This window comes from Azospirillum himalayense (genome assembly GCF_042657465.1).
GTDB classification, from domain to species: domain Bacteria; phylum Pseudomonadota; class Alphaproteobacteria; order Azospirillales; family Azospirillaceae; genus Azospirillum; species Azospirillum himalayense.
Genome location: NZ_JBHSLC010000015.1, coordinates 1 through 40,790 on the forward strand (window position 1 = coordinate 1; position 40,790 = coordinate 40,790).

50 protein-coding genes are annotated in these 40,790 nt (G+C 68.1%); 39 read left to right on the forward strand and 11 right to left on the reverse strand.

Annotated elements, in window-relative coordinates; genetic code table 11:
* Positions 1-379: 379 nt before the first annotated feature.
* The 20 genes from ACFPMG_RS10890 (at position 380) to ACFPMG_RS10985 (ending at position 17,095) form a co-directional block, all read left to right on the forward strand.
* Positions 380-631: a helix-turn-helix transcriptional regulator gene (locus ACFPMG_RS10890; protein ID WP_376995143.1), complete on the forward strand. Its 252-nt coding sequence runs from the start codon at positions 380-382 to the stop codon at positions 629-631.
* A 9-nt stretch (positions 632-640) separates the two neighbouring features.
* Complete coding sequence (locus tag ACFPMG_RS10895) at positions 641-1,516, forward strand: replication initiator protein A (protein ID WP_376995144.1); 876 nt, start codon at positions 641-643, stop codon at positions 1,514-1,516.
* A 219-nt stretch (positions 1,517-1,735) separates the two neighbouring features.
* Positions 1,736-2,374, forward strand: a complete 639-nt coding sequence (parA, locus tag ACFPMG_RS10900) for a ParA family partition ATPase (RefSeq protein ID WP_376995145.1) — start codon at positions 1,736-1,738, stop codon at positions 2,372-2,374.
* On the forward strand, positions 2,371-2,610 hold the full coding sequence (locus tag ACFPMG_RS10905) for a chromosome partitioning protein ParB (protein WP_376995146.1): 240 nt from the start codon (positions 2,371-2,373) through the stop codon (positions 2,608-2,610). The genes parA and ACFPMG_RS10905 overlap by 4 nt, the downstream gene beginning before the upstream one ends.
* Positions 2,607-3,260 (forward strand): division plane positioning ATPase MipZ, encoded by a 654-nt coding sequence (locus ACFPMG_RS10910; protein ID WP_376995147.1) that lies wholly within the window; start codon positions 2,607-2,609, stop codon positions 3,258-3,260. Before ACFPMG_RS10905 ends, ACFPMG_RS10910 begins: the two co-directional genes overlap by 4 nt.
* 326 nt (positions 3,261-3,586) lie before the next feature.
* Positions 3,587-4,330: a hypothetical protein gene (locus tag ACFPMG_RS10915; RefSeq protein WP_376995148.1), complete on the forward strand. Its 744-nt coding sequence runs from the start codon at positions 3,587-3,589 to the stop codon at positions 4,328-4,330.
* The gene (locus tag ACFPMG_RS10920) at positions 4,327-4,686 is read left to right on the forward strand and encodes a hypothetical protein (RefSeq protein WP_376995149.1); all 360 of its coding nucleotides are present in this window, start codon (positions 4,327-4,329) and stop codon (positions 4,684-4,686) included. The genes ACFPMG_RS10915 and ACFPMG_RS10920 overlap by 4 nt, the downstream gene beginning before the upstream one ends.
* Positions 4,683-6,152: a type IV secretory system conjugative DNA transfer family protein gene (locus ACFPMG_RS10925; RefSeq protein ID WP_376995150.1), complete on the forward strand. Its 1,470-nt coding sequence runs from the start codon at positions 4,683-4,685 to the stop codon at positions 6,150-6,152. The genes ACFPMG_RS10920 and ACFPMG_RS10925 overlap by 4 nt, the downstream gene beginning before the upstream one ends.
* Positions 6,149-6,520, forward strand: coding sequence for a hypothetical protein (locus ACFPMG_RS10930; protein WP_376995151.1), 372 nt, complete (start codon positions 6,149-6,151; stop codon positions 6,518-6,520). Before ACFPMG_RS10925 ends, ACFPMG_RS10930 begins: the two co-directional genes overlap by 4 nt.
* Positions 6,517-7,554 (forward strand): ATPase, T2SS/T4P/T4SS family, encoded by a 1,038-nt coding sequence (locus tag ACFPMG_RS10935; protein ID WP_376995152.1) that lies wholly within the window; start codon positions 6,517-6,519, stop codon positions 7,552-7,554. Before ACFPMG_RS10930 ends, ACFPMG_RS10935 begins: the two co-directional genes overlap by 4 nt.
* Entirely contained in the window at positions 7,538-7,828 is a 291-nt protein-coding gene (locus tag ACFPMG_RS10940) for a hypothetical protein (RefSeq protein WP_376995153.1), read from the forward strand. The genes ACFPMG_RS10935 and ACFPMG_RS10940 overlap by 17 nt, the downstream gene beginning before the upstream one ends.
* A 3-nt stretch (positions 7,829-7,831) precedes the next feature.
* On the forward strand, positions 7,832-8,164 hold the full coding sequence (locus ACFPMG_RS10945; RefSeq protein WP_376995155.1) for a hypothetical protein: 333 nt from the start codon (positions 7,832-7,834) through the stop codon (positions 8,162-8,164).
* 3 nt (positions 8,165-8,167) lie between these two features.
* On the forward strand, positions 8,168-10,639 hold the full coding sequence (locus ACFPMG_RS10950) for a conjugal transfer protein TrbE (protein WP_376995156.1): 2,472 nt from the start codon (positions 8,168-8,170) through the stop codon (positions 10,637-10,639).
* Positions 10,636-11,541 (forward strand): TrbJ/VirB5 family protein, encoded by a 906-nt coding sequence (locus tag ACFPMG_RS10955; protein WP_376995157.1) that lies wholly within the window; start codon positions 10,636-10,638, stop codon positions 11,539-11,541. Before ACFPMG_RS10950 ends, ACFPMG_RS10955 begins: the two co-directional genes overlap by 4 nt.
* 3 nt (positions 11,542-11,544) lie before the next feature.
* Positions 11,545-11,739 carry a hypothetical protein gene (locus tag ACFPMG_RS10960; protein WP_376995158.1) on the forward strand — a complete coding sequence of 65 codons (195 nt, stop codon included), beginning with the start codon at positions 11,545-11,547 and terminating at the stop codon, positions 11,737-11,739.
* Positions 11,740-11,745: 6 nt separating this feature from the next.
* Positions 11,746-13,059, forward strand: a complete 1,314-nt coding sequence (locus ACFPMG_RS10965) for a type IV secretion system protein (RefSeq protein ID WP_376995159.1) — start codon at positions 11,746-11,748, stop codon at positions 13,057-13,059.
* The gene (locus ACFPMG_RS10970) at positions 13,056-13,826 is read left to right on the forward strand and encodes a hypothetical protein (protein WP_376995160.1); all 771 of its coding nucleotides are present in this window, start codon (positions 13,056-13,058) and stop codon (positions 13,824-13,826) included. The genes ACFPMG_RS10965 and ACFPMG_RS10970 overlap by 4 nt, the downstream gene beginning before the upstream one ends.
* Positions 13,823-14,779 carry a TrbG/VirB9 family P-type conjugative transfer protein gene (locus ACFPMG_RS10975; protein WP_376995161.1) on the forward strand — a complete coding sequence of 319 codons (957 nt, stop codon included), beginning with the start codon at positions 13,823-13,825 and terminating at the stop codon, positions 14,777-14,779. The genes ACFPMG_RS10970 and ACFPMG_RS10975 overlap by 4 nt, the downstream gene beginning before the upstream one ends.
* A complete protein-coding gene (locus ACFPMG_RS10980) occupies positions 14,776-15,777 on the forward strand; it encodes a TrbI/VirB10 family protein (protein WP_376995162.1) in 1,002 nt (333 codons plus the stop codon). The genes ACFPMG_RS10975 and ACFPMG_RS10980 overlap by 4 nt, the downstream gene beginning before the upstream one ends.
* 145 nt (positions 15,778-15,922) lie before the next feature.
* Positions 15,923-17,095 carry a sensor histidine kinase gene (locus ACFPMG_RS10985; protein WP_376995163.1) on the forward strand — a complete coding sequence of 391 codons (1,173 nt, stop codon included), beginning with the start codon at positions 15,923-15,925 and terminating at the stop codon, positions 17,093-17,095.
* Positions 17,096-17,119: 24 nt separating this feature from the next.
* Here the strand turns inward: ACFPMG_RS10985 and ACFPMG_RS10990 are convergent, their stop codons facing one another.
* The 4 genes from ACFPMG_RS10990 to ACFPMG_RS11005 form a co-directional block, all read right to left on the reverse strand.
* On the reverse strand, positions 17,120-17,491 hold the full coding sequence (locus ACFPMG_RS10990) for a response regulator (protein ID WP_376995164.1): 372 nt from the start codon (positions 17,489-17,491) through the stop codon (positions 17,120-17,122).
* An 896-nt stretch (positions 17,492-18,387) separates the two neighbouring features.
* Positions 18,388-20,376, reverse strand: coding sequence for an ATP-binding protein (locus ACFPMG_RS10995; protein WP_376995165.1), 1,989 nt, complete (start codon positions 20,374-20,376; stop codon positions 18,388-18,390).
* Positions 20,373-21,872, reverse strand: coding sequence for an ATPase domain-containing protein (locus ACFPMG_RS11000; RefSeq protein WP_376995166.1), 1,500 nt, complete (start codon positions 21,870-21,872; stop codon positions 20,373-20,375). The genes ACFPMG_RS10995 and ACFPMG_RS11000 overlap by 4 nt, the downstream gene beginning before the upstream one ends.
* Positions 21,869-22,216 carry a HigA family addiction module antitoxin gene (locus tag ACFPMG_RS11005; RefSeq protein ID WP_376995168.1) on the reverse strand — a complete coding sequence of 116 codons (348 nt, stop codon included), beginning with the start codon at positions 22,214-22,216 and terminating at the stop codon, positions 21,869-21,871. The genes ACFPMG_RS11000 and ACFPMG_RS11005 overlap by 4 nt, the downstream gene beginning before the upstream one ends.
* Before the next feature lie 216 nt (positions 22,217-22,432).
* On the opposite strand from ACFPMG_RS11005, the gene ACFPMG_RS11010 reads away from it, so the two are divergent.
* Positions 22,433-22,636 carry a recombinase family protein gene (locus tag ACFPMG_RS11010; RefSeq protein WP_376995169.1) on the forward strand — a complete coding sequence of 68 codons (204 nt, stop codon included), beginning with the start codon at positions 22,433-22,435 and terminating at the stop codon, positions 22,634-22,636.
* 68 nt (positions 22,637-22,704) lie between these two features.
* Here ACFPMG_RS11010 and ACFPMG_RS11015 read toward each other — a convergent pair whose 3' ends face one another.
* Complete coding sequence (locus tag ACFPMG_RS11015; RefSeq protein WP_376995170.1) at positions 22,705-22,878, reverse strand: hypothetical protein; 174 nt, start codon at positions 22,876-22,878, stop codon at positions 22,705-22,707.
* A 351-nt stretch (positions 22,879-23,229) separates the two neighbouring features.
* Here ACFPMG_RS11015 and ACFPMG_RS11020 point away from each other — a divergent pair, with 351 nt between their 5' ends.
* Complete coding sequence (locus tag ACFPMG_RS11020; RefSeq protein WP_376995171.1) at positions 23,230-23,787, forward strand: YciE/YciF ferroxidase family protein; 558 nt, start codon at positions 23,230-23,232, stop codon at positions 23,785-23,787.
* Positions 23,788-24,174: 387 nt separating this feature from the next.
* Here the strand turns inward: ACFPMG_RS11020 and ACFPMG_RS11025 are convergent, their stop codons facing one another.
* Positions 24,175-24,879: an OsmC family protein gene (locus ACFPMG_RS11025; RefSeq protein ID WP_376995172.1), complete on the reverse strand. Its 705-nt coding sequence runs from the start codon at positions 24,877-24,879 to the stop codon at positions 24,175-24,177.
* A 76-nt stretch (positions 24,880-24,955) separates the two neighbouring features.
* On the opposite strand from ACFPMG_RS11025, the gene ACFPMG_RS11030 reads away from it, so the two are divergent.
* The 8 genes from ACFPMG_RS11030 to ACFPMG_RS11065 all read left to right on the forward strand — a co-directional run bounded on the left by ACFPMG_RS11030 (position 24,956) and on the right by ACFPMG_RS11065 (position 31,108).
* Positions 24,956-25,885, forward strand: a complete 930-nt coding sequence (locus ACFPMG_RS11030; RefSeq protein ID WP_376995173.1) for a LysR family transcriptional regulator — start codon at positions 24,956-24,958, stop codon at positions 25,883-25,885.
* Positions 25,886-26,115: 230 nt separating this feature from the next.
* On the forward strand, positions 26,116-26,529 hold the full coding sequence (locus tag ACFPMG_RS11035; RefSeq protein ID WP_376995174.1) for a DUF2382 domain-containing protein: 414 nt from the start codon (positions 26,116-26,118) through the stop codon (positions 26,527-26,529).
* Positions 26,530-26,572: 43 nt separating this feature from the next.
* The gene (locus ACFPMG_RS11040; RefSeq protein WP_376995175.1) at positions 26,573-27,400 is read left to right on the forward strand and encodes a YsnF/AvaK domain-containing protein; all 828 of its coding nucleotides are present in this window, start codon (positions 26,573-26,575) and stop codon (positions 27,398-27,400) included.
* Positions 27,401-27,478: 78 nt separating this feature from the next.
* Positions 27,479-28,408, forward strand: coding sequence for a hypothetical protein (locus ACFPMG_RS11045; protein ID WP_376995176.1), 930 nt, complete (start codon positions 27,479-27,481; stop codon positions 28,406-28,408).
* Positions 28,409-28,781: 373 nt separating this feature from the next.
* On the forward strand, positions 28,782-29,375 hold the full coding sequence (locus tag ACFPMG_RS11050) for a phasin family protein (RefSeq protein WP_376995177.1): 594 nt from the start codon (positions 28,782-28,784) through the stop codon (positions 29,373-29,375).
* 92 nt (positions 29,376-29,467) lie between these two features.
* Positions 29,468-29,854 (forward strand): DUF2382 domain-containing protein, encoded by a 387-nt coding sequence (locus ACFPMG_RS11055; RefSeq protein WP_376995178.1) that lies wholly within the window; start codon positions 29,468-29,470, stop codon positions 29,852-29,854.
* Positions 29,855-29,891: 37 nt separating this feature from the next.
* Positions 29,892-30,623 carry a YsnF/AvaK domain-containing protein gene (locus ACFPMG_RS11060; RefSeq protein ID WP_376995179.1) on the forward strand — a complete coding sequence of 244 codons (732 nt, stop codon included), beginning with the start codon at positions 29,892-29,894 and terminating at the stop codon, positions 30,621-30,623.
* Between the two features lie 248 nt (positions 30,624-30,871).
* Positions 30,872-31,108, forward strand: a complete 237-nt coding sequence (locus ACFPMG_RS11065; RefSeq protein ID WP_376995180.1) for a hypothetical protein — start codon at positions 30,872-30,874, stop codon at positions 31,106-31,108.
* 49 nt (positions 31,109-31,157) lie between these two features.
* On the opposite strand, the gene ACFPMG_RS11070 is transcribed toward ACFPMG_RS11065, so the two are convergent.
* Positions 31,158-31,757, reverse strand: coding sequence for an exopolysaccharide biosynthesis protein (locus tag ACFPMG_RS11070; RefSeq protein ID WP_376995181.1), 600 nt, complete (start codon positions 31,755-31,757; stop codon positions 31,158-31,160).
* 79 nt (positions 31,758-31,836) lie between these two features.
* Between ACFPMG_RS11070 and ACFPMG_RS11075 the strand changes: the two genes are divergently transcribed.
* Both ACFPMG_RS11075 and ACFPMG_RS11080 read left to right on the forward strand, forming a co-directional pair.
* A complete protein-coding gene (locus tag ACFPMG_RS11075) occupies positions 31,837-31,992 on the forward strand; it encodes a hypothetical protein (protein ID WP_376995182.1) in 156 nt (51 codons plus the stop codon).
* 281 nt (positions 31,993-32,273) lie between these two features.
* Positions 32,274-34,169 carry a PHA/PHB synthase family protein gene (locus tag ACFPMG_RS11080; RefSeq protein WP_376995183.1) on the forward strand — a complete coding sequence of 632 codons (1,896 nt, stop codon included), beginning with the start codon at positions 32,274-32,276 and terminating at the stop codon, positions 34,167-34,169.
* A gap of 47 nt (positions 34,170-34,216) precedes the next feature.
* On the opposite strand, the gene ACFPMG_RS11085 is transcribed toward ACFPMG_RS11080, so the two are convergent.
* A complete protein-coding gene (locus tag ACFPMG_RS11085; protein ID WP_376995184.1) occupies positions 34,217-34,627 on the reverse strand; it encodes a hypothetical protein in 411 nt (136 codons plus the stop codon).
* A 262-nt stretch (positions 34,628-34,889) separates the two neighbouring features.
* Positions 34,890-36,725, reverse strand: coding sequence for a cation:proton antiporter domain-containing protein (locus tag ACFPMG_RS11090; protein WP_376995185.1), 1,836 nt, complete (start codon positions 36,723-36,725; stop codon positions 34,890-34,892).
* Positions 36,726-36,930: 205 nt separating this feature from the next.
* On the opposite strand from ACFPMG_RS11090, the gene ACFPMG_RS11095 reads away from it, so the two are divergent.
* Both ACFPMG_RS11095 and ACFPMG_RS11100 read left to right on the forward strand, forming a co-directional pair.
* The gene (locus ACFPMG_RS11095) at positions 36,931-37,068 is read left to right on the forward strand and encodes a hypothetical protein (protein WP_376995186.1); all 138 of its coding nucleotides are present in this window, start codon (positions 36,931-36,933) and stop codon (positions 37,066-37,068) included.
* 113 nt (positions 37,069-37,181) lie between these two features.
* A complete protein-coding gene (locus ACFPMG_RS11100; RefSeq protein ID WP_376995187.1) occupies positions 37,182-37,502 on the forward strand; it encodes a hypothetical protein in 321 nt (106 codons plus the stop codon).
* Between the two features lie 45 nt (positions 37,503-37,547).
* On the opposite strand, the gene ACFPMG_RS11105 is transcribed toward ACFPMG_RS11100, so the two are convergent.
* A complete protein-coding gene (locus tag ACFPMG_RS11105; RefSeq protein ID WP_376995188.1) occupies positions 37,548-37,790 on the reverse strand; it encodes a hypothetical protein in 243 nt (80 codons plus the stop codon).
* Positions 37,791-38,195: 405 nt separating this feature from the next.
* Positions 38,196-38,408, reverse strand: coding sequence for a hypothetical protein (locus tag ACFPMG_RS11110; protein WP_376995189.1), 213 nt, complete (start codon positions 38,406-38,408; stop codon positions 38,196-38,198).
* Between the two features lie 314 nt (positions 38,409-38,722).
* Between ACFPMG_RS11110 and ACFPMG_RS11115 the strand changes: the two genes are divergently transcribed.
* The 5 genes from ACFPMG_RS11115 (at position 38,723) to ACFPMG_RS11135 (ending at position 40,358) form a co-directional block, all read left to right on the forward strand.
* A complete protein-coding gene (locus ACFPMG_RS11115; RefSeq protein WP_376995190.1) occupies positions 38,723-39,019 on the forward strand; it encodes a hypothetical protein in 297 nt (98 codons plus the stop codon).
* Positions 38,982-39,401 (forward strand): CBS domain-containing protein, encoded by a 420-nt coding sequence (locus tag ACFPMG_RS11120; protein WP_376995191.1) that lies wholly within the window; start codon positions 38,982-38,984, stop codon positions 39,399-39,401. The genes ACFPMG_RS11115 and ACFPMG_RS11120 overlap by 38 nt, the downstream gene beginning before the upstream one ends.
* Before the next feature lie 56 nt (positions 39,402-39,457).
* The gene (locus ACFPMG_RS11125) at positions 39,458-39,676 is read left to right on the forward strand and encodes a hypothetical protein (protein ID WP_376995192.1); all 219 of its coding nucleotides are present in this window, start codon (positions 39,458-39,460) and stop codon (positions 39,674-39,676) included.
* A 155-nt stretch (positions 39,677-39,831) separates the two neighbouring features.
* A complete protein-coding gene (locus ACFPMG_RS11130; protein ID WP_376995193.1) occupies positions 39,832-40,164 on the forward strand; it encodes a hypothetical protein in 333 nt (110 codons plus the stop codon).
* Positions 40,161-40,358 (forward strand): hypothetical protein, encoded by a 198-nt coding sequence (locus ACFPMG_RS11135; protein WP_376995194.1) that lies wholly within the window; start codon positions 40,161-40,163, stop codon positions 40,356-40,358. Before ACFPMG_RS11130 ends, ACFPMG_RS11135 begins: the two co-directional genes overlap by 4 nt.
* The last annotated feature ends 432 nt before the right edge of the window (positions 40,359-40,790 follow it).

Sequence of the window (40,790 nt, forward strand, 5' to 3'; positions counted from 1 at the left end):
ACAGACCCTCGCTGCGTTCGTCCGAGCCCCGCATCGCCCCCTCGCTGGCTGCATTCTCCACGACCGTAGAGAATCACGACAGGCCGGCAGGCAACAGACCATTTTCCGCGTCCTGGTAAGGGTCCGATCCGGAAATTCGGATTGCCGCTGATCCGGCAGTACCACGCTGTTCGTCAGGCAAGAATGTTATCCATTGCGCCTTGCGCCTACGCTTAAGGGGCTCTGACATCAAACGTTTTCAATGTGTTAGCTGTGCCCTCCCCGGGGGACTCATCCCCATAAAGTCTTTCCCCTCCCTGACCCTGCTTCCCCTCCGCCACCGTGCTCCACGACGCGCCCCTCTGTCCCAGGGGCGCCCACAGCACACGGAGACGGATGAATGGACGACAAGACCGGCGGCCTTCCCCCACGCTTCCTGCGCACACCCGAGGCGGCCCGCTTCCTCGGCCTGTCCACCCGGACGATGGAGAAGCACCGCCTCTACGGCACCGGCCCGCGCTACCGCAAGATCGGCGGCCGGGTGGTCTACGCCGTCGAGGACCTGAAGAGCTGGGCCGACCAGGGCCTGCGCACCTCCACCTCCGATCCCGGCGTCGGCACCGTGCGGCCGGCCCGGCCGGCACGCCGCTGAGGCCGTGCCATGGACGGGGTCTTCCGCGACGGCGACCGCCAGATGCAGCTCGACCTGTTCGTGGCACTGCCCGGCGACATGGCGGTGCGTGACCAGCAGGACTTGATGGCGCACCCGTTCTTCTCGCTCGCCAAGTCGAAGCGCACCGAGCCCATCGACTACGCCGCAGGCGACACGCGCATCCGCGTCGAGGGCACCGCCGAGCACGGCCTCGCCACCATCTGGGACGCCGACGTGCTGATCTGGGCGGCCAGCCAGCTCGTCGAGGCGCGCGACGCCGGCCTGCGCACCGCGCGCCTGATCAGCGCCACACCGCACCAGATCCTCACCTTCACCGGTCGGGGCGCTTCGCTGCGCGACTACCAGCGCCTGCGCGCCGCGCTCGACCGGCTCCAGGCGACCACGGTGGTCACCAACCTGCGCCAACCCGACCTGCGGCGCCGGCACCGCTTCTCTTGGATCAATGAGTGGAAGGAACGCACCGACGCCGCCGGCCGCCCGCTCGGGCTGGAGCTGATCCTGCCGGACTGGTTCTACCAGGGCGTCCTCGCCGACGCCTTCGTGCTGACCATCGGGCGGGAATACTTCGGCCTCACCGGCGGCATCGAGCGCTGGCTGTACCGGCTCGCCCGCAAGCACGCCGGCCGCCAGTCCGAAGGCTGGGCCTTCGACTTCCGCCACCTGCACGTCAAGTCGGGCAGCCTTGCCCGCTTCGCCAACTTCGCCATCGACCTGCGCACCGTTGCCCGGCGCCAGCGGCTGCCGGGCTACCGGCTGGCCGTCGAGCGCCAGCCGGACGGTAGCGAACGGCTGCGCTTCGCGCCGCGCGGCCCGGTCGAGGCGCCGATGAACGCCGCAAAAGTTATCCACAAACACGGGGGATAAACCGGTGAGACCGCTCGTGCTATCGGGTGTGCAACCGTTCGTGCCATCGGGTGCACGGCACTCGTGCTATCGGGTGCACGGACACCATTCAAGCCCTTGGACTACAGGGCCGATTCGCGCCCTTAACATATCTAACGGAGACTCTAACGAGTCTTTGTTGTTGGGGCAGCGGAATCATGGGGACGGGCGGTATGCCGTCCGATTCCGGAGGGCGGCGTCATGATCGTGGCGCTGCTCAACCAGAAGGGCGGCGTCGGCAAGACGACGCTCGCCACCCACCTCGCCGCCGAGCTGGCGCGTCCGGGTCACCGGGTCCTGCTGATCGACGCCGATCCCCAGGGCTCCGCCCTCGACTGGTCCGTGCAGCGCGACCGTGGGGGGCTGCCCCGGCTGTTCGCCATGACCGGGCTGGCGCGCGAGACGCTGCACCGCGAGGTGCCGGAACTGGCCCGCGGCTACCAGCACGTGGTCATCGACGGGCCGCCGCGCGTCACCGGCCTTGTCCGCTCGGCGCTGCTGGCCGCCGACCTCGTGCTGATCCCGGTGCAGCCGAGCCCCTACGACGCTTGGGCCTCGGCGGAGCTGCTGCGCCTGCTCGAAGACGCCCGCGACTGGAAGCCCGGCCTGGAGGCGCGCTTCGTCCTCAACCGCTGCATCGCCCGCACGCTGCTGCTGCGCGACGCCCGCCGGGAACTCGCCGGTACGCTGCCGCCGGCCCTGGCAACGACGGTGGGGCAGCGCGTCGTCTTCGCCCGTTGCGCCCGCACCGGCCGGCTGGCGGCCGAGGAAGCCCCCGGATCGCTGGCCGCCCGCGAGATGGTGGCGCTTGCCGCAGAAGTGCTGGGGACGGCGCGATGAACGGCGGGCGGATCGGCTTCGGGGCGCGTCCCGGCACCCCCGACACCTGGGTGCGCCGCGGCGATGAGGCGGCGACTCCCAAGGCGGACCTCTACACCGCCCGGCTCACGGTGGACGTCACCCCCGAGTTGCGCGGGCGGATCAGGATCGCCGCCTTCCGCCGGGGTGTGACCATGGCCGTGCTGCTGCGCGAACTGCTGGACGGCGCCTTTCCCGAGGAGGGCAGTTCCTCATGATCGTGGCGCTTGTGAACCAAGCCCGTGGTGCTGGTCGGACGACGCTGGCCGTGCATCTCGCCGGCGAGCTGGCGCTCCAGGGCAAGCGGGTGGCGCTGCTCGACACCGACCGGCGCTCCGGTGCCCTGGAATGGGCCGAGTGCCGGCGGCGCAACGATTTGCCGGCGCTGTTCGAGACCGTCGGCATCGCCAGCCCGGACCTGCGTTGCGGCGTCTGGGGCCTGCACGCCCGCTTTGACCACGTGATCATCGACACCCCGGCGGCGTCCACTCCGGCCCTGCGTGCGGCGCTGTTGGCGGCGGACACCGTGCTGGTGCCGACGCACCCCGAACGGGACGCCGTGGGACGCTGCGCCGCCACCATGCAGTTGGTGGTCGAGGCGCTGGCGGTCGAGCTGGCCATGACGGCGTCGGTGGTCATGACGCATGCCCCCGCGGGCCTGGAGATCGAGCCGGGCACCGAGATGACCGTCTGCGGCCTGCGCCTGCCCGTGGCCGCCGCGGTGGTCGGTGAACGGATGAGCTTCGCCATGAGCCGGAGCACCGGGCTGCTGGTGCAGGAGATTGACTTCGTCGGGCCGGCCGAAGTCGATGTCCGGCGGCTGGTCGATGAGGTGTTCGGCCGTGGCCGGACAGCGAAAACGGGCTGAGCGAGGCGGGGTCCGGGGCGGTTCCGGGACCGGGCGTGGTGTGGCGCAGGAACGGCGGCAAAGACAGGCGTCCGACGGCCAACGGAAAGAATAGGTTGCGGTTGTTTGGGAAGTAGGAAGGGCCATTCAGCAAGATAAAAGAGCGTCTACGGCGTCGTTTCGTCCCGTTCCAGATCAACAACTTATCTGTATTACAGAGATGCTTGGGAATGCAGGCGCATTCAACGCGCCGATCCTCTTAACTCATCCGAGATGTTGAGAAGGAGCGGCGTGTGGCTCAACGATGATCATGCCGGACTTTTGTCCGGTGATTTGTGGGGTGGAGCATGGGAAAGCGGTTCGGCCTGTTCGGCGGCATCCTCGACGACGACGGCTTCAAGGCGCGTATGAAGGCGCTGGCCGACCGTGGCCGCCGCCTCGCTCGCGCCTACACCCGCCGGCCGATGCAGAAGGTCCGCGTCAAGGGCGCGCCGCCGCAGGCCGGTCCCTACGCCCGCCCAGTGATGGTCAAGGTGCTTTACCACGACCGCGCCCGCGGCGCCTACCCGAACACCGTCTCGGCGCTGGCCAACTACCTCGCCAAGGAAGGGCCGCTGTTCGACCGCGAGCGGCTCGGCATCGACACCGCCGGGATCGTGGACGCGTGGTCGGCCGACCGCCGGGTGTTTCACCTCATCGTCAGCCCGAACGACGGGCACCGCATCGACGACATGGTGTCCTACGGCCGCGACGTCGTCGCCGCCTGGGAACGCCGGGTCGGCCCGCTGGAGTGGGTGGCCTCGGTCGAGCGCAAGCCCGACATGGCGCATCCCGACGGCAACCAGCACCTGCACATCATGGTGCGCGGCGTCCAGCACGACCGCGACCTCCACCTCGACCCGGACGTCGTCTCGCGCTGGCTGCGCCATGACGCCGTCGAGGTGACCACCGACCGCCTGGGGTACATGACCGAGCGTGAGCGCCGCGACTTCGAGCGCCAACTCGTCGAGATGCAACGGCTGCGCGAACAGCAGCGTGGCCGCGAGGCCGGGCGCGACGACCTCCACGATCTGGGAGGGCGCGAGCTGTGACCGCTTCCATCCGCCGCGGCGCAACCCTGCTGCTGGTCTGGCTCGCCGCCGTCTTCGCCATCACCGAGCTGACCGGCTGGCTGTTCGCCTGGCCGGCCGTCTTCGGCGGGTGGCGCGTCGGTCCTTTCGCGCTCTACTGGCCCGGCCAGTTCCTTGGCTGGCGCGGGCTGCTGGCCTCCGGCCACCGCTGGATCGTCGATGGTGCTGCGGTGGTGTCGGGCCTCTGCGCGCTGGCGCTGGCCGCCCGCGTCGTCCTCGACCTCCGGGGCACCCGCCAGCCGGGCTTCGGCGCCGGCCGCTGGGCCGACCGTGCCGCCGTGCGCCGCAGCGGCCTGCTGGGCGGGGGACGGCGATGACCGACCGCTCCTCCGTCATCCTCGGGGCCTACGGCCGCGACCTGCTGCACGAGCGCACCATGCAGCCGATCCTCGTCATCGGCCCGACCGGTTCGGGCAAGACCACCACCACCGTGCACCCGACGCTGCTGGCGGCCTGGGACGAGAGCGTGGTGGTCTGGGACTTCAAGGGCTCCGTCACCGAGGACACCAGCCGCGCCCGCACCCGCTTCGGCGACGTCATCGTCCTTGACCTCGCTCGCCGGGGCGGCTCCCGCTACAACCCGCTGATGGCGGTGCGGCCGGAGCCGTACCTCGTCCCCGACTGCCAGCACGCCGCCCGCGTCCTCACCGAGGGCGAGCAGGAGGGGCACTGGCGCAACGCCGCCTTCTCCTATCTCACCGGCGTTTTCGTCTACCTCCTCACCGCCGCGGCCGATTCCGAGAAGTCGCTGGCCGGTGCGCGCCGGCACATCCTGCTCGGCGACGATGGGCTCAAGCTGATGCTGGCCGAGGGCATCCACCCGACCGCCCAGCGCGCCGCCCAGGAACTGTGGGACAAGAGCCTGGCGCTGGCCGAGGAGCGCGGCACCGGCGAGGGCGAGGGGAAGGGACGGCCGGGCGGCGGCTCCGCTCCCCCCGACAAGAGCCTGCACTACCGCAAGTCGGTCTACGTCACCGCCTCGGTGCTGCTCGCCGAGTTCGAGGACTCGGTCCTGGAGGAGCAGACCGCCGCCAGCGACTTCTCGATATCCGACCTCGTGGCCGGCGCGCGGCCGGTCACCCTCTACATCGTCGCCCGCCCGCTCGACGCCCGGCGGCTGAAGCGCGTGTTCAAGCTGATCCTGACGCAGATGGTGGATTTCCTCACCATCGACCGCAACCTGGCCGACGACGGCCGGGCGCGGCGCTGGCGGCTGCTGGTGGCGCTCGACGAGTTCCTGCAGTTCCACCTCCGCGAGGCGGCGGAGTGGATCAAGTACGTCCGCGAGTACGGCATCCGCCTGCTCCTCCTGGCCCAGAGCCTGTGGGAGGTGGAGGAGGAGTACGGCCGCGGCCTCACCGCCAACTGCCGGCTGGTGGTCTTCCGCCCGAACTCGTCGGACGAGGCCGAGCGGATCAGCCGGATGGTCGGCGAGGCGATCGAGGAGGTGCCGACGCGCTCGACCTCCAAGGGGCTGCTCGACCTCTTCCCCACCGTCAGCCGCGGCGTGCGGGTGGACCGCCGGCCCGTGATGCCGATGCACGAGGCGCTGGAGATGGGCGGGGACGACCTGATCGTCTTCGGCTACGGCAAGCCGATTCGCGCCACCCGCCTGCACCCCTACGCCGATCCGCTGTGGCGCCCGCTCTACGGCCGCGCCGCGGCGGCCTGGACTCCCAACCCGGACGCCAACCGCTGGTTCGGCACCGCCGACCCGGCCCCCGAGGGCGATGCGCCCGCGGCGCCCCGGCGTCCCGGCAAACCCCCGAGGCTCTGGACATGACGGACACCCCCGACACCACCGCCACCCGCCCGGTCTCCGCCCGCGTGCCGGTGCTGCTGGCCGACCAGATCGCCCTGGTCCAGGCCCGCCAGGGGCTGCGCACGCTGAGCGACGCGGTGATCCACGTGCTCGACAAGGGACTCGACGCCATCGCCCACGAACGGGCGAAGACCGAGCGGCTGGAGGCCACTGTCGCCCGCATCGACGACCTGCTGATCACCGTGGTCGCGGTCCTCAACCTCGTGCACGACCTCGACCCGGCGGACGTGGCCGCGACCAAGGCGGCGATACTGGAACAGCTCGGCCATCCCCGGCGCACGGTGCCCAGCGTGCGCGACGGCTTCCACCCGAAGGAGGCCGGCGCATGACCGAGCTGGTGGTGATCGACGAGCCGGCGCGCCGCGAGATGCTGCTGCTGGCGCTGCGCCGGCTCATGGACGGGCTGTTCGGCGACCTGCTGTCCCGCGAGGACGTCGCCAACGTCCTGGTGCTGCCGCCCCTGCGCGGGCAGGGCACCTGCCGGGTGCTGGTCAAGAACGGCCCGTCGCCGGAGTTCGTCCGCGAGGTCGACCCCGACCAGGTGCGCCGCTTCCTCGCTTACGTCGCCGGCTTCCAGCGCAAGGAGCTGCGCCGCGACCGCCCGACCCTCGACGTCACCCTGCCGGAGACCGGCGAGCGCATCCACGCCGACATCGAGCCGGTCACCACCGGCCCGGCCTGCTCGATCCGCAAGCCCTACCGCGGGCGCATCACGCTCGACGACTGGGTGCTGTCCGGTGCCGCGACACCGCTCCAGGCAAGGATCATCCGCCGGCTGATCGATGGGCGCCGCACCGTGGTGATCGCCGGTGACGTGGACACCGGCAAGACCACGCTGCTGCGCGCTTGCCTGGAGGAACCCGCCTTCCGCACCGGGCTGCCGGCGGTGTTGCAGGACCCCTACGAGTTCGAGCCGCCGTGCCCGCACGCCTACGCCATGGTCGCCGACCCGTGGGCCGACCCGCCGGTCACCCTGGAGACGCTGGTCGCCAACGCCCTGCGCGTGCCGATGACGCACCTGGTGCTGGGCGAGGTGCGCCGGGCCGAGGCGCGGCAGATGGTGGTCGGCTGGACCACCGGCCATCCGGGGCTGTGCACCGTGCACGCCGGCTCGGCCTGGGACGCCCTCGACCGCATCGCCCAGATGGTCGGCCTCGGCGTCGTCGCCATGGACGCCTTGCAGATGCGCTGGATCGCCAAGGCGGTGCACGCGGTGGTGCACCTCGCCCGCGACCGCACCGGCCGGCGCTTCGTCAACGAGATCGTCCGGGTCGAGCGCTTCGACCCGGAGCACGGGTTTGTCCTCCGCCCGCTGGGGGCGGGGGAGCTTGACGGTGGAGGTGAGCATGCGGAGCAACGGTAACGTGCGTCGGGGATTGGCCCTGGCGTTGACGCTGGCCGCCCTGAGCGGGCCGGCACGGGCGCAGGTGATCGCCAATCTCGGCGCGGAACTGCTGTCCTGGCAGGCGGTGTTCGACACCAACTTCGTGCCGATCGCCGTCACCGCCGGGCTGCTGCTGGCGTTGGTCGCGGCGATGTTCTCCCGCATCGCCGGCGTGGTGGTGTTCGTCTTCACCGTGGCCGGTGCCGCCGCCTACGGTGCCCGCGACGCCATCATCGCGCTGGCGGGGGGCTGAGTCGTGGAGACCCCGCTGCCGCCGCCGTTGGTCCCCGACGGCTGGGAGAAGCCGGTGCGCCGCACCTCGGTGCGGCCGACCAAGATGCCGCTCGGCGTGCCCATGGAACTGCTGGCCATCGCCGTTTGGCTGGCCGCGGAGCTGTGGCTGGCGCTGGGTGCCATCCCACAGGCGGTGGCGGGGTTCCTGCTCGTCTTCCTGACGGCGCGCTATCTGACGCGCCGCGATCCCTGGTGGCTGGAGATCGTCCGCCAGAACGCCTCGGCCTGGCTGCTGCGGGCGTTGCGCACCCGCGGCGCCTCGCTGTCCCTCTCCTCCTACCGCGCTCCGAGGTGAGGCATGCTCGACCTGACCGCCTTCGACGACGGCTTCGATTCCCTGTCCCGGCACCTGCCGTGGGATTGCTTCGTCTGGCCCGGCGTGGTGCTGCTGGAGGAGGACGGCGCGCTGATGGCCGTCATCGAGTACGGCGGCCGCGACCAGGACGGCCAGGACCCAGCCGAGCGGATGCAGACGGCGCTGGCCGCCGGCAACGTCCTCTTCCCCTTCACCGGCGGCTGGACCTTCCATTTCGAGATGCAGCGACGGTCCGCTGGTGGTTACCCGGGTTCAACAGGCGCGCACCCCGTCTCCGAGCTGATCGACGGCGAGCGCCGCGCCCGGCTGGACGAAACCGGGTGCCAACTGCGCACGCGCACCTTCGTGGCGATCACCTACACGCCGTCCCGGCCCACCACCCGCACCGTGGCCTCCTGGTTCACCCGCAACCCGCCCGAGCGCGCCAAGCCGGACGTGATGCGCGACCACGTTGAGCCGTTCCGCCAACTGGTGCTCCAGTTCGCGTCCCTGCTCGGCCGGGCGGTGGGGTGGGCGCACATGCTGGACGACGACGGCGTGCAGACCCTGCTGCACAACTGCGTCTCGCCGCTCTACCAGCGCCACGTCACCGCCCCCGACATCCCCGGCTTCCCGATCAAGGCCAACCTCGTGGACGTCGGCTTCAAGCCCGGCTCGTTCCCGGCGTGGAGCAACGGCGGGACCGAATGGCCGGTCCGCCTGATCGGCATCGGCGGCTATCCCAAGGTCAGCCACCCCGGCCTGCTCAACGTGCTGGACAAGCTGCCCTTCGCGTTCCGCTGGTCGGTGCGTTTCGAGGCGATGGACCACGTCCAGGCGCGTGGTGTCTTCGCGGCGCTGTGGCGCAAGCACGACGACACCTCCTACGACTGGCGCTCGGTGCTGCTGCGCGCCGTCGGCGGCTACGCCGCCCTGCGCCACGACCCGGTCGGTGTCATGGAGGCGCTGGAGGCGGAAGCCGCCCGGCTGGAGGCCGAGCAGGCCGGCACCAGCTCGGGCTGGATGACGCCCACCGCCGTGCTGTGGGGCCGCTCCGTCGAGGAGGTGGAGGAGCGCCGCGACGAACTGGTCAAGGCGCTGCGCACCCTGGGCTTCACCGTGATCGAGGAAACCTGGGGCGCCGAGCGCGCGTGGTACGGCACGCTGCCCGGCCATGTCCGCCCGAATCCCCGCAAGGTGCCGCTGACCCAGGTCCAGCTCGCCGACTTCCTCATCCTCTCCTCGGCCTGGGGCGGACCGGAACGCAACCCGCACCTCAAATGCGATCCCCTCATGCAGTTGGAGGCCGAGGGCGGCACGCCGTTGATGGTTGACATTCACCAGGGCCAGGACGGGGCGGCGCTGGTGATCGGCCCGCCGCGCACCGGCAAGTCCACCGTGCTGGCCTTCATGGGGCACCAGTTCCTCGCCCGCGCGGCCGGTGCCCGCGTCGTCTGGATCGACGTCGACGCCACGGAGAGCACGTCGCTGGTGGCGACCTGGACGGCCGGCGGCGAGTTCCTCTCCATGGGCTCCGGCGACGGGGCGCTCAATGACCTCGCCTTGCAGCCGCTGGCCGACGTCGACACCCCCAACGGCTTCGCCTGGGGGCATGGCTTCGTCATGGACCTGTTGCGCCTTCAGGGCGTGCTGGGACCGGGAAACCTCTCGGCGGCCGAGGCCGGCGACGCGGTGGACGCCGCCCTGCATCTGCTGGCCGTCTCGCCGCCGTCGGAGCGCACGCTGTCGCACCTCGCCCATCTGGTGCAGGACAACATCGTCCGCATCGCGCTGGAGCCTTATTGCCGCGGCGGCCCCTACGGCGACCTCGTCGATGCCGCCGAGGACCGTTTCCTCGGCTCCGCCTGGACCACGGTGGACATCGGCGCGCTCATCGACCGCGGCCCCGGCGCGGCCCCGGTGATCAAGGCGCTGTTCCGCCGCTTCTACCGGCTGTTCGAGGACGGCCGGCCGACCCTGTTCCTGGTCGACGAGGCGTTCAAGGCGCTGAAGCACCAGCCGGCCGAGCTGGACGAGCTGCGCCGGCGCGGGCCGAAGAAGAACGTCGCGCTGGTGCTGGCCACCCACCAGCTCGACGACATCGAGGGCTCGGCCATCGCGGCGATGCTGAAGACCATCCAGGTCCTGGTGCTGCTGGCCGACCCCAACGCCGCCAAGCGCGCCATCCTGCGCGACTGGGGGCTGAACGCCACCCAGGCCGCCCAAGTCGCCCGCGCCATGCCGCGCCGCGACGTCTTCTTCAAGACCCCCGAGGGCAGCCGGCTCGGCCAGCTCACCCTCGATCCCGCCGCCCTGGCGGTCTGCGGCTGCGGCGGGGCGGCCCATAAGCGCCGGGCCTTCGAGCTGAGGGCCGACGTCGGGCCGCAGCGTTTCGCCGTGGAATGGCTGCGCCGCAACGGCCTGAAGGACGCCGCCGACACCCTGGAGACGACCCATGAAGGAGGACCATCATGAACACGCGCTGGATGCGCACGTCCACGGCCATGGCCGTGATTCTCGCCGTCACCATCGGTTCGCCGCCTCCGGCCCACGCCTTCCTGGGCGGGCTGCTCAACAGCTTCTTCGGCGGTGGTGGCGGAGGCGGCTGCTTCTCCGAGGGCGGCGACGGGCTGTTCGGCACCGCGCTGTCCGTCGCCGCCGGTTACGTCACCGGTGGCGCCGCCGGGGCCGCCATGGGGGCCGGCTCCAGCCTGACGGGGAGTGGCGGCTCCCAGGCGCCCGGCTGCCCGATCATGGAGAGCGAGCCCCTGATCGTCGAAGGCATGGTGCAGCGCCAGGAGGTCGAGATCATCGCCCAGACCGCCCACATGCTGACCCAGATCGACAACATGATTCGCATGCGCCGGCTGTCGGACCTCGACACCCGCGTCGCGGTCGCCGTCCGGCTCGGCGACGCCCGCCGTACCGCCGGCCTGGTCGACCGGGTGCTGTGGAGTCTGGACGGCGTCGGCCAGCAGTTCGCCGACCTCTACCCCGACGCCCTGCCGGAGGGGATGACCGCCGCGACGCTCGCCGGGCACCAAGCCGAACAGGCCCGGCTCGCCCGCGACGCCAGCCGGGCCAGCAAGCTGGTCTCGGCCGACGTCATGACCGGCATCGAGGGCTACCCGGCGCGCGCCCAGGCGCTGATGGCGGCGCTGAAGGCGTGCGACGGCCAGACCTGCGCCATCGACGCCGGCACCCAGGCGACGCTGCTGAACGCCGAGGTCGCCGGCCAGCTCCTGATGATGCAGGCGGCGCACCACCGGGCGGCGGAAGCCCAGCTCGACTACGAGCAGGCTGCCGTCGAACGCGCCCGCCAGCACACCCGCATCAACTGGCAGGGCCTCGACACCTACGGCGTGCCGGGGAGCTGAACCATGAGCATCCGGCACATTCTCCTCGCTCTCGGTGCGATGCTCCTCGTCAGCGTCATCGGCGCCGTCGCCTTGGTGCTCTACGTCCGCTCCGACGACGGGGCGTCCGTCCTGGAACGGTTGGAGCGCAGCAACCCGGCCTGGGAGGGCATCGACCGGTATGAGCGGCCGGTGCCGGCCCGCCCTGTGCGGGAGTGACCGGCCATGGACGTCAGCGGCCTGTCGACCGCCCTGCACCAGCTCACCGCCGCCGTGGTCACCGGCCTCGGCCTGCTCGGGCCGGACGTGCAGACCGCCCTGCGCCTGCTGATGATGCTGTCCTACACGCTCGCCCTGCTGCTCTGGCTGTTCGAGGGCAAGGCGGCGGTGCACGGCCCCTTCCTGCGCATGCTGCTGAAGTTCGCCGCCATCGGCGCCCTGGTCGAGTGGTTTCCCGCCGGCTCCGCCGCGCTGATGCAGGCCGCCGCCCAGCAGGGGCTCAACCTCGGCCCCGGCGGCGGCTTCTCCCTCGACGACCCCGGCTACATCGCCCACCTCGGCATCCAGGCGGTGATCCCGCTGATGCTGCGGGTCAAGGAGATGCTGGGGCCAGTCGATTTCTTCCTGAACTTCGTCGAGATCGTCATCTTCCTGCTGGCCGCCCTGGTGGTGATCGTAAGCTTCTGCATCCTGGCCATCCAGGTCTTCCTCGCCTTCCTGGAATACCGGCTGCTGTCGCTCGCCGCCTACCTTGCCATTCCTTTCGCCGTGCTCAGCCCCACCAGCTTCGTGGCTGAACGCGCCATCGGTTACATCGCGGCATCCGCGCTCAAGCTGCTGGTGCTCGGCTGCGTCATCGCCATGTGCAGCGCCACGCTGCTGGCATTGACCTTCCAGGGCACGCCGACCCTGGCCCAGGCCTTCGGGGTGGCGGTGCTGGCGGCGGCGATCTTCGTGCTCGCCATCAAGGCGCCGCGCGCCGCCGCCGGCCTGGTCAACGGCGGGCCGGTGATGGACGGCATGACGGCGCTGGCCGCGCTGTGGACCGCCGGCTGGCTCGGCATGCGCAGCATGGCCGGTGCGGCGGCGGCCACCACCGGGGCACCCGGCAGCCTCGCCGTCGGTGCTTCGGCGCTGTGGAGCGGCCTGCGTCATGTAACGACTGGTGCAACCGCGTCCGTCGGCAGCACCGGCGGAACCGGGGGCGGCGCTGGTGGCGGGACCGGCGGTGATTCCGCCGGGCGCCGTTACCCGGCCGGCCGCTTCGGCGGTTCCCGGGCTTCGGCCCCGCGCGGCAGCGGCTGGGACAAACCGATGACCGACGCCCAGCGCGGCGAACTCGACCGCCTCGCCGCCGGCCGCACCGTCGATCCCACCCTCACCCGCGGGCAGGCCAGCCAGCTCATCGAACGCTGGGGCGGCGAGGATTCGTGGCTGCGCCGCACCGCCTCCAACGCCACCGAACGGCCGCAGGACCCGCCGGGCAGGACGCCCGGAACGGATCGCCGCGCCGACGACAAGGAGACCGACCCGTCATGAAGGAGCGCGTCGTCAACGTCTACGACCCGCCGCTGGCGGCCGTGCCCGACAGCGCCAAGTACCTCGCCGCCATGACCTACCGCGCCAGTCGCGAGGCCAAGGCGCTGCGGCTGAAGCGCTGGACCTTCGCCTTGGCGGCACTCGGCCTGTCCTGGGGCTCGCTGATGACCTGGGACAACCTGCACATCGCCGGCAAGCTGGTGGAGATCGCCCGGTACAAGCCGGTCTACCGCGTCGAGCAGGAGATGGACGGCCACCAGCGCCTCGTGCTGCTGGACAACACCCTCACCGTGTCCAAGGGCGCCCGGCTCAACGCCGTCCAGTGGTTCGTCCGCTGGCAGCGCCAGATCGGCACCGATCCGGTGATGCTGGCCAGGGACCGAGCCGCCGCCCGCGCCCGGCTGACCGGCGGCGCGGAGCGCAAGTGGGACGCCCTGCTGGCCGCCGACCTCGCCCCGGCCGAGGGCTGGACCCGCGACGTCGCCGACGTCCGCGTCCAGGAGCGCGAGGCCGACCCGAAGACCGGCACCTCCGCCTTCTACGTGGTGTGGACCGAGACGGTGTACCGGGACTTCAAGCCTCGGTCCAAGACCCTGATGAGCGCCGCCGTGGTCACCGTGGACGGCCCCTCGCGCGAGGGCGCGCTCGACGGCGTGTCGATCTCCGGCTTCTCCGAGCCCAGCGGCACGCCGCTGAAGGCCGAGCCGAAGGAGCCGGCCAAAGCCCACCCCATCCCCCAGTCCGAGACGATGGAGCCCCAGCCATGAGACTCCCGGTTTCCCTGCTGGCGCTGCCGCTGCTCGCCGCCTGCGCCACCGAGCCGCCCCCGGTGCCGGCCGCCGGTTCCGCCACGCTGCAGCGCCCCTACACCCTGGCCGACCTGCACATCCCGCCGACGGCCATGGAGCGCGAGCCGAAGGAGAAGGCGGGGTCGCGGCCGTCGCGGGCGCAGACGCGCAGCTGGGTCGGGCAGGCCAACGAGGCGGCGCTCGACCTGCCGACGCTGACCTGCTTCAAGGGCAAGAGCTGCGAATACTGGTACCAGCCCGACCTGCAGTACCTCGTCTACATGGCCGAGGGCAACCAGACGCTGGTCTGCCTGAAGCCCGGCGAGGTGGTGCGCGACATCGTCGCTCCGGGCGCCCAGGTGTGGATTCCCCACAGCCCCTACAGCTTCGGCAAGGGGCCGCAGCGCACCGAGTGCATCGCCTTCATGCCGCGCCGGGCCGGCCTCAACCAGCAGATTTCCCTGTTCACCAGCGAGCGCAAGTACGACCTCAACGTCGAGACCCACAAGCGGGTCCACCACGTCGAGGTGCGCTGGCGCTACCCCGAGGACTATCTCGCCACCCTGAATGGTCAGGCCGAGGTTGTTTCGGGTGCAGCCGGGGACCGGCGCGACCGCACCACCGAGCTGGCCTACCGGGATCGCCGCTGCACCTACACGCTGGAGGGCGGCACGCCGGAGTGGCGGCCGGTGCCAACCCCCGACGGCCAGCCGCCGGTGTGCGACGACGGTGAGGTGACGATCATCAACTTCACCCCCGGCGCGCTCGGTGCCTACGGTGCGCCGATCCTCTGGCGTATCGGCCCTGACGGCACCCGCATCCCCGTCCAGTACGGCCGTATGAACGCCACCTACCGCGTCACCGGCATCCACGACCACCTGCTGCTGGCGATCGGCGCGCAGGAGGTGCACATCCGGAGGACCCGCGCGTGACATCGGTCAACGACACCCCGCCGCCGCTGCCGCCCGATCCGCTGGCCCGTCACCGGGTGATCACCTCCGGTCCGCACGTCGTCCGCATCCTGCTGGTGGCGGCCGCCGTGATCGGGCTCGGGCTGGCGGCCTACATGCTGGGCCGCAGCCAGGGGGCAGGCGGGCTCCCGAAGCTGTCGGTCGCTCTCGGCCCGACGCAGCCGGACCCGCGATTGCCCAGCTACGAGGACATGGCGCCCAAGCCGGCGCCGGTCCCGCCGCCGCCGCCCCGCATCGAGAAGAGGGAGCCGGCCCCGCCGCCGCCCCGACCGCAGGCCAAGGCGCCCCCGAAGGAGGACGAGCTGCGCAAGAAGGCGATGGAGGCCGGCGTCGGCGGCTGGAGTCGCAAGGAGGAGGGTACGGCCATCGCCTCCGTCCCAGCCGGGGTGCCGGACTTCGCCGCCGCCGGCTCCGACTGCTTCGTGCCGCCGGGAACGCCGATCCCCCTGCTGACGGTGAACCGGGTGGTGACCGAGCGCGGCGGCATCGTCACCGCCCGGGTGACACAGGACGTCTGGGACGCCGGCTTCGTCTGCTTGGCGGTGCCCGCCGGTTCGGTGGTGACGCTGGACGTCGGCGCCGGCGTCACCAGAGGGCAGAAGCGCATCGAGGTGGCGAACCCGGTGATCACCCGGCCCTGGCCGCGCAACGACACGGTGCGCGTCGCTGCCATCGGGACGGACATCGCCGGCGCGGCGGGGCTGGCCGGATCGGTGCAGGTGCCGTGGCTCCAGACCGGGCTACTGATCGCCGCCAGTGCCGCCGTGGACGTTGCAGCGGCGGCGCTGACGGGTGGCGGCAGCCTGATCGGCGGCATCCTTGGGCACAGCATCGACCGCCCGCTCGACAAGGCGGCCAGGGACCTGCTCGACCGGGCGCCCGTCATCACGCTGGACGCCGGGGAACCGGTACTGCTCCTGCTGCGCGGCGGGCTGTGGGCCGACGAGTTCCGGCGGTGACGCGCAGATGTATTGCCGCGTGCCACCCAGCTTCAGAGCTCGGCCAAACCACCGGCTACCCTCACGCAAGCAGCGCGGCTTTTCCATCACATCCTTTGCCCACGGCGTCACGGAACCCCTCGTGCACGGCTCCGGTTAAGCCACCATGACCACCACGCCCAAAAACGATCCCGACGCCGCTCTCCTGGAGCGCGTGCTGCGCTACCAGGACATCCTCGCCGACTACAGCCGCCTCGCGGCCGAAGCCAAGGAACTCGGCCGTCTGCTCCAGTTGACCTGTGTGCAGGCCGCCCGCGGTATCGGCATCAAGCGCAGCAAGATCATGCGCTACCGGCCGACCATGGGCGACCTGCTTATCGAAGCCGGGGTGGGTTGGAAGCCGGGCGTGGTCGGCCAGGTGACGCTCGGCACCGACGTCTCCTCGCCCCCGGGCCGCACCCTCCAGACCCGCCAACCGGTCATCACCGACGACCTGCCGAACAGTTCGGAGGTCCGCTACGCGCCGGTCCTCCAGGAGCATGGCATCGTCTCGGCCTTGAACACGCCTATCGCTGTGGACAGCATCGTATGGGGCGTGATCGAGGTGGACAGCGAGGTGCCGCGCCACTTCACCCAGAGTGACGTCCAGTTCCTGACCGCCATGGCCAACATCCTGGGTATGGCCGTGCAGCGCAAGCTCCAGGAGCACCACACCGCGGACATCGCCAAGAAGGCCATCACCGAGGTCGAGCAGCAAAAGATGCTGATGCGGGAGTTGCTGCATCGGGACAAGAACGACTTCCAGATGGTGATGGCGCTCCTGGTCGTGCAGGAGATGAAGCAGAGCGATCCCGGTGTGCGGCAGGCGTTCCGCCATGTCATGGACCGGGTGTCGGCGATCAGCATGGCGCATGACCAGTTGGCCATGCGGCCGGGCCTTGGCACGATCGACGTGGCCGCCTACCTGCAAGCGCTGTGCGGCAATCTCGACCAGCGCCGGGAAGGGATCCACGTCAGGACGGCGTGCGAGCACGCCGAGCTGGTGCATGAGCGCGCGGTGCCGCTCGGCCTGATCACCAACGAGCTTGTGACCAACGCCATCAAGCACGCCTTCCCCAGTGGCCAGGGCGTGGTGACGGTGACGTTCACGGTGGAGCGGGAAATCGAGCACGGCTGCCTGATCGTTGCCGACAACGGGGTCGGCATGGGCCCGCCCCGGCCGGGGAGTTCGGGCTTGCAGCTGGTCAGGAGTCTGGCTGCGCAGGTTGGCGGCTCGGTCGAGCAGACCAGCCCAGGCCAAGGCACCATGTTCCGGATCACCGTCCCGCTCGTGGTGTGAGGCCCTGACGCTGTTCCGCGACCGTCAGGATCCATCGGCGGACAGCGCCAAGCGGATGGCATCCAACAGGCGGTTCGTCGGAACAGGCTTGGTGAACACCAGGGTTCGGGCTTCGGACGGTTCAACCATCACTATGTCGGGCAGCAGATGGCCGGTCGTGATGACAACCGGCAGCATGGGAGCCCGTTCACGAAGCTTGGCGGTCAGGCTCAGCCCATCGAGCCGAGGCATCCGGATGTCGGTGACCAGGATGTCGGCCGGATCCGCCGTGTACGCGTCCAGAGCCTCAACACCGTCGCACGCCACGGTGACCCGGAACCCGGCATCCACCAAAACCTCCTTCAGGACCATGGCCACCAAGCTCTCGTCTTCAGCCAGCAACACATGGATCGGCATGGCGGTCTGCTCCTGCGGCCCGGAACTCTTCCCTGCAAACACATCGAGCCGGGGAAACCGTGCGGATGCCTCACGTTCCTGCCCAGCGCGCGACTCTTCGGCAACACTGACCTTAGGCCAAGGCCGCACCCAACCGGAGTCCCCGCTCGCGGGCTGGGAATGAGCGGCCGTTGCTGCCTGTTGTCGAGGAATGGACGTTTGGGAGAAAATCAAGGCCGCGCAAGCCCGCCTTAGGGACCTGCAGGAGCGCCGGCAGCAGGTTCTGGCGTCTGCGTACGAGCGCCTGCGGTCCAGCGACGCGACGCTGAGAGCATCCAGCCGGAAGGCATGCAGGAGGCCACAGCAAGAACTGGGCGAATCAGACGAACCCGGAGGCACCAAACGGAAGCGGTCAGATCGTCCGGCTCCGGAGAGCGGGTCATGAACGCAGGGCCACCGCAGCCCTGCCGCTTTTCGAACACATCCGATATACTGGTGGTCCAGCGTGGCGCGAAGACGCGGAATGTTACGTGTAGATGCTTGCAGTTTTTGGCGCCTGTGCTTGCTTTTATCGCCGAGCCATGCTCGAAATCGGTGAAAACGAGGCAGGGCTTATACTCCTATTAACTGCAACTCTGCTTGCATTAGCTGCGATGTGCTCGCACTCATCCAGACCTGCTCAGATTCCTTGAGGTAGTACTCAGGGAAGGAGCGATGGGCGAACGAACGAAAATCTAAAAAGGGGACAGTTTTCGTTGGGGCATGCCGGCAGCGCCCGTTGCGCTCTACTGTGATAATTTCCCAATTATTGGAGAATTATCCGTCATCCTCGCGAAGACGGAGGGTGACGATTGCTTTCTTAAGGTTGCTGATAATCCTTGAATAGGAATGCTCCAGGCGCCGTTGGTATCGCAGGCTTACATGGCATCCATCTGCTGCTCCATGAGGTCGCCCAGCTGGCGCGGCGTCACCGGCTTGTAGAGCATGGCAAGGTTGAGGGCCTCAGCCTCGCGCGCGCACTCCGGACCGGTTTCGCCGGTCAGCAGGATGCCGGGAATGTCGGCGCCGAGCAGACGGCGGATCTCCACGACGCCCTCGGTCCCGAAGCGCTGCTCGCGCAACCGGTAATCGGTGATCACGATGTCCGGCCGCCGGCCGCCGGCTCGAAGGCGCTCAAGAACCTCCTCGATGGACCCCGCCACCAGCACCTCATAGCCCCATTCGGTCAGAATGGCCTGCAGGCCCATCAGAACGATGGCGTCGTCGTCCACCACCACGGCGAACCGGCCGCCGCCGCTTGCCGCCCTGCTGTGCACGGATGGCCGAACCAGCGCCGCTCCGCCGAGCGGCACCATGATGCTGAACGTTGACCCTTCGCCCGGCACCGAGCGCACCTCGACGGAATGGTCCAGCAGCATGGACAGGCGCTGAACGATCGCCAGACCCAGGCCGAGTCCCTGGTTGCGATCACGTTCGGTATTGCCGACCTGGTGGAATTCTTCCCAGATCCGGTCCAGATGGTCGGCCGGAATGCCGACGCCGGTGTCCCGGACCAGGATCCGCAGTGCGCCTCCCTCGCGGCGGCAGTCCAGCGCGATCTCACCGTTCTCGGTGTAGCGGACGGCGTTCTCCAGCAGGTTGCGCACCATGCGGCCGAGCAGCGTCGGGTCGCTGCGCACCGTGCCGCCGCACGGCGAAACCCGCAGCGCCAAGCCCTTGATCGCCGCAACCGGGACATAGGACGCCGCCAGCTGATCGATCAGAGGCTGAAGGGGGAAATCCTCGAAGGCCGGCGCGACCGCGCCCGCATCGAGGCGGGAGATGTCCAGCAGACCGTCCAGCAGAGCCTTCATCGCGTCCAGCCCACGGCCGAGGTGGACGAGCTTCTTCTTTCCCTCCGTGTCCTTGACGTGGGGCTTCAGGGACTCCAGGAACAGCAGAAGTGATTGCAGCGGCTGACGCAGGTCGTGGCTGGCCGTGGCCAGGAAGCGGGACTTGGCGGCGTTCGCGCGCTCGGCCTCCTCCTTGGCCAGTCGCAACGCTTCCTCGACCTGCCGTTCCTCGGTCCGGTCGCGCAGGATTCTCAGGAAGCCGTGCACGTCGCCGTCGCGCAGCGGCATCATCATGCCCATCGCCCAGAAGCGGCTGCCGTCCTTGCGCATGTGCCAGCGCTCGTCCGACACCCGCCCCTCGGTCAGAGCCCGGTGCATTTCCTCCTGGGGCCGCCCGTCGGCACGGTCCTCGGGAGTGAAGAAGACCGCCATGGATTGCCCGAGGATCTCCTCCTCCTCCCAGCCCAGGATGTTGCGCGCGCCGGTGTTCCACACCGTAATGCGGCCGTCCAGGTCGGTGGTGACGATGGCGTAGTTGGTGGCGCTCTCCAGGATCATGCGCAGCCGCTGCTCGCTGGCCAGCAGATGGCTGTGGGCGACGCGCAGCCGTTCGGCCGCCTCGGCCCGTTCCATCGCATAGGCGCGGGCCTGGTACTGCCGCCGCCGGGCCCGCAACGCACCGCGCACCGCACCGATCAGCGTCGTCGGATGGAAAGGGCGCTCGAGGAAGGCGACGTTGCCGAGGATCTCCATCAGGCGCCCCGCCGCCGGGTTGCGCTCCAGCCCGCCCGTCCGCCCAGTCAGCAGCACGAAGGGGAAATCCGACCAAGGGGGCTGCGCCGCGATCCAGGCGGACAGCCGGTGCAGGTCGGCCGTGACCAGCGCCTCCTCGACCAGGACCGCCACGCCGGCGCCGCGCGCCAGCTCCCGCACCAGCGCGTCGAGATCGGAACAGGCGACGGCCTCGATCCCCCCGTCGCCGAGGAGCCGCTGCGCCAGCGCCGCGTTGCGCCCGTTGGGCGCCAGCACCAACGCGCGCTCCTCCATCAAGGGCGCGGCCTTCCTCACCGTCATGCCGGATCGTTCCCGAACAGATTGCCCTGGCCGCCGGTGTAGACCGGAACCCCCTGCATCACCCCGTGGAACTGCTCCAGCGGCGCCCCGATCTCGAACCCGCCCGGGGTGATGCGGAACTCGCGGATGGTGTCCTCGTGGGCGCCGGCGCGCTTCTTGACCACCGAGAGCGCGCGCCGCACCCGCCCCTCCGCTTCGAAGTAGCGCAGCAGGATGACGGTGTCGCTGAGGTAGGTCAGGTCCACCGGCGTCTTCATCTCGCCGATGAAGCCGTGCTGGGCCATGGTGAGCAGCGTCACCACCCCCTGCCGGTTCAGGTAGGTCAGCAGCTCGTGCATGTGCAGGATGAGGAACTGTTCCTGCGGCATCGCCGCCTGGTAGCCGTTGAGGCTGTCGAGCAGGACGGTGCGCACGCCGTCCCGCTCGACGTGGGCGCACACCTTGTGCGCGAACTCGCCGGGGCTCAGTTCGGCGGCGTCGATCGGTTCCAGCAGGAGGAGGCTCTGGTCGCGGTAGGCGGCGAGGTCGAAGCCCAGCCCGGCCGCGCGGTCGAGCAGAAGGCCGAGCTCCTCGTCGAAGACGTAGACCGCCGCCTTCTCGCCCCGCTTCATTGCCGCCACGGCGACGCTCAGGGCCAGAAGGGTCTTGCCGGAGCCCGAAGGACCGACCAGCAGGGTGCTGGAGCCGCGCTCCAGGCCGCCGCCGAGCAGGGTGTCCAGTTCGGCGGCGCCGGTGTCCGTGAGGGTACGGGCAAAGCCGTGATGATGCTCGGCGGCGATCAGGCGCGGGAACACCGTGACGCCGCCGGTGGCGATGGTGAAGTCGTGATAGCCGCCGCGGTACTTGGTGCCGCGGTATTTGGTGATCCGCAGGCGCCGGCGTTCCGCCCCGTACTCGGGGGCCAGCTCCTCCAGGCGGACGACACCGTGCGCGATGCTGTGCAGCGTCCGGTCCTGCGCCTCGGCGGTCAGGTCGTCGAGCAGCAGCACCGTCGTCCCGTGCCGGGCGAAGTAATGCTTGAGCGCCAGGATCTGGCGACGGAAGCGGAGCGATCCCTGGGCCAGCAGGCGGATCTCGGACAGGCTGTCGAGGACGACGCGGGTCGGCTGGACGCGCTCGACCTGGTCGAAGATCAGCCTGGTGGTCTCGCCCAGTTCCAGGTCCGAGGAATAGAGCAGGCTTTGCTGCTGCTCGGCGTCGAGCAGGCTTTCCGGCGGCACCAGTTCGAAGACGTCGATGGCGTCGAGCGCCCAGCCGTGCGAGGCGGAACCGGCCCGCAGTTCTTCGGCCGTCTCGCCCAGGGTGATGTAGAGGCCGGTTTCGCCGTTCCGGGCTCCGGCGAGCAGGAACTGCAGCGCCAGCGTCGTCTTGCCGGTGCCGGGGCTGCCTTCGATCAGGTACACGCGTTCCCGCGTCAGGCCGCCGCCGAGCACGTCGTCGAAGCCGGCGATGTCGGTGAGGGCCTTGCCGGCCGGAAGGTTCGGTGCAGCGGTCATGGAAGGCTCCGGAGGTGTCGAGGGAGTGGTGCCGGCAGGTCATGGGCCGGGATGCGCGTGACCGCGGCGCCGAGTTGCCGCTCGGCCCACCAGAGATCGTGCTCCTGCTGCAGGCGCAGCCAGGTTCCCGCATCGGCGCCGCAGAAGCGGGCAAAGCGGAGCGCCATCGCCGGCGTGACCGCCGCCTCGCCGGAGAAGATCCGGTGCAGGGTCTGGCGGGAGACGCCGAGTTCACGGGCGGCTTGGCTCACCGGCATGCCGAGGACAGGAAGCACATGATCGCGCAACAGCGTTCCGGGATGCGGTGGCGGGGAGTCGGGTGGGCAGGATGGGGCTCCGGACACTGGCTTCCCGCGGGAGTCTGTTGCCGACATCCACAACAATGGGGAGGCGCACGTGTAAAGCAAGGCGCAACGCATGCACAGGTAGCCGAAACCATCACAACTCAATGGGGCATACCCTGCCAGGACGGCTGGCCGAGGCACCTTGCTCTCGACAGGATGGATTTCGACGTTGCGAGACGGCGTCGTCCGTAGGTCTGCAAGCAAACGAGACGGCTCATGGCCATCTACGGCTACGCTCGCGCCTCCACGCTGGATCAGGACGTTGCGATCCAGGAGGAGGCGTTGCGCCGGGCCGGCCGCGTCGACCGGTTGGCGCGGTCGATCAAGGATCTCCAGGACATCGTGGCGAAGTTGCGCCGCAAGGGTAGGGGCCATAGACGTACCCGTCGGCACGGACCAACCAGCCGCCGCGTGTGTTGACGACAAAGAATGCGAGCTCGGTTCTGCTGGGCATGCTGCTTCCTATGGGGGCATGTCGCGGAGCGGGACTATCCGGCGGTGTCCGCCCGGCGGTTTGTGAGCGTCTCTTCCGCGGCCTTCCGCCACCAGTTCCGGACGAGGCGGTCGCGCCTCGCCCAAGGAACATTCGTCGTGTTGCTCGCGCCATAGAGCTGCTCGGCCAGAGCTTCGATGGCCTCTCTGTCCAGGGCGATTCCGCTCATGCGGTTCTCCGGTTTGCGGGCAAAGCATCCATTTCGCCGAGGGTGATGAATTTGGATGCGATGGCTCTGAAATTTGTGCTCCACCTGAAGAATCAAGGAAAATATATTGGCATGAAAAAGAGCCTATTGAGACCCGAAGCCCACTCATCGTTCATGGGGTATGTTTGGCGATTGCATCTATCGGGAGGAAAAATATTACGCTGAGGATTGTGGCGGAAGAGGAGCGTCCGGGAGGCGCTTGGCCGACGCCGGTGAACGGACCGGCGCCGTAGTGGATCCGTACAAGCAGCCAAAGATCCCCGTCACGCGGGACGATTCCGGTGCGAGATCCGGACCGGGAGCCTGTTGAGGGTGGTTGTCCGCAGCATCCCGGCCATCACCGGCAGCACCAGCCCACGAGGGAAATCCACCATGTCAGAACAGGCTCTCAAGGAACTCCTGATCAAAGAGTTGCAGGATACCTACAGTTCCGAAACGCAGATCATCGAGGCGCTGCCCGCGATGGTGGAGGCCGCTTCGTCGCCCCAGCTCAAGCAAGCCTTCGAAACGCACCTCCGGGAGACCGACGGCCAGGTCAAGCGCCTGGAACAGATCTTCCAGATGCTCCAGGCCGAACCGGGCGGGAACACCTGCGAGGCGACCCAGGGCCTCATCGAGGAAACCGAGGAGATCATCGACGAAGGCCTGCCGGCCGAGGTGCTCGACGTTGCCCTGATCATGGCGGCGCAGAAGGTCGAGCATTACGAGATCGCCAGCTACGGTTCGCTGAGGACGCTGGCCGAAACCTGCGGCATGACCGAGGTCGCCCGCCTGCTCGAGCAGACGCTCGACGAGGAGAAGGCGACCGATCAGAAGCTCAACCAGCTCGCCGAAGGCGGGATCAACATGCGCGCCTTCAAGGCGGCATAAGGCCGAGCGACGCAGGACAACAGCCGTGGCCGCCGGTGGGGGTTGCGGCTGTTTTCTTTTGCGACGACGCAGCCATAACGCGCGCGTGCCATTGCGAAAAGCGTGTATCCGTTCCGGCTTTCACGAGGGGGCGCCCTTCGAGGCGCAGGCTTGCGTCGCTCATGATTGCCTTGAGGGCATGGGGATCGCTTTGCAGGACGAGGATGTCCTCGGCGAACGGCGTCCAATGTCCGGCGGGAACGCAGCGCCTTGGCGGATGACGGCGCCACCACCTGATGGCTCGGAAACGCGTGGGCCGCATGCGGCCCGCAGCCGGTTCATCAGACGGAAGCCGGCGGCAGCGTCAATTCCCGATGTCGGCAGACTCCAACTCAGGCCGGATGAGCTTCAAGGGTGCGGGTCAGCCAGGATGACATCAAGATGAACGGGATTGTGCAGGGTGTTGGAGACCGGTGACCACAGCGCCGCGTGCTTGACAAGAGCGGCAAGCACATCACGTGGTGCATCGGCGTCCAGGTGAACGATCACGCGGATGGCCTCGAAGCCGATCGGCCTCGGTTCAGCGTTCCCGATTGCCCAGCCGGCCGTGGTGTCGATCTCGGCCTCCACTTCCAGTTCCAGCCGGTGCACCAGGATGTGGCGCGCGACGGCATCGGCGTGAATGCCGACGGCGAGGCAGGAGCCGAGGGCAGCCAGCAGCGCTTCGGAAGCGGTTGGAGCGGCGTTCCCGTTCAGCGGGCCGCCCGGCTCATCCTCCATGACCGGCTGTGCCGGGAGATCACGGATGTAGTTCCGCTGCTGGAACCGGCCCTGAGCGACGGTCCGGCATCGCAGTGTCCGAACGGCGTTCGGATTCCTTTTTTCCTCGTCGATCCGGGGGGGCGGCTCGGGCTTGGGCGACGACGGGGAACGCCCCGCCTCCGGAGCGGGCGGCTTGCGCATCGCAGCATCCTTTCTTCGCGCGGGGTTTGGGGGACAGGCGAACAGGAAGCGCATCATCCCCAGCCGGAAGCCAGTCGGTGCCGGATGGTCCACTGAGCGGTTGATGCGGTTGTTCGATGACCGCGCTGGCCGAAACGTCGGCTCGATCACTGTACGGGCCTCCCCTCGCCACGTCATGCGGTCGATACCGGTGAGCGGGAATGCGAAAACGCTTGGCGGCGGATCCATGCTCGATTGGGACGATCTGAGGTTCTTTCTGGCCCTGGCGCGCACCGGCAGCCTTTCGGCGGCGGCCCGGGATCTGCGGGTCGCCCAATCGACGGTCGGCCGCCGGCTGGCCTCGCTGGAGGCAAGCCTCGGCGTTCGGCTGCTGAACCGCACGCCCGACGGCTATCTGCCAACCTTGGCCGGCGACGAGGTCCGCGTTCAGGCGGAGCGGCTCGAAGCGGAGGCGCTGACCCTGGAGCGCACCGTCGGGGGGCGCGACACCCGTCTGGCCGGCCTGGTTCGCGTCACCTGCGCCGAAACCGTCGCCAGCCAGATCCTGGCGCCCTGCGTTGCGGCGTTGCACGCGGAGCACCCCGAGATGATGGTCGAGCTGATCTCCAACCCGCGCGAGCTCAGCCTCGCCATGCGCGAAGCGGACATCTCCGTGCGCCTGACGCGCTCGGATCAGCACGACCTCGTCGTCCGGAAGATTGGCAGCCTGGACTTCGGGCTCTACGCGGGGCCGGCCTACCTGGATCGCCAGGGTGAGCCGGACTATCAGGCCGGTTGTCCGGGCCACCACCTGATCACACAGACGGACGACATCCAGGAGGCGGCGCAGACCAACTGGCTGGCCGATCTGGCCCCCCGCGCCCATGTCGCGATGCTGACCAACAGTCACGAGGCCGCGGTGCTGGCCGCCGCGCAGGGTGGTGGGCTGGCCTGTCTGGCGCGGTTCCGTGCCGATCCGGAAAGCGGCCTGAGACGTCTGACGCCGCCATCGCCGCCTCCAGGCGCCGCGATCTGGCTCGTCGTGCATCGCGACAACCGCCATACGCCCCGGATCAGAACCGTCCTGACGCACATCGGCGGCCACATTCGGGGTCTTGCCCAGGCACTGTCTCCGGAAGGGGTGGATACGACATCGGGTGGGAAGGCGAGCCGGTAGTACGGGAAACAACCTGTTTTCACCGGTGTCGGTATCGGTGCGGATGTGCATAGCCGGTCACCGGATTTGGATGCGCCGGAGCGGCCAACTTCCCGGACCGGAGGCTGTTCCTTCCCACGCGGCTGTCGACCGATTCGCCGTGGAGTTCGCTGTTGAGAGAACGGACTCCGGCGTCAAGGCGGCCGTGGCCTCCGCGAAACATCCTCATCATCGTTTTACAGGGCTCTTGCATGTCGTCCGCCCCAATCCCGCCCCGCGACCCGGTGGTGCCTCTGCACGCCGAGGACGTGGTGGTCACACGCCGCGACACCGTTGGCGATACGGTTCGGGTCGCCGTCACCACCCGCGAACAGGAGCGGCTGGTGGACGAGGAACTGACCCATGAGCGGGTCGCCATCGAGCGCGTGGCCATCGGCCGGGTGGTCGATCGCGTGCCGCCCATCCGCAAGGACGGTGATCTCACGATCATTCCGGTCGTGGAGGAGGAGGCCGTCATCGTCATCGAACGCCGGCTCGTCCTCCGCGAGGAAATCCACATGCGGCGGGTCCGCGTCACCGAGCGTCACCGGGAAACGGTGACGCTGCGCCGCCAGGACGCCGACATCAGCCGCATTCCGCCGGACCGGCGCGACGATGCCGGCTGACGGGCCGAGAAAGCCCAACCCGACCCTTCCAGGAGAGACAGACATGACGGACGAAACCATCGTCGCCATTTTCGACACGGACACCCAGGCCGATGCCGCCGTGCGTGACCTCAAAGCGGCCAACGTTCCGGCGGATGCGATCAGCCGGCACGCCCGCAACGCACCGGGAACCGGCACAGCGGCTCCTGCCCAGGAGACGGGCTTCTGGGCCAGTCTGTTCGGCGGCGACCCGGATCATGACGCCGCCGTCTATGACCGCAGCGTGGAAAGCGGCTCGACCGTCGTGGCCGTGAGGGCTCCGGGGCAGCACACCGCGATGGTAACCGAAATCCTGGAGATGCACCGTCCGGTCGACATCGATGAGCGGGCCTCGGGCTACGGGCTGTCGGGGACAACGACGAGCACCACGACGACGCCGGTTACGGCCACACCGGTTACGGCCACACGGGAAGGTGCCGCCGGAATGGCCGCTGCCAATCAGGGCGGCAACGGCGGCGGCAGCATCCAGCTGTCCGAAGAACAGTTGCACGTCGGCAAGCGTGCGGTGAATCGCGGCACGACCCGTGTTCGCCGCTTCGTGGTCGAAACGCCGGTCGAGGAGCAGGTCAGTCTGCGCGACGAGACGGTGACGGTCGAGCGCCGCGCGGCGACCGGCGACCATCTGGTCACGGATGCGGACTTCACCGAGAAGACGGTCGAGATGACCGAAGTTGACGAGGAGGCGGTCGTCGGAAAGAGCGCCCGCGTCACCGAAGAGGTGGTGCTGCGCAAGGACGCGACGGAGCGCGTCGAGGCGGTGCGGGACACCGTGCGCCGAGAGGATGCCGAGATCGAGAAGATTCCGGCCGCTCCGCCCGTCGCCAAAACCTGATCCGAAACCTGCTCCCCTGCCAACCTGCGTTCGGGGCGCCGTCAGGGACCTCGAACGCGCTCTTTCGGAGCGACCACAATGTCAACGGACACCTATGCCGCCCCGCCGCTCCGCGGATCGGGCGTGCTCGAAACCACCACCACGACAGAGGGGCACTCGCACATCCACCGCCGCATCTCATGGGCGGCGATCTTCGGGGGCGTGATCCTGGCCCTCGCTATCCAGCTCGTGCTCAGCCTGCTGGGCGCCGGCATCGGCCTGGGCACGGTTGCGACAAACGCGGGAAGCACCCCGAGCGCCAGCAGCCTTGGCATCGGGGCGGGCATCTGGTGGGTCATCAGCAGTTGCCTCGCCGTTGCTGTGGGCGGGTACGTCGCGGCTTGGTTGGCCGGTGTCGAGATCCGGTTCGACGGGGTGCTGCACGGTCTGGTCACCTGGGGCATCGCCACCCTCGTGACGTTCTGGCTGCTGTCCTCGGCCATCGGCGGGATCATCGGCGGCGGCTTCTCGGCCTTGGGCAGTGTGACCTCGGCGGCGGGCAGTGGGCTCGGCGACGCGGCCAAGCCGCTTGCCCAAGCGGCAGGAGTATCCCCCGATATGGTTCGGCAGCAGGCCGAAGCGTATCTGCAGCCGGCGAACCCCGATCCGGCCACGATGAGCCCGCAGGACGCCCAGAAGGTGATCGCGACCGATCTGGTCACCTATGCGGGTGGCGGCGGCGAGGCGGCGGCGGCCAAGGAGCGGATCATCACCATCATGGCGGCCCAGATGAAGGTCAGCCACGACGAAGCGGCCCAGCGTTTCGAAAACGGTCAGGCCAAGCTGCAGCAGACCCGCGACAAGGCCGTACAGACCGCCAAGGATACGGCGGACGCCAGCGCGTCGGCCGCATCCCGGACCTCCTTCGCCGGATTCGCCGTCCTGCTGCTCGGCGCCGTTGCCGCGGCGGTCGGCGGCTCCCTGGCCGTGCAGCGCCGGCTGCGGGTGACCCAGCGCGTCGTTCGATAAACCGACCGGCAATGATGACTGACCGCCGCCATCGACGGCGGTGTGGAGCCCGAAATCGCGACGCGTGGCGGGCTCCCTTCTTTCTTGACCGGCTTCTTTCCGCTCAGCCCAGAAGAAAGGCCCGCGTATTTTCTTTCGGTCCGGCATAGTCATGGAAAAATAAAAAATTCAGGCGGCGCGCACCCTGAAATTATTAGTAATTCTGTTGACGTGTATTTTATCAGTATCGGGATTTCAGGTTCTGATTGGTATATGCCTTTTACAGACACTTGTTATTGTGCGATGCGTCATAATATAGATGCAGGACACAACAGGTCGAGCCCACCCGCTCCCTGGCCCCCAATCAACCATCGATCAGTCATTGGAGTTCAACATGGCCGACGGCACGTCCCCGGTTCACACGATCCGCAGCGCCAGCGACGAGGCAGCCGCGAAGACGGAAAGCCCCAAAACCCACAGCATCCGGAGCGCCAGCGACGAGGGGGCGACGAAGTCCGGCAAGCCCGATGCCAAGCAACCCCACGACCAGCCGGCCCGGCCTTTGGAAGGCCGGCCCTTCGAAGGAATGACGGCACAAGCCGGCCGTGGCTCCGTCGAACGGGCAACAGAGCGGTCGGCCCAGCAATTCGCCGCCGGTGGCGAACTGGCCGGCCGCACGCTCCAGAACATCGCCCGTCCTGCCGAACAGAACCTCACGGTGGCCATGGAGTTCGGCAACGTCATGACCTCGCGCTATGAGGCCGCGTGTTCCGAGATCGTCCGGTACATGCAACAAGCGGCCCAGCGCCAGAGCGAGATGATGAACGACATGCTCCGGGCGCGCAGCCCGAGCGATGTCCTGCTCGCCGGGAACCGGTACCTGCTTGGCGGGCTGCAAGCATTTTTCGACGCCAACGGCCGCATCGCCCGGGCCTCGGCCCATACGGCAGACGAGGCGGATTGCAAGCGGAACCGGCGCTCGGTCTGACGCGCCCGGCAGCCGTCCAACCATCCGCCGATCGTTCGGGAGACGGCGATGCCACCCCACGCAGCGGCAGGAGGATCTCTGTGAAGGCGCCCATGAACGAAGAGCACACGCTTCCGGTGGTCGAGGAGCAGGTGACCATCCGCAAGCACAAGCGGGTCACGGAAACGCTTCAGGCTCACACCGTCACCCACGAGCATGAACAGCCGGTCGAAGCCGAGCTGTCGGTGCAGACGATCCAGATCGAGCGGGTGCCGTGCGACCGGTTCGTCGATCACCTGATCCCCGACCGCCAGGAGGGTGACACGACCATCATCTCGGTCGTCGAAGAGGTCGCGACCCTGAACCTGCGGCTGAAGCTGGTGGAGGAGGTGCGCATCACCCGCCACACCGAAACCCGCAGGATTGAAGACGCGGTCAAGGTTCGCCGCCAGGACATCATCGTCGAACGGGTTCACCCCCCGCCCGACACCGAGGTCTGACCGGCCTCACCGTCATTTGAATTCAACGGAGAACATCATGAGCACGATCGTCGTAGGACTGTACAAGGAGCCGCGCGCCGCCAAGAAGGCCTTCGAGGCCCTCGTTGCGGCTGGTTGCCAGGAGAAGGACATCGACACCTTCGACGGAGCCGGCAACGCCGACAAGGCGACGCAGGAGTTGCTGGGCCACGGCTTCACCAAGGACGTCGCGCAGCGGTACGCCGCCGCGATCAAGCAGGGCCACACCCTGGTGGCGGCCGACATCGCCGATCAGGACGCGGATGCCGCGGAAGCCATTCTTGACGAGAACGGCGCCATCGACCTGCCCGAATCCTCGCATCAGCCGAAAAAGCCGGCGAAGGCGGACAACGGCGCGAACGTGGAGGAAGAGTCCGTTCCCGTGGTCGAAGAGCAGGTGGAGATCGGCAAGCGCCGCGTCAGCAAGGGCGGGATGCAGGTGACGACGGAAGTGACCGAGACGCCGGTTCGGGAGACCGTCCGGCTGCGCGAGGAAGAGGTGGATGTCGAGCGCCACAAGGCCGACCGGGCTCTCGGCGCCCAGGAGGTGGACACCGCGTTCGAGGAGAAGACCGTCGAGATGACGGCCACCTCCGAGACGCCGGAGGTGACCAAGGAGGCGCGCGTGGTCGAGGAGGTCGTGCTGTCCAAGAAGGCGACCGAGCGCGACAAGACCGTGGAAGCCTCGGCGCGACGCACCGATGTCAAGGTCAAGCCCACCGGCGACCGCCCCGGCGCCAACAAGCGCTGACCCCAAGCGCCGGCCCCGAGAGCGCCGGCCCCGAGAGCGCCGACCGTTGCCAGCGAACGCGCCTGCTCCCCGAAAAGGGGCAGGCGCCTTGGGGCGGCTCCCTCCGGCGATCGACGGGCCAGGGTGGACGACGACGGGTCATGGAATGCGGCCGTGCCGGAAGGTTGGCCCGCTTCACCTCCCGCTTCGCATCACGTCGACCGGGCCTGAGGAGAGATTCATTGCTTTCACGCACCAGCAGCAGAACGGTGACGTTCTCGCACCCCTTCATGTTGACCGGGATCGACGGTGTGCAGCCGGCGGGAACCTACACGGTCGAAACCGATGAGGAACTGGTCGATGGCCTGTCCTTTCCGGTGTACCGGCGTGTCGCGACGGTGATCCTGCTGCCGGTGCGCGCCGGCGGCACGACCCTCGCCCAGGCCGCCACGATCGATCCCCTGGACCTGGAGCGAGCCGAGCAGGCCGACGCGGCCACCCCATAGAATGGTGCCGCGGGCATGATCCTTCGGCCCGGTCGGGAGCAGGGAACTTCTACACCACGCTCGGCAGCCAACCGGCGGCGCTCATGGCCTGCCAGGCCGCCCCCGCGGCGAGCACGGAGAGAAGGAGGGTTCCGACCAGCGCGACGCAGAGCAGCGCGCCGTCCTCCTCCAGATAGGCGAAGGCGATCAGGACAATGAGCAGCGCCGGGGGAAGGTTGCTCAAGGGTACGGGAACGAGGAGGCTCGCGCCAAGCAACAGAACGACACCGCCAACCACCCGCTTGGTTGCCGTGAACGGGGTGGCCCAGCGCGGGCGGATGAACCGCTCCAGGTAGCGCAGCACCGGAACGGCTCGGCGAATGATCGCGGCCAACCGGCGGGTCTCGACATGATGGGTGGCGATGCGGCGGGGGAACGCAGGACCGGGGCGATCCAGGATCATTTGGAACGCAACGATCGTGAGCAGCACGCCGGCCATGGCCGATACGCCCGGAAGCACGCCAAGAAGCGCCAGGAGAAGGAGGATGATCCCGAAAGAACGATGACCGAGCCTACCGGCGAGCCAGTTCAGCGTCACATGCTCCGCGGGTGCTTCGCCGAGAATCCCGTTCAGCATCACGGACGTGGGCGCACGCGTGATCATGACCATGCCCCCTCAGACTGTTGAGCCATCGGGAGATGGGGGCGGACGGTCGGCTCGGAAGGGTGAAACGCATGGGGGAGATGACATGAGCCAGTCGCAAGTGGGCCTGTTCATCGCCGCCGCCTCGGTCATCGCGGTTTCCGTCGCCCTATACCGGCGCGACCGTCTCAGCGAGGCTGGGCTGGGCGGCGTTCTCGTCGGCATCGCCGCCGTGGTGGCGTGGATGCTCTCCAGTCCGTGATGGGTCTCACCTGGTGTTGGACAGAACGAAAGACCACCCGCGATGTTGATGCCGGGGTACGTCCTCATCGACCGTCTCCGGAGCCGATCGAATCCTGATCGCCCGCCACGGTCGGCCAGCCACTGCCGGATGGGACGAACGAAAGAGGGGCTTCTCCCATGGGCACCGATAGAGGCACGGAAAACCGCCGCCAGCGGCACCAAGCCGCTGGAGATGATGCAGCCGCAAATCGACAGGCCGGGATGGATGGCGATCCGGATCGGCTGCCCTTGAGGCCTGACATGGCCCTGGGGCTCTGGACATCCTGGATGGAGGCCAATGTCGGTGCCGTCCGCGATTGGAGCGGAGCCGTCAGGCCATGGTGGCAGGTTTCGCCCAACGATCTCACCGGCACCCTGCTGGACGCCGGAACCCGGCGGCTCAACGACGTCCTGGCCAACGACCCGGTGCTCCGGTCCATCGACGGCCTATGGAGCGCCAATCCCTTCCGCACCATCGTGCCGGTCGACTGGGCGGAAGTCGCCCGCGCGCTCCGGACCGTGTGGATGCTGTCGCTCAGCCGTCCGGACAAGGCCGTCCGCAAGGCCGCCGATGTCCAGGCGGCCGTCTGGACGTCCGCGATGGAGGCCTGGAACGACGCGGGCCGCCGCTGGTGGGGCATGGCCGGCGGCAAGGTGGCGGACGGGTCCAGGTCCGGTTCGGCGCCCGATGGCGACAAGCGCTTCGCCGCGCCGGAATGGCACGCCAACCCGGCCTACCGCACGCTCAAGGAGATGTACCTGCTGGCCTCCGACTGGCTGCTGGAGCAGGGCGAGCGCGCCGACGGCCTCGACGATGCCGAGCGGCGGCGGCTGACCTTCCATCTCCGCCAGTTCGTTGACGCCATGAGCCCGACGCTTTTGCTGTTCTCCAACCCCGCCGCCTTGCGCCGGGTGTTGGAAACCGGTGGCGTCAGCCTGGCGGACGGGGCGCGCAACCTGCTCTCGGACCTGAGGGAAGGCCGTCTCAGCATGGTGGACGCCACCGCCTTCGAGCCGGGGCGCAATCTGGCGACGACGCCCGGCAAGGTGGTCCACCGCAACCGGCTGATCGAGCTGATCCAGTACCAGCCGGCGGGCGGGGCGGTGCATGCGGTGCCGCTGCTCATCCTGCCGCCGTGGATCAACAAGTACTACATCCTCGACCTGCAGCCGAAGAACTCGATGGTGCGCCATCTGGTCGAGCAGGGCTTCACGGTGTTCGTGATCTCGTGGAAGAACCCGGACGCCTCGATGGACGGCGTCGGCTTCGACGACTACATGGACCTCGGCCCGCTGGAGGCCGCCGACGTGGTGCGCGACATCACCGGGGCCACCTCCATCAACGTGATGGGCTACTGCATCGGCGGCACGCTGCTCGCCATCACGCTCGCCTGGCTGGCGGCGAAGGGCGACACCCGGTTCAACGCCGCCACCTTCATGGTGTCGCTCCAGGATTTCTCCCATGTCGGCGACACCGCGGTGTTCCTGGGCGAGCCGACGGTGGACTTCATCGAACAGCAGATGATGGAGCGCGGCTATCTCGACAGCCGGGAGATGGGCAACATGTTCAACCTCCTGCGTTCCAACGATCTGATCTGGTCGAACGTCGTCAACAACTACCTGATGGGCAACAAGCCCCCGGCCTTCGATCTTCTGTACTGGAACAGCGACGGCACCCGCATGGCGCGGGCGGCGCACAGCTGGTACCTGCGCAACACCTATGTCGAGAACAACCTGATCGTTCCGGGCAAGGTCAGGCTCAAGGGCGAGGCCATCGACCTCGGGCGCATTCCGCAGGAGGTCTATGCGGTCGGCGCGGAGAAGGACCACATCGTGCCCTGGGACGCCGCGTGGCGCGTCACCCAGCTGCTCAAGGGGAGCAAGGTGCGCTACGTGCTGGCGTCCAGCGGTCACATCGCCGGGATCATCAACCCGCCCGGCGGCAAGGGGACCTATTGGACCGACGGCGCCGGAGAGCCCGGCGCGACCGCGCAGGCGTGGCGCGGGAAGGCCGCCGCGCACAGCGGCAGTTGGTGGACGGACTGGACGGCATGGCTGGCCGAACGGTCGGGTCGAAAAGGAAAGCCGCCGGCACTGGGCAGTGCGACGCATCCCGCGCTCGCCGACGCGCCTGGCGCCTATGTTCTGGAAAAGTAATCCTGCAGCGCTGCCCCACCTCCACCCCGCGTCTCCGCAGGGGGTGGTCAGGACAAGAAGCTGTTCATCCCCCAGGCGATCAGTGCCGCCATGAGCAGAAGAAAAAACCAGGGGTTGACGATACCCGTGCGGCGGCTCCGGTCGACGACTTCGCCGTTCGGAGCCGTAGCGGACCCTCCTTCCGGCAGGAGCTTCACCAAACGATCCGCCGCCGCAAGGGCATCCGGGGCTTCAGGCTGTTGCGCTGGAAGCCGGCGGAGGATGACGGCGAGCGCCGACGCCGCGGCGCCCCTCGGCAGCGCCGCCAAGCGGGCCGCCTCGGCCCAGGGGTCGATGCCGAGCCGCGCCAGGGCGGAGAGAACGCTGAGTGGGCTTCCGTTCTCCTCCTCCCAGAGCGGGGCGCATAGGAACTCGGTCAAGTCGGATTGGTGCAGGGTATATTCAGGGCGTAACGGCATATCGACCTTCCACAAAATTCCATGTTCTATTCCTATATATGGCGATCGATTGGGAAAATCAGCGTCGCGCTGATGGGGTGCATTAAATGATGGAGTTTTGAAGAAATCTTGTGCTCGGGATTTTTTATAAGGTTTATTTTATTGATTGAAGGGTGCCGTGCTTATTTTCAGTCGCTGAGAAATTCAAAGCTCCGGGTTTTCCTTCTCGCGTGCCGCCACCGCAGGTTCGGTTTCTTACCGGATGGCTGTGGGAAGGTGCATGTCAGTCGGGTGGCGGCGCCTCGTCGCGGTGCTGGCGCAGTTCCGGCGCCCCACGCCAAGGCTCGCTGTGTCGTCGCTCGTAGACGCCGCCTTCGCCTGCAATCCGAACCTCTTGGACAACATCCCGCGCTCTGTCGCCCGAGGAGCCGAGGCTGCGCAGGGCATAGTCCATCAGTCCGAAAGCGAGCTCGCGCTCACCCATGATCGCCAAGCCCACGCCTTGCCTCTCCAGATGGGCGACCTCCGCCTCGCTGTGGGTCCGCACCGCCGTATCGATGGAGGGGTTGATCCGGCGCGCGAGATCGAGAACGCGCCGTGTCTGATAGCCCTGGGGTGTGGCGACGACGATCAGCCGCGCCCGCCGGGTGCCGGCGGCCTCCAGCACGCCCGGTGTCGTCGCGTCCCCATAGACCGCCGGCACGCCGCGTTCACGCAACGCCTCGACCCGTCGGCGGTTCTGGTCGATGACCACGATGGGCAGATTCTGACTCTTCAGGCCCTTGCCGACGACGCTGCCGACCCGTCCGTAACCGACGATGACCGCATGATTCCGCGGGCCTTCGTGGGTCGGAGGCAGCACAGACAGGCTGTCGGTTCTGCGGCGTTCGAGCCGGCCCAGCATGCCCGGCCTCCGCCGCAGCCAGCCGGAGAGACGGTCGAGACCGACGAACACCAACGGATTGAGCGTGATCGAGAGCAGCGCGCCCGCGAGGATCAAGTCGCGTCCCTCCGGCGGCAGGAGCCCGAGCGTCACCCCGAGTCCGGTCAGGATGAACGAGAACTCGCCGACCTGCGCCAGACTCGCCGACACGGTGAGCGCGGTCGATGCCGGATAGCCGAACGCCAGCACGATCCCGAACGCCGCCAGTGTTTTGCCGAGGACGATGACCAGGACGACGGCGAGCACGGCGAACGGCTCGCGGAGCAGGATCATCGGGTCGAACAGCATGCCGACCGAGACGAAGAACAGCACCGCGAAGGCGTCCTGAAGCGGCAGCGCGTCGGCCGCGGCCTGATGGCTGAAGTCGCTTTCGCTCAGGACGACGCCGGCGAAGAAGGCCCCGAGAGCGAAGGAGACGCCGAACAGCTCGGCCGAGCCGAAGGCGATGCCGAGCGCGGTCGCGAGCACCGAGAGCGTGAACAGCTCGCGCGAGCCGGTCCGGGCGACCTGCATCAGAAGCCACGGGATCGCGCGCGTGCCGACCACCAGCACGAGGGCCAGGAACACCCCGACCTTGCCCAGCGTCAGCGCCAGCGTCATGGCCAAGCCGCTGCCGCCGGTTTCGCCCGCCACGCCGCGCGGCGTGCCACCGAGCGCTCCCGCCAGGGCCGGCAACAGCACCAGCGCCAGCACCATGGCGAGATCCTCGACGATGAGCCAGCCGACGGCGATCCGTCCGTTTGCCGAATCGAGGATGTTGCGCTCCTCAAGCGCGCGCAGCAGCACCACGGTGCTGGCAACCGAGAGCGCCAAGCCGAACACCAGACCCGCGCCGAACGTCCAACCCCAGATGTGCGCGACGCCGACGCCGAGCGCCGTCGCCATCACGATCTGGCCGAGGGCACCGGGAATCGCGATGGCGCGGACGGCGAGCAGATCCTTGATCGAGAAATGGAGGCCGACACCGAACATCAGGAGAATGACGCCGATCTCGGCAAGCTGGGATGCGAGCCCCTCGTCGGCAACGAAGCCGGGCGTGAAGGGGCCGGCCGCGACGCCGGCCAGCAGATAGCCAACGAGGGGAGGCAGCCGGAGCTTGCTGGCGAGAAGGCCGCCCAGGAAGGCGAGAACCAGGCCCACGACGATGGTGGCGATGAGCGTCGTCTCGTGTGGCATGAGGATCCTTGTCCGGTCCCGGGCGGAAGAATCCCGCGATGGGGCCGGCTCCGTCAGATATGGTGGTTGCCCGGCGACTGGTCAGTGCGATGCGTGTCAGTACTGACGGCAGGTGTTCGTCTGCGCCTTCGCGTGTGCCCTCGCGCGTCTCCATGTCCATTGGATGATGATAGAATACGGGCTTCGCTTTGATTTCGATGGCTGGATGGTCATCGACACCACGGTTGTGAACGGCGAACTGGCCGGTGAGGCGGTTCAGCGTGGTCTGCCCTTCGCTGAGGCGGAGCAACTGGCTGAGTGCCTGAATCGGTACGTGATCGATCTTCACGCCAATCAGAACTGACGCCGTCGGGCCGTGGACAAAATGTGTGGGGGCAGGCGCGCACCCTCGCAAGATGGAGGGTAGAGCGCCACATAAGGCAGGGCTACGGCTCGAACGTTGCCCTTGAGGACGCCATGAAGCCCGCCGTCATTGCCCTACTTCTTTCGTTGGCCATTGGTGTCGCCTCTGCCGCCGCAGCCGGTGAGCGCAATCCGACGCATCTCTTCGATCCCGGCAATCACGTCGATGCCGCTGGTGTCGTCCGTGACCGTGGTGACCGGCCCGTCGGGCGTATCGAGGAGGATGTCAAGGGGAGCCACGTGTTGCGCGACAACGCCGGGCGCCACATCGGCAGTGTCGAGCGCGGCTTTGCCGAAGGCGAACTGGTTGTCCGGGACAGCGAAGGCCGCCGCCAAGGCACGCTAGAACGCCGCACGCTCGAACGCCGGGAGTGACACGGAAGCTTCAGCTTCGGGGGGCATTGCCAGCCGATTGCCAGATCAGTAGAACACCCCATCGTTCAGATCCTTTCTGAACTGTCCGCACCAGGCGGAGGGGAGCGATGACCGATAGACCCGGGAGGTTCGGGTCGGCACATAGGTCACCGTGATGTTGTGGAATTGGACCGTGCCGCCCCTGACGACATGAGCCTCGACGAGGTCCTTCATTTTGAAATCGTCCGGGCGAAGCGTGACGTGGGCAACGCACCGTTCGAAGGCCTTCCTCTCGACGTTCTTGAGCATGGCAAAGCCTCCGGTTCACGCCACAGGCCCATGAATCAAGACGAAGAGTACGACCGCCAGCACGACGGCAACCGGGATCACCAGCGGCGGCACGAAGTACTCCATTGCGGTGCTCCGGAAGGCTGTGAAGCTGGGAGGTGTGGGCGTTTGAAGATTCATGGTCATGTTCCGTGTGTTCGGCAGACCGAATTGGGTATGCCGCGGCGACGTCCTCATTGCCATTGCACCGCCCATCAAGGCCGATCAAAGGATCGCGGTGGGGACTATGAAAGGGTGTGGACTATGGAAGAAATGGCGCTGAGATAGGTTTTGCGCCGTGGCGATTTCGACATATGGACCCATGAACCGCAGAAGGACGAGGGATCGAAACCGAAATCATTGCATCGGCCATTTTGGACAGGGCATTTAGAGATTTTTCCACAAGAGAATACAATTTCTGATTCGGTCGCCCTGCACAAATAAGCCAAATGGGTTGCCCGCAATGACAATCTTCTGCCGGCCCGATAAGGCCGCCAGCGATGCGTTCGCCGGACCGTCTCCGCGATATTCTGGTTTTATCGGCTTGGCGTGGATTTTTGCCCGCTCTATGTCGTCACCCCATGGCGGGGCCAATGCCATCGCGCCGCTTCCAATGCAATAAAGTTCTTTTCATTACCTTCAGGCGGAATATTCTGTATTTTTCCTGGAAACTTGAATGAATCGCCCCATGTTCACTTGGACCCCTTCAGGGTGCGCCAAGAAATTGCCGGCAGATCCGCCGGGGGCATGCCCATTCGGGAGATGATCTTGGGGATCGCCTCCAGTCCCAGACGTCATAAGGGATTGTCCAGCAACGGCCCGTCAGAGCCGAGGATCGCCGTCGGGAAACAAGGACAGGAGCCGCTCGTGATTGTCCGGGCGTGCGGACTTGCTGCCCGAAGCGGAGCATCGGCATGCTTGAAAAAACGAGACTCGCGTTCTTCGTCATCGAAACCCAGGCCGGCTGGACCGTACGGGCCGATGGGTTCATCTACCCCTTGTGCGGCAGTTTCGCCGCCGCGGTCGTCCGCGCGACGCGGGAGGCTCAAGCGGCCGGCCGTCTCGGCTTTGCCAGCGTCGTGCTGACGCGGCCGGCGCTGGACCGTCCGTACGAAATCCAATGGACCTATGGCCGCGACGCCTGTCCACCAACCATCATGGAGGAGTCCCGCCATGCCACGCCGCATCTTCGAAGCGATGCCCGCCACTGACGCGGTGATCCTTCCCTCCTCGGCCACGGTCCAAGCCGCGGCGGTGGCGATGAAGGAGCGGCAGCAGTGCGTGGTGCTCGCCATGACCGATGGCCGATTGGACGGCATCCTTACGGAGCAGGACGTGGTTCGCCGCGTCGTCGCCGAGCGGCGGGATGCGGAACGTGTCACCGTGGCCGAGGTGATGACCCGGCATCCGGACACGATCCCCGCCACGGACCTCGCGCTCACAGGGCTGCAGATGATGGAGGACGGGGGGTACCGGCACCTGCCGGTCATCCATGACGGGCGTGTCGTCGGGCTGATTTCACGCGTCGATTTCGCCGGGGCGGAAAAGACCGAGTTGGAAGCCGAACGCCGATGCTGGGAACGGCTCGGGTGATCCCCAACCGGACCGCCGCGGTACACGGCGCGCTCCCGAACCGAAGGAGGATGATCATGGACACCCGCTTCGTGGCCTTCGCGGGCTCTGCGCCCGAGGGTGCCGACGCCCTGCGTGAGCGCCTTCGCTGGGCTGCCGCCGAACGACGCTGGCATGGGCTGGCGCCGGTTACCCCCAGGCGTCCTCCGACCTTGTCGCCTTCGGGCCTGGAAGCCCTGCGGCACGGCGCGCAACTGACCCGATTCACTGAGACCGGCCGGGCGCGTGCTTCCTGAAGCCAGCCACACACCCGGAAAAGCAGTCCATGCCGCGGCGTTTCCACAGTCCAGACCACTTGGCTACTCACCGCCATTGGCCGCATGGCGCCGGCCTGTGGGCCACGACCGGGCTGATGGGCGGGCGCCTGCCGGACCGGCGGGAGGGCTGAGGCATGGGGCACGCGCACTATCTCGTCGCGCAACGTGGAACCGGCTGGTTCATTCTTCTCGAGAAGAACCGGTACGGTCCCTTCCCGAGCGGACGGAGCAGCGCTCTGACCGCCGCCGTGCAGGCCGCGCATCAAGCCGGCAAGGACGGTCATGACGCCCGCGTGTCGCTGCGCGCCGCGGACGGCACTGAGCGGACCGTCTGGTCCTTCGGGACTGACGGCTACCCCCCATGCTGGGTGGAGCATCTGCGGATCGTGGCGCCGGAACCGCGTCCCAAGCGGCCTCGTCCGGCGGTGCTGGCGCCGAGGCGGCCTGAACCGGGAGGAGTTCCATGATCGACCGCGAACTTCTGGGGCGTTACCAGACGATGTTCGGCTGCACCTTCGACGTTGCGCTCTGGGCGCGACGGCTCGGCGACGGCGTGAACGACATGATGCGCGCCGCACTTGCCGGATATGGCCCGCCGGTGACCGACGAGCGCATCGCATCCCGAGTGCGTGAGCGGCTTGCATTCCCGAACGTTCCGTAGAGCGGAGCGAACCCATGTCCGTTTCTCCGGCCCGGCTGCCGCCAGCCATCGGTGCCCGCGCCGTGGTGGAGGCACCGATCGCGCCACAGGTGACATCCTGGCCGTCAGCTGGCGGTCGGACATGCCGTTGAGAACCGCGCGACCGGTTGGAATTGGGCTTCACCGTTCGATGTGGTCTGTGCCACGCTGCCGCTCATGAACCGATTCCGTCCAAACCTGCCCGGCGCACCAGAGCGCTCCGACGCGGAGCGGCAGGTGGACGCGGTGCAGCGGCAGGGGGAATCTTCGCCAGGGCGGTTGCCGCCACGCCGGTGCCACGCATTTCCGTCGTCTCTAGAAAGAAACTTGGCTGAGACGGTCATGCTGCCAGAGGTGTGATCTGGACGGCATAGCCGAGGTTTTGCAGGCGGGCGAGGAGGCGGTTGGTCTGGG

Excerpts from the sequence above, each read along its gene's own strand:
- ACFPMG_RS10985 (WP_376995163.1), top strand. The coding sequence starts at position 15,923 with ATGACCACCACGCCCAAAAACGATCCCGACGCCGCTCTCCTGGAGCGC.
- ACFPMG_RS10905 (WP_376995146.1), top strand. The coding sequence starts at position 2,371 with ATGAACGGCGGGCGGATCGGCTTCGGGGCGCGTCCCGGCACCCCCGAC.
- ACFPMG_RS11090 (WP_376995185.1), bottom strand. The coding sequence starts at position 36,725 with ATGCCACACGAGACGACGCTCATCGCCACCATCGTCGTGGGCCTGGTT.
- ACFPMG_RS10895 (WP_376995144.1), top strand. The coding sequence starts at position 641 with ATGGACGGGGTCTTCCGCGACGGCGACCGCCAGATGCAGCTCGACCTG.
- ACFPMG_RS11135 (WP_376995194.1), top strand. The coding sequence starts at position 40,161 with ATGATCGACCGCGAACTTCTGGGGCGTTACCAGACGATGTTCGGCTGC.
- ACFPMG_RS11075 (WP_376995182.1), top strand. The coding sequence starts at position 31,837 with ATGAGCCAGTCGCAAGTGGGCCTGTTCATCGCCGCCGCCTCGGTCATC.
- ACFPMG_RS10915 (WP_376995148.1), top strand. The coding sequence starts at position 3,587 with ATGGGAAAGCGGTTCGGCCTGTTCGGCGGCATCCTCGACGACGACGGC.
- ACFPMG_RS11000 (WP_376995166.1), bottom strand. The coding sequence starts at position 21,872 with ATGACCGCTGCACCGAACCTTCCGGCCGGCAAGGCCCTCACCGACATC.
- ACFPMG_RS11015 (WP_376995170.1), bottom strand. The coding sequence starts at position 22,878 with ATGAGCGGAATCGCCCTGGACAGAGAGGCCATCGAAGCTCTGGCCGAG.
- ACFPMG_RS11130 (WP_376995193.1), top strand. The coding sequence starts at position 39,832 with ATGGGGCACGCGCACTATCTCGTCGCGCAACGTGGAACCGGCTGGTTC.
- ACFPMG_RS11050 (WP_376995177.1), top strand. The coding sequence starts at position 28,782 with ATGGCCGACGGCACGTCCCCGGTTCACACGATCCGCAGCGCCAGCGAC.
- ACFPMG_RS11115 (WP_376995190.1), top strand. The coding sequence starts at position 38,723 with ATGCTTGAAAAAACGAGACTCGCGTTCTTCGTCATCGAAACCCAGGCC.
- ACFPMG_RS11010 (WP_376995169.1), top strand. The coding sequence starts at position 22,433 with ATGGCCATCTACGGCTACGCTCGCGCCTCCACGCTGGATCAGGACGTT.
- ACFPMG_RS11035 (WP_376995174.1), top strand. The coding sequence starts at position 26,116 with ATGTCGTCCGCCCCAATCCCGCCCCGCGACCCGGTGGTGCCTCTGCAC.
- ACFPMG_RS10925 (WP_376995150.1), top strand. The coding sequence starts at position 4,683 with ATGACCGACCGCTCCTCCGTCATCCTCGGGGCCTACGGCCGCGACCTG.
- ACFPMG_RS10990 (WP_376995164.1), bottom strand. The coding sequence starts at position 17,491 with ATGCCGATCCATGTGTTGCTGGCTGAAGACGAGAGCTTGGTGGCCATG.
- ACFPMG_RS10930 (WP_376995151.1), top strand. The coding sequence starts at position 6,149 with ATGACGGACACCCCCGACACCACCGCCACCCGCCCGGTCTCCGCCCGC.
- ACFPMG_RS11070 (WP_376995181.1), bottom strand. The coding sequence starts at position 31,757 with ATGGTCATGATCACGCGTGCGCCCACGTCCGTGATGCTGAACGGGATT.
- ACFPMG_RS11060 (WP_376995179.1), top strand. The coding sequence starts at position 29,892 with ATGAGCACGATCGTCGTAGGACTGTACAAGGAGCCGCGCGCCGCCAAG.
- ACFPMG_RS10950 (WP_376995156.1), top strand. The coding sequence starts at position 8,168 with ATGCTCGACCTGACCGCCTTCGACGACGGCTTCGATTCCCTGTCCCGG.
- ACFPMG_RS11045 (WP_376995176.1), top strand. The coding sequence starts at position 27,479 with ATGTCAACGGACACCTATGCCGCCCCGCCGCTCCGCGGATCGGGCGTG.
- ACFPMG_RS10955 (WP_376995157.1), top strand. The coding sequence starts at position 10,636 with ATGAACACGCGCTGGATGCGCACGTCCACGGCCATGGCCGTGATTCTC.
- ACFPMG_RS11085 (WP_376995184.1), bottom strand. The coding sequence starts at position 34,627 with ATGCCGTTACGCCCTGAATATACCCTGCACCAATCCGACTTGACCGAG.
- ACFPMG_RS10965 (WP_376995159.1), top strand. The coding sequence starts at position 11,746 with ATGGACGTCAGCGGCCTGTCGACCGCCCTGCACCAGCTCACCGCCGCC.
- ACFPMG_RS10960 (WP_376995158.1), top strand. The coding sequence starts at position 11,545 with ATGAGCATCCGGCACATTCTCCTCGCTCTCGGTGCGATGCTCCTCGTC.
- ACFPMG_RS10890 (WP_376995143.1), top strand. The coding sequence starts at position 380 with ATGGACGACAAGACCGGCGGCCTTCCCCCACGCTTCCTGCGCACACCC.
- ACFPMG_RS11100 (WP_376995187.1), top strand. The coding sequence starts at position 37,182 with ATGAAGCCCGCCGTCATTGCCCTACTTCTTTCGTTGGCCATTGGTGTC.
- ACFPMG_RS11110 (WP_376995189.1), bottom strand. The coding sequence starts at position 38,408 with ATGGCATTGGCCCCGCCATGGGGTGACGACATAGAGCGGGCAAAAATC.
- ACFPMG_RS10970 (WP_376995160.1), top strand. The coding sequence starts at position 13,056 with ATGAAGGAGCGCGTCGTCAACGTCTACGACCCGCCGCTGGCGGCCGTG.
- ACFPMG_RS11080 (WP_376995183.1), top strand. The coding sequence starts at position 32,274 with ATGGCCCTGGGGCTCTGGACATCCTGGATGGAGGCCAATGTCGGTGCC.
- ACFPMG_RS10995 (WP_376995165.1), bottom strand. The coding sequence starts at position 20,376 with ATGACGGTGAGGAAGGCCGCGCCCTTGATGGAGGAGCGCGCGTTGGTG.
- ACFPMG_RS10935 (WP_376995152.1), top strand. The coding sequence starts at position 6,517 with ATGACCGAGCTGGTGGTGATCGACGAGCCGGCGCGCCGCGAGATGCTG.
- ACFPMG_RS11030 (WP_376995173.1), top strand. The coding sequence starts at position 24,956 with ATGCTCGATTGGGACGATCTGAGGTTCTTTCTGGCCCTGGCGCGCACC.
- ACFPMG_RS11105 (WP_376995188.1), bottom strand. The coding sequence starts at position 37,790 with ATGCTCAAGAACGTCGAGAGGAAGGCCTTCGAACGGTGCGTTGCCCAC.
- ACFPMG_RS11095 (WP_376995186.1), top strand. The coding sequence starts at position 36,931 with ATGGTCATCGACACCACGGTTGTGAACGGCGAACTGGCCGGTGAGGCG.
- ACFPMG_RS11120 (WP_376995191.1), top strand. The coding sequence starts at position 38,982 with ATGCCACGCCGCATCTTCGAAGCGATGCCCGCCACTGACGCGGTGATC.
- ACFPMG_RS11055 (WP_376995178.1), top strand. The coding sequence starts at position 29,468 with ATGAACGAAGAGCACACGCTTCCGGTGGTCGAGGAGCAGGTGACCATC.
- ACFPMG_RS10910 (WP_376995147.1), top strand. The coding sequence starts at position 2,607 with ATGATCGTGGCGCTTGTGAACCAAGCCCGTGGTGCTGGTCGGACGACG.
- ACFPMG_RS10975 (WP_376995161.1), top strand. The coding sequence starts at position 13,823 with ATGAGACTCCCGGTTTCCCTGCTGGCGCTGCCGCTGCTCGCCGCCTGC.
- ACFPMG_RS11125 (WP_376995192.1), top strand. The coding sequence starts at position 39,458 with ATGGACACCCGCTTCGTGGCCTTCGCGGGCTCTGCGCCCGAGGGTGCC.
- ACFPMG_RS10940 (WP_376995153.1), top strand. The coding sequence starts at position 7,538 with ATGCGGAGCAACGGTAACGTGCGTCGGGGATTGGCCCTGGCGTTGACG.
- ACFPMG_RS11040 (WP_376995175.1), top strand. The coding sequence starts at position 26,573 with ATGACGGACGAAACCATCGTCGCCATTTTCGACACGGACACCCAGGCC.
- parA (WP_376995145.1), top strand. The coding sequence starts at position 1,736 with ATGATCGTGGCGCTGCTCAACCAGAAGGGCGGCGTCGGCAAGACGACG.